This window comes from Nonomuraea salmonea (genome assembly GCF_042428605.1).
Taxonomy (GTDB): Bacteria; Actinomycetota; Actinomycetes; order Streptosporangiales; family Streptosporangiaceae; genus Nonomuraea; species Nonomuraea salmonea.
This window is the reverse complement of sequence record NZ_JBHMCF010000020.1, coordinates 113069-169088: the sequence shown is the minus strand read 5'-3', so window position 1 is coordinate 169088 and position 56020 is coordinate 113069. Positions and strand designations below refer to the sequence as shown.

At 70.8% G+C, this 56020-nt stretch carries 52 protein-coding genes and 3 pseudogenes (1 of these 55 only partly in view); 31 read left to right on the top strand and 24 right to left on the bottom strand.

Annotation, left to right across the window (positions count from 1 at the left end):
* Window positions 1–694, bottom strand: partial view of an NAD(P)/FAD-dependent oxidoreductase gene (locus ACFFR3_RS21545; protein ID WP_345398409.1) — the 5' end (the start) only. It extends 956 nt beyond the left edge of the window; 694 of the gene's 1650 nt are visible here — the first part of the coding sequence; its start codon is at window positions 692–694; its stop codon lies beyond the left edge, outside the window.
* Window positions 695–777: 83 nt separating this feature from the next.
* Between ACFFR3_RS21545 and ACFFR3_RS21540 the strand changes: the two genes are divergently transcribed.
* A complete protein-coding gene (locus tag ACFFR3_RS21540) occupies window positions 778–1353 on the top strand; it encodes a TetR/AcrR family transcriptional regulator (protein ID WP_345398412.1) in 576 nt (191 codons plus the stop codon).
* On the opposite strand, the gene ACFFR3_RS21535 is transcribed toward ACFFR3_RS21540, so the two are convergent.
* Window positions 1343–2104, bottom strand: a complete 762-nt coding sequence (locus tag ACFFR3_RS21535; RefSeq protein WP_345398416.1) for an SDR family oxidoreductase — start codon at window positions 2102–2104, stop codon at window positions 1343–1345. The genes ACFFR3_RS21540 and ACFFR3_RS21535 overlap by 11 nt on opposite strands.
* Window positions 2105–2195: 91 nt before the next feature.
* Here ACFFR3_RS21535 and ACFFR3_RS21530 point away from each other — a divergent pair, with 91 nt between their 5' ends.
* Window positions 2196–2873 (top strand): ThuA domain-containing protein, encoded by a 678-nt coding sequence (locus ACFFR3_RS21530; RefSeq protein WP_364380478.1) that lies wholly within the window; start codon window positions 2196–2198, stop codon window positions 2871–2873.
* Here the strand turns inward: ACFFR3_RS21530 and ACFFR3_RS21525 are convergent.
* Entirely contained in the window at window positions 2863–3276 is a 414-nt protein-coding gene (locus ACFFR3_RS21525; protein ID WP_345398422.1) for a TIGR03668 family PPOX class F420-dependent oxidoreductase, read from the bottom strand. The genes ACFFR3_RS21530 and ACFFR3_RS21525 overlap by 11 nt on opposite strands.
* A gap of 75 nt (window positions 3277–3351) precedes the next feature.
* Between ACFFR3_RS21525 and ACFFR3_RS21520 the strand changes: the two genes are divergently transcribed.
* On the top strand, window positions 3352–4239 hold the full coding sequence (locus ACFFR3_RS21520; RefSeq protein WP_345398425.1) for a prenyltransferase/squalene oxidase repeat-containing protein: 888 nt from the start codon (window positions 3352–3354) through the stop codon (window positions 4237–4239).
* Window positions 4240–4407: 168 nt separating this feature from the next.
* Here the strand turns inward: ACFFR3_RS21520 and ACFFR3_RS21515 are convergent, their stop codons facing one another.
* The 3 genes from ACFFR3_RS21515 to ACFFR3_RS21505 all read right to left on the bottom strand — a co-directional run bounded on the left by ACFFR3_RS21515 (window position 4408) and on the right by ACFFR3_RS21505 (window position 6232).
* Complete coding sequence (locus tag ACFFR3_RS21515) at window positions 4408–4566, bottom strand: hypothetical protein (protein WP_345398428.1); 159 nt, start codon at window positions 4564–4566, stop codon at window positions 4408–4410.
* Window positions 4567–4747: 181 nt separating this feature from the next.
* Window positions 4748–5368 (bottom strand): MerR family transcriptional regulator, encoded by a 621-nt coding sequence (locus tag ACFFR3_RS21510; RefSeq protein WP_364380487.1) that lies wholly within the window; start codon window positions 5366–5368, stop codon window positions 4748–4750.
* Between the two features lie 15 nt (window positions 5369–5383).
* On the bottom strand, window positions 5384–6232 hold the full coding sequence (locus ACFFR3_RS21505) for a LysR family transcriptional regulator (RefSeq protein ID WP_345398434.1): 849 nt from the start codon (window positions 6230–6232) through the stop codon (window positions 5384–5386).
* A gap of 149 nt (window positions 6233–6381) precedes the next feature.
* Between ACFFR3_RS21505 and ACFFR3_RS21500 the strand changes: the two genes are divergently transcribed.
* The 4 genes from ACFFR3_RS21500 (at window position 6382) to ACFFR3_RS21485 (ending at window position 10659) form a co-directional block, all read left to right on the top strand.
* Window positions 6382–7452 carry a thiolase C-terminal domain-containing protein gene (locus tag ACFFR3_RS21500; protein WP_364380490.1) on the top strand — a complete coding sequence of 357 codons (1071 nt, stop codon included), beginning with the start codon at window positions 6382–6384 and terminating at the stop codon, window positions 7450–7452.
* Window positions 7453–7510: 58 nt separating this feature from the next.
* Window positions 7511–8380 carry a MurR/RpiR family transcriptional regulator gene (locus ACFFR3_RS21495; RefSeq protein ID WP_345398446.1) on the top strand — a complete coding sequence of 290 codons (870 nt, stop codon included), beginning with the start codon at window positions 7511–7513 and terminating at the stop codon, window positions 8378–8380.
* Window positions 8377–9123: a sugar isomerase domain-containing protein gene (locus ACFFR3_RS21490; protein WP_379483706.1), complete on the top strand. Its 747-nt coding sequence runs from the start codon at window positions 8377–8379 to the stop codon at window positions 9121–9123. Before ACFFR3_RS21495 ends, ACFFR3_RS21490 begins: the two co-directional genes overlap by 4 nt.
* 180 nt (window positions 9124–9303) lie before the next feature.
* Window positions 9304–10659 (top strand): cellulose binding domain-containing protein, encoded by a 1356-nt coding sequence (locus ACFFR3_RS21485; RefSeq protein ID WP_379483705.1) that lies wholly within the window; start codon window positions 9304–9306, stop codon window positions 10657–10659.
* A 100-nt stretch (window positions 10660–10759) separates the two neighbouring features.
* On the opposite strand, the pseudogene ACFFR3_RS21480 reads toward ACFFR3_RS21485, so the two are convergent.
* Window positions 10760–11454: pseudogene (locus ACFFR3_RS21480) on the bottom strand (RNA-guided endonuclease InsQ/TnpB family protein); the annotation flags it as partial.
* Between the two features lie 146 nt (window positions 11455–11600).
* On the opposite strand from ACFFR3_RS21480, the gene ACFFR3_RS21475 reads away from it, so the two are divergent.
* From ACFFR3_RS21475 to ACFFR3_RS21460, 4 genes and pseudogenes are all read left to right on the top strand, one after another.
* On the top strand, window positions 11601–12854 hold the full coding sequence (locus ACFFR3_RS21475) for an extracellular solute-binding protein (RefSeq protein ID WP_364380499.1): 1254 nt from the start codon (window positions 11601–11603) through the stop codon (window positions 12852–12854).
* Window positions 12855–13739: a carbohydrate ABC transporter permease gene (locus ACFFR3_RS21470; protein WP_364380502.1), complete on the top strand. Its 885-nt coding sequence runs from the start codon at window positions 12855–12857 to the stop codon at window positions 13737–13739.
* A complete protein-coding gene (locus tag ACFFR3_RS21465) occupies window positions 13736–14554 on the top strand; it encodes a carbohydrate ABC transporter permease (protein ID WP_345398465.1) in 819 nt (272 codons plus the stop codon). Before ACFFR3_RS21470 ends, ACFFR3_RS21465 begins: the two co-directional genes overlap by 4 nt.
* 107 nt (window positions 14555–14661) lie before the next feature.
* A pseudogene (locus ACFFR3_RS21460) lies at window positions 14662–14829 on the top strand (IS982 family transposase); the annotation flags it as partial.
* A gap of 159 nt (window positions 14830–14988) precedes the next feature.
* Here the strand turns inward: ACFFR3_RS21460 and ACFFR3_RS21455 are convergent.
* Window positions 14989–15291: a hypothetical protein gene (locus ACFFR3_RS21455; RefSeq protein ID WP_364380505.1), complete on the bottom strand. Its 303-nt coding sequence runs from the start codon at window positions 15289–15291 to the stop codon at window positions 14989–14991.
* A 110-nt stretch (window positions 15292–15401) separates the two neighbouring features.
* On the opposite strand from ACFFR3_RS21455, the gene ACFFR3_RS21450 reads away from it, so the two are divergent.
* Window positions 15402–15878 (top strand): GntR family transcriptional regulator, encoded by a 477-nt coding sequence (locus ACFFR3_RS21450; RefSeq protein ID WP_345398471.1) that lies wholly within the window; start codon window positions 15402–15404, stop codon window positions 15876–15878.
* Between the two features lie 41 nt (window positions 15879–15919).
* Window positions 15920–16444, top strand: a complete 525-nt coding sequence (locus tag ACFFR3_RS21445; RefSeq protein WP_379483704.1) for a GntR family transcriptional regulator — start codon at window positions 15920–15922, stop codon at window positions 16442–16444.
* Here ACFFR3_RS21445 and ACFFR3_RS21440 read toward each other — a convergent pair.
* The 4 genes from ACFFR3_RS21440 to ACFFR3_RS21425 all read right to left on the bottom strand — a co-directional run bounded on the left by ACFFR3_RS21440 (window position 16422) and on the right by ACFFR3_RS21425 (window position 20657).
* On the bottom strand, window positions 16422–17330 hold the full coding sequence (locus ACFFR3_RS21440; RefSeq protein WP_345398480.1) for a carbohydrate ABC transporter permease: 909 nt from the start codon (window positions 17328–17330) through the stop codon (window positions 16422–16424). The two genes, ACFFR3_RS21445 and ACFFR3_RS21440, sit on opposite strands and share 23 nt — an antisense overlap.
* 9 nt (window positions 17331–17339) lie before the next feature.
* A complete protein-coding gene (locus ACFFR3_RS21435) occupies window positions 17340–18251 on the bottom strand; it encodes a carbohydrate ABC transporter permease (protein WP_345398483.1) in 912 nt (303 codons plus the stop codon).
* Window positions 18251–19663: an N-acetylglucosamine/diacetylchitobiose ABC transporter substrate-binding protein gene (ngcE, locus tag ACFFR3_RS21430; RefSeq protein ID WP_364380515.1), complete on the bottom strand. Its 1413-nt coding sequence runs from the start codon at window positions 19661–19663 to the stop codon at window positions 18251–18253. Before ngcE ends, ACFFR3_RS21435 begins: the two co-directional genes overlap by 1 nt.
* Before the next feature lie 124 nt (window positions 19664–19787).
* Window positions 19788–20657: a MurR/RpiR family transcriptional regulator gene (locus ACFFR3_RS21425; protein WP_364380518.1), complete on the bottom strand. Its 870-nt coding sequence runs from the start codon at window positions 20655–20657 to the stop codon at window positions 19788–19790.
* A gap of 79 nt (window positions 20658–20736) precedes the next feature.
* On the opposite strand from ACFFR3_RS21425, the gene ACFFR3_RS21420 reads away from it, so the two are divergent.
* Window positions 20737–21690 (top strand): N-acetylglucosamine kinase, encoded by a 954-nt coding sequence (locus ACFFR3_RS21420; RefSeq protein ID WP_364380521.1) that lies wholly within the window; start codon window positions 20737–20739, stop codon window positions 21688–21690.
* Here the strand turns inward: ACFFR3_RS21420 and metE are convergent.
* Window positions 21687–23831 (bottom strand): 5-methyltetrahydropteroyltriglutamate--homocysteine S-methyltransferase, encoded by a 2145-nt coding sequence (gene metE / locus ACFFR3_RS21415; protein WP_345398495.1) that lies wholly within the window; start codon window positions 23829–23831, stop codon window positions 21687–21689. The two genes, ACFFR3_RS21420 and metE, sit on opposite strands and share 4 nt — an antisense overlap.
* 88 nt (window positions 23832–23919) lie before the next feature.
* Between metE and ACFFR3_RS21410 the strand changes: the two genes are divergently transcribed.
* Window positions 23920–24759, top strand: coding sequence for a LysR family transcriptional regulator (locus ACFFR3_RS21410; protein WP_379483748.1), 840 nt, complete (start codon window positions 23920–23922; stop codon window positions 24757–24759).
* Here the strand turns inward: ACFFR3_RS21410 and ACFFR3_RS21405 are convergent.
* Both ACFFR3_RS21405 and ACFFR3_RS21400 read right to left on the bottom strand, forming a co-directional pair.
* The gene (locus ACFFR3_RS21405; RefSeq protein WP_345398501.1) at window positions 24756–25436 is read right to left on the bottom strand and encodes a DNA alkylation repair protein; all 681 of its coding nucleotides are present in this window, start codon (window positions 25434–25436) and stop codon (window positions 24756–24758) included. The genes ACFFR3_RS21410 and ACFFR3_RS21405 overlap by 4 nt on opposite strands.
* The gene (locus ACFFR3_RS21400) at window positions 25433–26101 is read right to left on the bottom strand and encodes a TetR/AcrR family transcriptional regulator (RefSeq protein WP_345398504.1); all 669 of its coding nucleotides are present in this window, start codon (window positions 26099–26101) and stop codon (window positions 25433–25435) included. Before ACFFR3_RS21400 ends, ACFFR3_RS21405 begins: the two co-directional genes overlap by 4 nt.
* 97 nt (window positions 26102–26198) lie before the next feature.
* Between ACFFR3_RS21400 and ACFFR3_RS21395 the strand changes: the two genes are divergently transcribed.
* The 4 genes from ACFFR3_RS21395 to ACFFR3_RS21380 are packed head-to-tail and all read left to right on the top strand — an operon-like array spanning window position 26199 to window position 31018.
* The gene (locus ACFFR3_RS21395; RefSeq protein WP_379483703.1) at window positions 26199–27362 is read left to right on the top strand and encodes an acetyl-CoA C-acetyltransferase; all 1164 of its coding nucleotides are present in this window, start codon (window positions 26199–26201) and stop codon (window positions 27360–27362) included.
* Window positions 27363–27366: 4 nt separating this feature from the next.
* Complete coding sequence (locus ACFFR3_RS21390) at window positions 27367–28731, top strand: alkaline phosphatase D family protein (RefSeq protein WP_379483702.1); 1365 nt, start codon at window positions 27367–27369, stop codon at window positions 28729–28731.
* 26 nt (window positions 28732–28757) lie between these two features.
* Window positions 28758–30344 (top strand): glycoside hydrolase family 3 protein, encoded by a 1587-nt coding sequence (locus ACFFR3_RS21385; RefSeq protein ID WP_379483701.1) that lies wholly within the window; start codon window positions 28758–28760, stop codon window positions 30342–30344.
* Window positions 30345–30346: 2 nt separating this feature from the next.
* Window positions 30347–31018 (top strand): pentapeptide repeat-containing protein, encoded by a 672-nt coding sequence (locus ACFFR3_RS21380; protein ID WP_345398513.1) that lies wholly within the window; start codon window positions 30347–30349, stop codon window positions 31016–31018.
* 190 nt (window positions 31019–31208) lie between these two features.
* Here ACFFR3_RS21380 and ACFFR3_RS21375 read toward each other — a convergent pair whose 3' ends face one another.
* From ACFFR3_RS21375 to ACFFR3_RS21360, 4 genes are read right to left on the bottom strand one after another with little or no spacing between them, the layout of a single operon-like run.
* Window positions 31209–32231, bottom strand: a complete 1023-nt coding sequence (locus ACFFR3_RS21375) for an NAD(P)H-dependent flavin oxidoreductase (RefSeq protein WP_379483700.1) — start codon at window positions 32229–32231, stop codon at window positions 31209–31211.
* Complete coding sequence (locus tag ACFFR3_RS21370) at window positions 32228–32995, bottom strand: CoA-transferase subunit beta (RefSeq protein WP_379483699.1); 768 nt, start codon at window positions 32993–32995, stop codon at window positions 32228–32230. Before ACFFR3_RS21370 ends, ACFFR3_RS21375 begins: the two co-directional genes overlap by 4 nt.
* Entirely contained in the window at window positions 32979–33755 is a 777-nt protein-coding gene (locus ACFFR3_RS21365; RefSeq protein WP_379483747.1) for a CoA transferase subunit A, read from the bottom strand. The genes ACFFR3_RS21370 and ACFFR3_RS21365 overlap by 17 nt, the downstream gene beginning before the upstream one ends.
* An 8-nt stretch (window positions 33756–33763) precedes the next feature.
* Window positions 33764–34492, bottom strand: a complete 729-nt coding sequence (locus ACFFR3_RS21360; protein ID WP_379483698.1) for an enoyl-CoA hydratase family protein — start codon at window positions 34490–34492, stop codon at window positions 33764–33766.
* 42 nt (window positions 34493–34534) lie between these two features.
* On the opposite strand from ACFFR3_RS21360, the pseudogene ACFFR3_RS21355 reads away from it, so the two are divergent.
* From ACFFR3_RS21355 to ACFFR3_RS21345, 3 genes and pseudogenes are all read left to right on the top strand, one after another.
* Window positions 34535–34654, top strand: a pseudogene (locus ACFFR3_RS21355) (SDR family oxidoreductase); the annotation flags it as partial.
* A gap of 345 nt (window positions 34655–34999) precedes the next feature.
* On the top strand, window positions 35000–35608 hold the full coding sequence (locus ACFFR3_RS21350) for an SDR family oxidoreductase (protein WP_379483746.1): 609 nt from the start codon (window positions 35000–35002) through the stop codon (window positions 35606–35608).
* 209 nt (window positions 35609–35817) lie between these two features.
* Window positions 35818–36726 (top strand): SDR family oxidoreductase, encoded by a 909-nt coding sequence (locus ACFFR3_RS21345; protein WP_379483697.1) that lies wholly within the window; start codon window positions 35818–35820, stop codon window positions 36724–36726.
* Window positions 36727–36768: 42 nt separating this feature from the next.
* Here ACFFR3_RS21345 and ACFFR3_RS21340 read toward each other — a convergent pair whose 3' ends face one another.
* Window positions 36769–37422, bottom strand: coding sequence for an NIPSNAP family protein (locus ACFFR3_RS21340; RefSeq protein WP_379483696.1), 654 nt, complete (start codon window positions 37420–37422; stop codon window positions 36769–36771).
* A gap of 220 nt (window positions 37423–37642) precedes the next feature.
* Here ACFFR3_RS21340 and ACFFR3_RS21335 point away from each other — a divergent pair, with 220 nt between their 5' ends.
* The 3 genes from ACFFR3_RS21335 (at window position 37643) to ACFFR3_RS21325 (ending at window position 39157) form a co-directional block, all read left to right on the top strand.
* Window positions 37643–37939, top strand: coding sequence for a hypothetical protein (locus ACFFR3_RS21335; RefSeq protein ID WP_345398526.1), 297 nt, complete (start codon window positions 37643–37645; stop codon window positions 37937–37939).
* A 42-nt stretch (window positions 37940–37981) separates the two neighbouring features.
* Entirely contained in the window at window positions 37982–38245 is a 264-nt protein-coding gene (locus ACFFR3_RS21330; RefSeq protein WP_364380552.1) for a hypothetical protein, read from the top strand.
* A gap of 102 nt (window positions 38246–38347) precedes the next feature.
* Window positions 38348–39157 (top strand): ATP-grasp domain-containing protein, encoded by an 810-nt coding sequence (locus ACFFR3_RS21325; protein ID WP_364380555.1) that lies wholly within the window; start codon window positions 38348–38350, stop codon window positions 39155–39157.
* Here the strand turns inward: ACFFR3_RS21325 and ACFFR3_RS21320 are convergent.
* The 4 genes from ACFFR3_RS21320 to ACFFR3_RS21305 are packed head-to-tail and all read right to left on the bottom strand — an operon-like array spanning window position 39154 to window position 42395.
* Entirely contained in the window at window positions 39154–39900 is a 747-nt protein-coding gene (locus ACFFR3_RS21320; RefSeq protein WP_379483695.1) for an SDR family oxidoreductase, read from the bottom strand. The genes ACFFR3_RS21325 and ACFFR3_RS21320 overlap by 4 nt on opposite strands.
* Window positions 39901–39950: 50 nt before the next feature.
* Window positions 39951–40724 (bottom strand): SDR family oxidoreductase, encoded by a 774-nt coding sequence (locus ACFFR3_RS21315; RefSeq protein ID WP_345398544.1) that lies wholly within the window; start codon window positions 40722–40724, stop codon window positions 39951–39953.
* Window positions 40725–40738: 14 nt separating this feature from the next.
* Complete coding sequence (locus ACFFR3_RS21310; protein WP_364380562.1) at window positions 40739–41857, bottom strand: acyl-CoA dehydrogenase family protein; 1119 nt, start codon at window positions 41855–41857, stop codon at window positions 40739–40741.
* Window positions 41844–42395, bottom strand: coding sequence for a flavin reductase family protein (locus tag ACFFR3_RS21305; protein WP_345398547.1), 552 nt, complete (start codon window positions 42393–42395; stop codon window positions 41844–41846). Before ACFFR3_RS21305 ends, ACFFR3_RS21310 begins: the two co-directional genes overlap by 14 nt.
* Window positions 42396–42624: 229 nt before the next feature.
* Between ACFFR3_RS21305 and ACFFR3_RS21300 the strand changes: the two genes are divergently transcribed.
* The 6 genes from ACFFR3_RS21300 to ACFFR3_RS21275 all read left to right on the top strand — a co-directional run bounded on the left by ACFFR3_RS21300 (window position 42625) and on the right by ACFFR3_RS21275 (window position 55684).
* Complete coding sequence (locus tag ACFFR3_RS21300) at window positions 42625–43797, top strand: thiolase C-terminal domain-containing protein (RefSeq protein WP_379483694.1); 1173 nt, start codon at window positions 42625–42627, stop codon at window positions 43795–43797.
* A gap of 52 nt (window positions 43798–43849) precedes the next feature.
* Window positions 43850–44290: a Zn-ribbon domain-containing OB-fold protein gene (locus ACFFR3_RS21295; protein ID WP_345398550.1), complete on the top strand. Its 441-nt coding sequence runs from the start codon at window positions 43850–43852 to the stop codon at window positions 44288–44290.
* 857 nt (window positions 44291–45147) lie between these two features.
* On the top strand, window positions 45148–45885 hold the full coding sequence (locus ACFFR3_RS21290; RefSeq protein ID WP_345398553.1) for a GntR family transcriptional regulator: 738 nt from the start codon (window positions 45148–45150) through the stop codon (window positions 45883–45885).
* Window positions 45886–46089: 204 nt separating this feature from the next.
* Window positions 46090–46692: a GNAT family N-acetyltransferase gene (locus tag ACFFR3_RS21285; protein ID WP_364380574.1), complete on the top strand. Its 603-nt coding sequence runs from the start codon at window positions 46090–46092 to the stop codon at window positions 46690–46692.
* A gap of 327 nt (window positions 46693–47019) precedes the next feature.
* The gene (locus ACFFR3_RS21280; RefSeq protein WP_379483693.1) at window positions 47020–54825 is read left to right on the top strand and encodes a polymorphic toxin-type HINT domain-containing protein; all 7806 of its coding nucleotides are present in this window, start codon (window positions 47020–47022) and stop codon (window positions 54823–54825) included.
* Between the two features lie 76 nt (window positions 54826–54901).
* On the top strand, window positions 54902–55684 hold the full coding sequence (locus tag ACFFR3_RS21275; protein ID WP_364380580.1) for a tetratricopeptide repeat protein: 783 nt from the start codon (window positions 54902–54904) through the stop codon (window positions 55682–55684).
* Window positions 55685–56020 lie beyond the last annotated feature (336 nt).

Below are 56020 nucleotides of genomic sequence, written 5' to 3'. Positions count from 1 at the left end.
CCACCACGATCAGGTCGTAGAAGTCGGTCGCCGGCGTCGTGGACAGCCCCACCGCCGCGGCCAGCGTCGCCTGGTCGGGCGACTCCAGCGTGGTGCCGTCGGCCGTCACCACCAGCGGCAGGTGACAGTCGTCGCCCGCCGCCTTCACCAGCTGCGCGCCCTCCGGGTCGTCGGCCAGCAGCCACTGGTACGGCACGTGGTTGCGGGCCAGGAAGTCGCGCACCTTGTACGACGGCGCCGACCACCGGTCGCCCACCACCCGCAGCTCAGAGCGCTCGACCCGGTCGGTGCGCAGCCAGGCGTCGAGCTGCCCGTCGATCACCGGGTAGAACTTCTCCTCCGGCGGGTCCCACGGCTTCAGCAGATAGTGGTCGAGGTCGACCACGTTGATCGCCTGGATGGCCGCGTCGGTGTCGGCGTAGGCGGTCAGCAGCACGCGGCGCGCGTAGGGATAAAGGTCCATGGCGGCTTCGAGGAACTGCACGCCGTTCATCTGGGGCATGCGGTAGTCGGCCAGGATCGCCGCGATCTCGTCGCCGCGCAGCCGCATCTCGCGTACGGCGTCGATGCCGTCCCTCGCCGTCTCGGCGCGGACGATCCGATACTCCTGCCCGTAACGGCGTCTCAGGTCACGGGCGACCGCCCGCGAGACGCCTGGATCGTCATCCACCGTCACGATGACCGGCTTGTCCATGCGATTCGCCCTTTCCTGCGCTCCTACTAGGAAGGATGTCATGTGCTCGGGTATGGGCGAGACACCGCTCATATCATGGGCGGATGGGCACCCGCGAACGCATCATCGACGCCGCTGAGCAGGCGATTCAGGAGTTCGGCATCTCGGGGGCCACCACCAAGCGCATCGCGAAACAGGCGGCGTGCTCCGAGGCGCTGCTCTACAAGCACTTCGCCGGCAAGGAGGAGCTGTTCCTCGCCGTGGTGATCGAGCGCATGCCGGCGCTGGGCCCGGCGCTGGAGGAGCTGCGCGCCGCCGTCGGCCGGGGCGACCTGCGCGCCAACCTCGTCACGTTCACGCTGGCCGCGCTGGGCTTCTACACCCGCGCCCAGGGCATCGCCGGCGGCCTGCTCGGCGACCCGGCGCTGATCACCGGGTTCCGCGCCCTGCTGGCCGAACGGGGCTCCGGGCCGCACGTGCCGATCCAGGTGCTGGCCGGCGTCCTGCGGGACGAGCAGCGCGCCGGCCGCGTCGACGCCGCTCTCGACGCGGACGCGGCGGCGTCGATGCTCATGGGCGCCTGCTTCCACCGGGCCAACCTGGCCCGCTTCGTGGACCTGCCCGGCCACGGCGACGAGGAGTGGGCCGCCGCCGTCGTCGGCACCCTGCTCAGGCGATGACCCTGGCCTCCCCGCCGTCCACCAGCAGCGACACCCCGTTCACGTACGACGCCCGCTCGCTGGCCAGGAACGCCACCACGTCGCCCACCTCCTCGGGCCGCCCGACCCGCCCCACCGGCACGCCCGCGCCGCGCTCGCGCAGCGCCGCCTCGTCGCCGGCCAGCTGACGCAGCCGCTCCGTCTCGATGGGCCCCGGCATCACGTTGTTGACCAGCACCCCCTCGCCGCCCACCTCGCGGGCCAGGGTGCGCACCACGCCCGCGACGGCCGTACGCATGGCGTTGGACAGCGCGAGCCCGTCGATCACCTCGCGGGCCGACCTGCCGGTGATGGTGACGATCCGGCCCCAGCCGCGCGAGCGCATCTCCGGCAGCACCGCGTGCATCAGCCGGACCATGCCGAGCAGGTTGCGCTGGACGGCGGCGTCCCAGTCGTCCAGCCCGACCTCGTCGAACCGGCCCGGCCTGGGCCCGCCCGCGTTGGCCACCAGGATGTCCACGGGACCGAGCACGTCGCGCGTCTCCTCGACCACCCGCCGGGCGGCGGCCGGATCCTCCACGTCGGCCAGCACCGCGTGCACGACCTTGCCGAACTCCTGCAGTTCCACCACCGCGTCCGCGAGCTTCTCCGGGTCGCGGGCGCTGACGCACACGTCGCAGCCCTCCCGCGCGAGGCTCTTGGCCGCCGCGAGGCCGAGGCCCGCGCTGCCACCGGTGACGAGGGCGACCTTGCCCGAGATGCCGAGATCCATACGGCCGACTATAGATCGTGCGGGCCTGACCGCTCGTACGGCTGTGCCGGTACGGGTGGTAATGCCGCGACAGGCATGATGGGCTGGGCGGGTGGCGAGAAATCTCATCCTTTCTGGAGGCCTGTTCCACGACTTCGCCGCCACATCGGCCGCGCTCGCGGAGGTGCTCGCCGAGGTGGGGGTCGAGTCGGAGATCACCGAGGACATCGCGGGAGCGCTCAGCGAGCCGTCGGAGTTCCAGCTCATCACCGTCAACGCGCTGCGCTGGCAGATGACCCAGGACCGCTTCGCCGGCCTGCGCGACCAGTGGCGCTTCACCCTGCCGGCCGGCGCGCGGGCCACCCTGCTCGACCATCTCGACCAGGGCGGCGGGCTGCTCTGCATGCACTCGGCGGCGATCTGCTTCGACGACTGGCAGGGCTGGCCGCGCGTGCTCGGCGGCTGCTGGGTCTGGCCCAAGTCGCACCACCCGCCGCTCGGCTGGACGGGCGTGCGGGTGCACGGCGGGCATCCGGTCGTGGACGGCCTGCGCGACTTCGACGTGGTGGACGAGGTCTACAGCGACCTCGACGTGCTGCCCGACGTCCGGCCGCTGGCCTCGTCGGCGAGCGGCCAGCCCCTGGTGTGGGCCAGGCCGGTGCGCAGGGGGCGGGTCCTGTACGACGCGCTCGGCCACGACACCAGGTCGTACGACAACGAGGTGCACAGGACGCTGCTCCAGCGCGCCGCGCTGTGGCTGCTGAAACGCCCGGTCACGGTCAGGGACTAGCCGCCCACGCGCTCCAGCGGGTCACCTCTATGCGGATGACGGCGCCGGCGGGCGGGCGCTCCCGGTACGGGGCGTACTTGGCGGCGAGGGCGGCCAGCGCCCGCTCGCGGGTTCCCGGGTCGTCCGCCTCTTCGGCCGTGCCGTCGGCGCGCACCCACCACAGCCGCGCCCAGTCGTCCTCGTAGTGATCGGCCAGCACGCTGACGGCGGGGTCGCGGGCGATGTCGCGCAGCCGGCCGAGCCGCATGGTCGTCTTGGGCTTGTGATCGACGGCCGTCACGATGGCGCCGTCGAGCAGCGCGAACGTGATGGGCACGATCCGCGGCGTCCCGTCTTCGGCCAGCCGCGCCATCCTGGCCACCGGCTGCCCAGCGAACATCTCCCGCGCCCGCTCTTCCCGCATGCCCCCATGCTCGCACCGGCGGCGTGTCCGATACCTACAAGACCGGCCGGGGGCGGGCTGGGCAGGATGACAGGCATGAACGTGAACCTGTCCGCCGTCCCCGGCTTCATGGCCGGGCACGCCCGCGTCCTCGACCGCCGCCGCTACGGCCTGCTCATGGGCGAGGAGGACGCGACGGGCGCACTCGCCGCACTCGACGCCTACCGCAACCCCGACGGCGGCTACGGCTGGGGCCTCGAGCCCGACCTGCGCTCGCCGGAGAGCCAGCCGGGCGCGGCCCTGCACGCCTTCGAGGTCTTCGAGGAGGCCGGTCCCGTCACCTCGCCGCACGCCGCGGCCCTGTGCGACTGGCTGGCATCTGTGACGCTGCCCGACGGCGGCCTGCCCTTCGCCCTGCCGGTCGGGGTCTCCACCGGCACCGCGACGTGGTGGGCGGGCGCCGACTCCACCTCCTCGTCGCTGCAGATCACCGCCGTCACGGCGGCCGTCGCCCACCGGGTGGCCGCCCACGACCGGGCGGTGGCCGAGCACCCCTGGCTGGAGCGGGCCACTCGCTACTGCATCGACGCCATCCGCGCCATGGAGGAGCGACCGCACGCGTACGTGCTGTCCTTCGCCGTCCGCTTCCTCGACGCCGTCCACGACCGCCACCCCGCCGCCGCCGACCTGCTCAAACGGCTCGGCGCGTACATCCCGGAGGACGGCAGGGTCCCGGTGGAGGGCGGCACCGCCGACGAGGCCCTGCGGCCGCTGGACTTCGCGCCGTACCCCGGCAGCCCCGCCCGAGCCCTGTTCGACCCCGCCGTGATCGCCGCCGACCTGGTCAGGCTGGCCGGCGAGCAGCAGGACGACGGCGGCTGGGTGGTCGACTACGCCCGCTTCTCACCCGCCGGCTCCATGGAGTGGCGCGGCGCGGCCACCGTGCACGCCGTCCAGGTGCTGCGCGCCAACGAGCTGATCTAACCGATCACGCGCTCCGAGCTGTCCAGCCAGACGCGCTGCCCGTCGGGAGTGACGGTCATCCCGAAACGGACGCGCCCCGGCTCACCCCAGCGCACCCACCGGAAGCAGGCATCGGTGACCTCCGTCCACACCGGGCGGTCGCTCGGCTCGTACAGCGTGTACGCGTCCTCACCCGGCGCCCGGCTGCGACCGCATGACCATGTAGTCGGCGTACCCGCGGAAACGGCCGTGCGCGGTGCCGTCCGGCATCACCACCAGCCGCAGCACGTGCCCCTCGCCGACGCCCGTCCTCGGGCGCGACGAACCCCCGCACCGGCGCGTACGCATGCCGCGGCACCGCCCGAAGCGCCTCTTCAACCCGCCCCTCAACCGCCCCCCGCACCTGGGCGATGCGCGCCATCATGGCATCGACCCCGGCCACTTCGTCCTCGCTGCGCATTCCGCTTGATTACCGCTTCGCGTGACCGCATGGCAACTGTCCGCGGCGGTGTGAGAGGGGCGGTCCTTGTCAGGGGGTGAGCCTTCGGGCCGACTCTGATTCGTGGGCCATGCGGCGCAAGGTGTCGAGCACGCGGCCGTACAGGACCGTGCCGAGGACCATGGCCTCCACGGCGGCGTCGCGGGGGCCGTCGTAGGGGATCATGTCCATCTCCACCTCCGACACCAGCCTGCGGGCCGCCTCCACGTACGGGGCCAGGTCGATGGACAGGCCGAGCTGGCGCATCCTGACGATGGTCTGGGCGAGTTCGTCGCGGGTGGGGGCTTCCTCCGTGATGTCCCAGCCGAGCTGCGTGATCAGGTCGTCCACCAGGGTGCGGGCCGAGCGCCACTCCTCGGTCTGCTCAGGGTCCACGGCGGGGCTGAGGGCGTAGTGGGCGGTGCCGAGGACGCGGTGGGTGGGCAGGGACTCGTCCTCGACGGCGGCGATCACCTGTTTGATGGAGGCGACGGAGAGCCGGCCGACCTCGAGGAGGGCGCGGATCATGCGGAGCCTGCGCAGGTGCGTCTCGTCGTACTCGGCCCTGGTCGCGGCGGTCTGCTCACCCTGGTGCAGCATGCCCTCGCGCAGGTAGTACTTGATCGTCGGGATCGCCACGCCGGACTTGGCGCTGAGTTCGGAGATGCGCATTATTGGATAATAGTACTATCCAGATCGTGCGAGATGCCGTGCGGCGCTCACCAGCTCGTGCACGTCGGCCTGGCGGTTCCAGAGGAAGACCACCTCGATGGGCGGCGTGTCCTCCTTGACCGGGACGAACATCACCGAGTCCGGCACGGTGGTGCCCTCATGGACGCAGAGCGCGTAACCGGCGCCCTCCCCGACCATCGTGATCACCAGGTCGTGGGTGGCGGCGGCAGGGCCCAGGCGGGGATGCAGGCCGTGGCGGACGAAGCCCTCCAGGAACCGGCGGGCTCCGGCCACCGCGTCCGACTCCGGCATCAGCAGCGGCTCGCCGGCGAGGTCGGCCAGCGACACGGCGTCGTGCTCGGCCAGGTGGTGCTCGCGGGGCAGCAGGGCGCGTACGGGGAAGCGGTGGACCAGCATGCGCGCCACGCCCCGGGGCAGCGAGCCGGGCGCGTACCCGAGCCCGGCCTGCAGGGTGCCGTCGGCGATGGAGACGATCTGCTCGGCGGTGCCCATCGGCGCGACGCGTAAGCGGCCGGTGTGCAGCTGGGACAGCAGCCGGGCGACGACGTCGGCGAGCCCGTCGGCGACGCCCAGGCGGGCCGTCGTGCCCTTGCCGCGCGCGGCGACGACCGCGCGCTCGAAGGCGTCGAGGGCGACCGTGGCCTGCGCCAGGAACGCCTCGCCCGCCTCGGTCAGCTGCACCCCGCTCGACGAGCGGCTGAACAGCTCGACCCCGATCTCCTTCTCCAGTGCCCTGAGCTGCTCGGACAGCGTGGGTTGAGCGATGTGCAGGGCGGCGGCGGCCCGTCGGAGGCTGCCCGCCCGCGCGATCGCCATGGCGTACCGGACATAGCGTAGATCCATCGCTCACCTCGGCGTGATGATGATGAGCTATCGGTAGATCGCACCTCCGTATTACAAGACCGGACAGCTTTCGTGAAGTTCCGCAGTCATCTCTTTTCACTGTCCCAAGCAAGCGCTAGCCTGGCTTGGGTCGGAGCGGAGGAGGGTGGATGCGGCCCTTCGCGGGACGTGCGGCCGTGGCGGGCGTCGGGATGACGGCGCTGAGCAGGCGGTCGGGGCGGAGCGAGCGCGAGCTGGCCGCGGCGGCGTGCCGGGCCGCCTGCGCGGACGCGGGCGTCGCGCCGCGCGAGGTGGACGCGCTGCTCAGCTACCACATGAACGACTCCGCGCCCGTCGTCCAGGTCGCCAGGGCGCTCGGGATCGAGCGGCTCGGCTGGCACAACGACATCGCGGGCGGCGGTACGCAGGCGGCCTCGATCCTGGGGGACGCGGCGCTGCTCATCGAGGCGGGCCTGGCCCGCCACGTGCTGGTCTACCGGGCGCTCAACGGCCGCTCAGGCAGGCGCATGAACGCGGTCAGCACCGGGCCGCAGGAGGAGTTCACGTACGGGATGGCCGGCCCGATCCCGATGTTCGCCCTGGCCGCCACCCGCTACCTGCACGACACCGGCCTGACCGCCGAGCACCTGCACGCCGTCGTCGACCAGTCCAGGCGGAACGGCGCGGGCAACCCCAGGGCGCTGCGCCGCGAGCCGCTCACCCTCGACGGCTACCTCGCCCGCCCGTACGTCTGCACGCCCCTGCGCACGGCCGACTGCTGCCAGGAGACCGACGGCGCCTGCGCCCTGCTGGTCAGCGGCGCACTCGGCGGGCCCAGGGTGCGGGCCGTGGTGCGCGGGGGAGGGCCGGGCTGCTCCGCGATGGACCGCGCCGCCGACGTGACGGCGATCTTCTCCGCGTACGTGGCCCCCATGCTGTGGGAGGCGTCCGGCATGAAGCCGCGCGACGTGGACGCGATGCTGCCCTACGACGCGTACTCGTGGCTGGTGCCCCGCCAGCTCGAGGACTTCGGGCTGGTCGAGCGGGGGGACTTGGGGGCGTACCTGCTGGAGCGCCGGCACGCCTGGGTGAACCCGCACGGCGGCCTGCTGTCGGAGGGCTACGTGCACGGCCTGAACAACGTGGCCCAGGCCGTACGCGAGCTGCGCGCGGGCGCCGGGACCGCGCTCGTGACCGGCTTCGGCGGCAGCTACGGAAGCGCCGCACTGCTCACCTGGTGACAAGAATTATCACCCGATAGCCTTGACGGAGGCGGGTGGTGAGCATAATTATCACCGCGTGGACCTCCTCAACCGCATCAGAGCCGACCGGCCCGACCTGCCCGAGGCGCTGCGCAAGGTGGCGGACGCCATCCTCGAGGCGCCGGGCGAGACCGTCCGGCTGACCATCGTCGACCTCGCCGAGCGCAGCGGGACGTCCACCGCCACGATCACCCGCTTTTGCCGGGCGCTCGGCTTCGCCGGGTACGCCGAGCTGCGGGTGGCCATCGCCACCGAGTCGGGCCGGGTGGCGCAGCAGACGTGGGAGACCGACATCGGCCAGGAGATCCTGCCCGACGACAGCCTCGAACGCGTGCTCGGCGTGGTCTCCGGAAACGACATCCGGCTCATCCAGGAGACCCGCGACCAGCTCGACCTGGCCGTGGTCGAGAAGGTCGCGCAGGCCGTGGCCAGGGCGGGGCGGGTGCTGCTGTTCGGGGTGTCGAGCAGCGCCGCGGTGGCCAGCGAGATGGAGTACCGGCTGCAGCGGATGCGCGTACCGACGTGGAGCAGGTCCGACGCGCACGCCGCGCTGACGGACGCGGCGCTGCTCGGACAGGGTGACGTGGCGATCGGCATCTCTCACAGCGGCAGGACGCGCGAGGTCATCGAGGTGCTGGCGGAGGCCGGCAGCCACGGCGCGATCACCGTCGCCGTCACCTCGCAGCCGCGCTCGCCGCTCGCCGAGGTGGCCGAGCTGGTGCTCACCACGGCCAGCAGGGCGACCAGCTTCCGCTCCGAGGGGTTCGCCGCGATCCACTCGCAGCTGCTGGTGCTGGACGTCGTGTACGTGTCGGTGGCGCAGCGCACCTATGAACGGACGAAGCAGGCGTTCGACGTGACCGTCCGCGCGGTCGCCGGACATCGCCTGCCAGAAGGGGATATATGACTGTCAATCCGCAGGACTTCGTGGAACACATCGCCCGCCTCGTACGGACGATCCCCGAAGACCCCGAGATCTCCCGCGCCGCCGACCTGTTCACCAAGGCGCTGACCGGCGGCGGCGTCATCCAGGCGTTCGGCTCAGGCCACTCCGAGGCCGTGGCCATGGAGATCGCCGGGCGCGCGGGCGGCCTCGTGCCCACCAACCGGCTCGCGCTCAGAGACATCGTCCGTTACGGCGACGCCCCCGCCTCCGAGCTGGACCGCTACGACCTCGAACGCGACCCCGCCGTCGCCCGCCAGATCCTCGACCTGGCCCCCGTCCAGCAGCAGGACCTGTTCGTCATCATCTCCAACTCCGGCGTGAACGGCGTCGTCGTCGAGCTCGCCACCCTCGTCAAGGAGCGCGGTCACGACCTGATCGCGATCACCTCGCGCACCCACAGCGAAGCCGTCGCGTCCCGTCACCCCTCGGGCCGCAAGCTCGCCGACCTGGCCGACGTCGTCCTGGACAACCACGCGCCCTACGGCGACGCCGTGCTGCCCCTGCCCGACGGAGGCGCCACCGGCGCCGTCTCCACGATCACCTCCGCGCTGCTGGCCCAGCTCGTGGTCACGCAGACCGTACGCAACCTGCTCGAAGCCGGCGAGGTGCCGCCCGTCTACCTGTCGGCGAACGTCCCCGAAGGCGACGAGCACAACCTCCGCCTGGAGGCGCTGTACGCGGGCCGCATCCGCCGCGGCGCCTGACCCCCGACCGACCCCCCGCCCGCCCCGGCGCCTGACCCGACCGGCCCTCACCGGACCGGCCCTCACCGGCCGCGGTGCCTGACCCTCCATCACTCCGGGCGCCGGCTCGGCGCCACGACCTGTCTTCAGCATGTCCGCACGTCTCTCGGGAGCCGCACAACCGCAAGGAGCCCACCCCCCATGTCTCGAAATTTCGGTGCACGTCTTGTCTCCTTAGCCCTCCCCGCCGTCCTCATCGCGGTCACCCTGATCGCCTCACCCGCAGCCGCCGCCCAAGCCGTCCGCCTCCAGTACCGCACCAGCGCCCCCGGCGCCACGACCGCCCAGGCCGAGCCGTGGCTGCGCCTGTTCAACACCGGCACGACGACGATCCCGCTCAGCCAGGTCAAGATCCGCTACTACCTCACCGGTACGGAGACCTACCGCTTCGCCTGCTCCTGGGCCGTGGTCGGCTGCTCCACGATCACCGGCAGGTTCGCCCCGCAGGAGGGCGGCAAGCAGTACCTGGAGGTCGGCTTCACCTCCGGCAGCCTGAGCCCCGGCCAGAACACCAGCGACATGCAGCTGCGCTTCTACCGCGCGGACTGGCAGTCGTTCCAGCAGAGCGACGACTACTCCTACGGGCCGAACACCTCCTACGCCGACTGGGACAAGGTCACCGTCCATGTCGACGGGCAGCTCGCCTGGGGCACCCCCACCGGCACCGAGCCCGACCCCGACCCGGATCCCGATCCCGACCCGGGCGCCACCGGTGAGCTGTTCGACGACTTCACCTACACGAGCTCGACCGACGCCCGGCTGGCCCAGCGCGGCTGGACCGTGCGCTCGGCGTCGGGCGGCCCCGGAGTGCCCGGCGCGACCTGGTCACCGTCGGCCGTCTCGTTCCCCGGCGGCCTGCTGACGCTCGACTCGTCCACGAACGGCACCGCCGGCGGCACCGTACAGACCGAGCTGTCCACCGCCCAGCGCAAGTTCCGCGAGGGCACCTACGCCGCCCGCGTGCGCTTCAGCGACGCCCCCACCAGCGGCCCCGACGGTGAGCACGTGGTGCAGACGTTCTTCACCATCACCCCGCTGCGCTACGACCTCGACCCCGACTACGGCGAGCTGGACTTCGAGTACCTGCCGAACGGCGGCTGGGGCGAGCCGTCGAACATCCTCTACGCCACCAGCTGGGAGACCTACAGGAACGACCCCTGGCTGGCCGTGAACACCCACACCGAGGAGCGCACCAGCTTCGCCGGCTGGCACGACCTGGTCATCCAGGTCTCCGGCGGCCGCATCAAGTACTACGTGGACGGCCGCCTGTTCGCCGACCACGGCGGCGACCACTACCCCGAGACGCCCATGTGGATCATGTTCAACCAGTGGTTCATCGATCTTCAGGGCGCGAGCGGGACGCGGACGTACCGGCAGCAGGTCGACTACGTCTACTTCAGCGCGAACGAGGTCGTCGCGCCCGCCACCGTGACCTCCCGCGTCGCCGCGCTGCGGACGGCGGGCACCGCCTTCAAGGACACCGTCCCCAACCCGTGACCGACGCCCCCGCGCCCGCCCGGTGCGGGCGCGGGGCACCCCCCAGTGGACAAGGAACGTCTTGACATCCTCCCCCTCCCTTGAGAAGGGGGAGTCCCACGGTCGCCCGTGGGCCTTCCTGCTTCACCGCCGATTGCCCGCCCGAGAGGACTCTCGTTGAGGTCTTACCCCGGCTCCACAGGCGTTTCAGCTCTCCGCCAGCCCGGCGGCGAGCACCTTCTTGGCCGCGTTGACGTCCCGGTCGTGGACCGCGCCGCAGGCGCACTCCCACACGCGGATGGTCAGCGGCATCTCCTCCCGCAAGGCGCCGCAGGACGAGCACAGCTTGGAGGAGGGGAACCAGCGGTCCACCGCCACCAGGGTGCGCCCGTACCAGGCGGCCTTGCACTCCAGCATCGACCGCATCTGGCGCCAGGCCGCATCCGAGATGGCGCGCGCCAGCGAATGGTTGCGGACCATGTTGCGAACGTTCAGGTCCTCGATCACGACCGTTTGGTTCTCACGGACGAGCCGAGTGGTGACCTTGTGCAGGAAGCCCCTCCTGCGGTCGGCGATGCGGGCGTGGATCCGCGCCACCTTCCGGGTGTACTCGGCCGAGGCCCGCGACCTCTCGCGGGACGTGAACGCCGGATACCCGGCCCGCTTGGCGAAGAAGTTGGCGAAGGCCGCCTGAAGGTGGCGAAGCGCCTGCTGAAGGGTTACCGACGACACCTCGGACAGGAAGTCGAACTCGCCGCTGCGGTTCCATTCCGTCAGCTGCGCCGAGAGCTCCGCGTAGGAGACGCGGCGGCCTTCCAGCGCCTAGACGCGGGTGCGGCTAGGAATCGTGTATTTGTTCGAAACTGCGTTTCGCCTGACGGCGAAACGCAGGCCCCTGTCCTGCTTCGCAAGAGTCCGATTCCTCCCTCGCCGGAAGGCGGGGGTTTCCTCGGAGGTCTTCGATGAAGAACCGCATCCTGGCCCTCGCGGCCGTGTTCGCGCTCGGGGCGTGCGGCACGGCCCAGGAGCCGCAGGCGGCCACGCCGGACGCCCCCGCCAAGCTGACCGTCTGGATCATGGACGGCAGCGTCACGCAGGAGCTGCTGAAGAAGTTCGAGACCGAGTACGAGACCGCGCACCAGGACGTGGACCTCGACATCCAGATCCAGCAGTGGGACGGCATCGGCGAGCGCGTCACCGCGGCCCTGGCCAGCACCGACGCCCCCGACGTGATCGAGGTCGGCAACACCCAGGTCGCCCAGTACAGCGCGAGCGGCGGCGTGACCGACCTGACCGCGAAGGTGGCCGACCTCAAGGGCGAGGACTGGCTGCCGGGCCTGGCGCAGCCGGGCAACGTGGACGGCAAGCAGTACGGCATCCCGTGGTACGCCGCCAACCGCGTGGTCGTCTACAACAAGGAGCTGTTCGAGAAGGCCGGCATCAAGGAGCCGCCTGCCACCCGCGACGAGTGGCTGGACATCACCTCAAAGCTCAACAAAGACGGAAATCAGGGCATTTATCTGACCGGTCAGACCTGGTACGCCCTCGCCGGCTTCGTCTGGGACGAGGGCGGCGACCTCGCCGTCCAGGAGGGCGGCCGGTGGAAGGGCGCGCTCGACACCCCGCAGGCGCTCGCCGCCATGGACTTCTACAAGCGGCTCCAGGCGCTCGGCAAGGGCCCCAAGGACGCCGACGAGGCCAACCCGCCGCAGCACGAGGTTTTCGCGCAGGGCAAGGTCGCCCAGATCATCGCCGTGCCCGGCATCGCCGCCCGCGTACTGGAGGTGGACGCCGGGCTCAAGGACAAGATCGGCTTCTTCACCATCCCCGGCAAGACGGCCGACAAGCCGGGCACCGTCTTCACCGGCGGCTCCGACCTCGTCATCCCGGCCGCCTCCCAGCATCAGGAGCAGGCGTACGAGGTGGTCAAGGCGCTGGCGGGGGAGCAGTTCCAGACCGAGCTGGCCAAGACCATGAGCTTCGTGCCGAACCGTACCTCGCTGGCCGGCGTGCTCGACGGCGACGAGGGCACCGCGGCCATGGCCAAGGGGGCCGCCAGCGGCCGCGCCACCCCCAACACCCCCAACTGGGCCGCCGTCGAGGCCACCTCCGTGATCAAGCAGTACATGACCGCCGTGCTCACCGGCGGCGACCCGGCGGCCGAGGCGAAGAAGGTCTCCGAGTCCATCACCACGACCCTGAACAGCGGATCCTGAATGTGGTCGAGGAGCCGCTCGTACTGGCCCTACCTGCTCATCGCGCCCACGGTGGCGGGCGGGGCCTTCCTCCTGCTCTACCCGCTGCTCAAAGCGCTGCTGATCTCCCTGCAGCACTTCCGCATGGGGGAGCTGATCAGAGGCGGGGCCGCGTTCGCCGGCCTGGACAACTACGCCGAGCTGCTCGGCGGCGAGCAGTTCTGGCAGGTGCTGCTGCGCACGCTGGTGTGGACGGTGATCAACGTCGTGCTCATCGTGGGCCTGGCCACCGGCGTCGCGCTCATGCTCCAGCACCTGCGCCGCGGCCTGCGCCTCGCCCTGATGAGCGCGCTCGCCCTCGCCTGGGCCATGCCGATCATCGCGGCGACCACGGTGTTCCAGTGGTTGTTCCAGTCGGAGCTGGGCATCGTCAACTGGCTGCTGGTCACGCTCGGCTTCGACTCGTTCGCCGGCTACACCTGGTTCGCGAACGGCACCGCCACGTTCGCCGTGCTCGTGGCGCTCGTGGTGTGGCAGTCGGTGCCGTTCGCCGCGCTCACCTTGTACGCCGGCCTCACCACGATCCCCAGTGAGCTGTTCGAGTCGGCCAGGATCGACGGCGGCACCGGCCGGCAGGTGTTCCGCCACGTCACCTTCCCCATGCTCAGGTCGCTGTTCGCCCTCATCACCTCACTGGAGATCATCTGGGTGGCCAAGTGCTTCCCGCAGATCTGGGTGCTCAGCCAGGGCGGCCCCGGCGACGCCACGACCACCCTGCCCGTCTACGCGTTCAAGGTCGCCCGCGTGCTGCACCGCTACGACCTCGGCTCCGCGGTGGCCATCCTGCTGGTGCTCGTGCTCGCCGCCGCCCTGATCAGCAACCTGCGCCGGATGGTCCGCTCATGAGAAGAGTCCTGCTCAACACCACGGCCGTCGCCGTGCTCCTGACCACGATCTTCCCCGTCTACTGGATGTTCCTGACGGCCTTCAAGCCCACCCGCGACATCCAGTCGGCCAGCCCCACCTTCTGGCCCGCGAACCCGACGCTCGACCACTTCGTCACGGCGGTCAACGCGCCGGGGTTCTGGACGTACTGGCGCAACAGCCTCCTGGTGACCGTGGGCGCGGTGCTGATCGCGCTCGTGGTGGCGCTGCTCGCGGCCTTCGCGGTGGCGCGGATGCGCTGGCGCGGGCGCGGCCCGTTCGTGGTGGCGGTCTTCGCCGCGCAGATGGCGCCGTGGGAGGCGCTGCTGGTGCCGGTGTTCGTCATCGCCCGCGACACCGACCTGCTCGACTCGCTCGCCATGCTGACCGGCGTCTACTTCATGTTCACCCTCCCCTTCACGATCGTGACGCTGCGCGGCTTCCTCGCCGCGATCCCGCCGGAGCTGGAGGAGGCCGCCCAGGTGGACGGGTGCGGCCGCATGACGGCCTTCCGCCGCGTGGTCTTCCCCCTGCTGGCACCCGGCCTGATGGCGACCTCCCTGTTCGGCTTCATCACCGCGTGGAACGAGTTCGCGTTCGTGAACGTGCTGATCATCAAGGCCCAGGACAAGCGCACCCTGCCGGTGTGGCTCTCGTCCTTCAGGGACGTCTTCGGCACCGACTGGGGCGCCACCATGGCCGCCGCCAGCCTGTTCGCCTTGCCTGCCCTGCTGCTCTTCCTGTTCTTGCAACGCAACGTCGGCACCGGCATGACAGCGGGCGCCGTCAAAGGCTAGACGACTGGCTCGGACATCAGCCACGACCGGGACGCAAGCCGCAGCTGACCGACGCCGAACTGCTCACCCTGGCCGTCGCCCAGGGCCTGCTCGGTAGCCACTCCGAGGCCCGCTTGCTGAGCCCGTCCTACCGCAACCGCACCCCTCGCCCCGGCGAAGAACTGCTCAAGCCGATCCGCCAGCTCATCGAGTCCGTCAACGACACCCTCAAGGGTCAGCTCAACCTCGAACCGCACGGCGGACGTACCGTCAGAGGGGTCGGCGCCCGCATCGCCCAGGCTTGCCCTGACGACGAACCCACCTCCGCTCCGCAAGACTTCCTGCCCTCCTACGATCGCCATCGATGCCCCACCGCACTCGGCGGTCACCCACCGATCGCTCGTGTGGACGATGCTGCGGGTCAATACAGCCAGGCCTTCATCGGGGGAGCGCCGTCACCTGGCGTCGCCGGAGCGTAGCTGCTCCCAGATCGCCGTGGTGATGGCGCGGCGGCCACGGGCGGCCTCGTCGACGAAGCAGGCGTCGCCGTGCCTACGGGTCCTGCGGATGAAGCTCTCGCCGCCGTAGTCGCACAGCTCGTAGCTGATCGACTGGTACGGGCAGGTGAAGTCGCGTACGCGGATGGAGTGGCCCATCGGCCGGATGGGGGTCCACGCCAGCTTCTTGTAGTCGGGGTTGGCGGGCGGGAGGTGCGTCGACAGACACCTGTCGTCATCTGGGATGGGGCAGATCGTCATGCATGAACCATAGCTCTGGTCGTCTGCTCTTGTCTGGTTGCACAGGAAAATCTGTCTAGATAGACAGAGTGATATGGGCACTCTTGCCCGCGTTGGCCTATGTTGCCTACGTGCTCGACTACGAAGGCGACACGCACGTCTACATCCAGATCGCCAACATCCTCAGAGGGCGTCTGGCGAATCTGTCGGCGGGCGACCCGGTGCCGAGCGAGGCGGACATCCAGTACGAGTTCGGCGTCGCCAGGACGACGGCCCGGCGCGCGATCCACGTACTGCGTGAGGAAGGGCTCATCTACACCGTCCAAGGGGAGGGCGCCTTCGTCGGACCGCCGGCGGGCGGGCCGCGCAAGAAGCGCAAAGTGCCGCTCTACCAGCAGATCGCCACGGAGATAGCGGGCGACATCAAAGCGGGGAAATACCGCCCAAGGCGGCCCATCCCCGGCGAGACGGCGCTCGTGAAGGAGCACGACGTGGCGCGCGAGACCGTCCGCAGGGCGATGGCGCTGTTGCGCGAGCAGGGCTGGATCTACACCGTGCCGCAGCGGGGCAGCTATGTGTCACCCGAGGAGAAGTGGCCGAAGGACTGATCATGCCTGTCCGGCCGTAGGCAGACGTCTACGATACGAGCATGCTCGACCGTGAAGGTCCCGTCCCCCTCTACGTCCAGGTGGCCGAGGTGCTGCGCGAGCGGATCGCGGGCGGGGAGTTCGGGGTCGGCGACGCGCTGCCGAGCGAGGCGGCGCTGGAGGAGGAGTTCGGCATCGGGCGCACGACCGCCCGCAACGCGGCCCGCGAGCTGCGCAGGCGCGGCCTGGCCCACACCGTACGCGGCGAGGGCACGTTCGTCGGTCCTGCGGGGGTGCCCAGGGTGAAGCCGAGCAGGGCGCTGTACGTGCCGATCGCGGCGGCGGTCGCGGCCCGCATCACCCGCGGCGAGCTGCGGCCGGGCCGCGCGGTCCCCGACGCCGGCACGCTGTCGCGACATTACGGCGTCGCCCGGGTCACCGCCCGCCAGGCCGTCGCCCTCCTGGTACGCCAGGGCTGGGCGGTCGAGACTCCCCCGCGCGGCGTCCGCGTGGCCGACCCGTCCGCCTGGCCGCGCGAGCTCGCACCCGCGGGGGAACATCCGCTTACTTCAGTGCTCCTGAAGTGAGGCCGGACTGGATCTGGCGCTGGAAGGCCGTGTAGACGATCAGCATCGGGAGGATGGCCAGAGTCAGGGCGGCGAAGAGGGCGGACCAGTCCTGGTCGTAGCCGGCAGCCGTGGAGATGTCGGCGATGCCCATGGTCAGGACCCACTTGTCGCGCTCCTGCAGCAGGATGAGCGGGAGCTGGTACTGGTTCCACTGGCCCAGGATGTTGAAGATCGTGATGCTGATGATCCCTGGCCGGGCCATCGGCAGCATGATCTGGAAGAAGACCCGGGTGTGCGAGGCCCCGTCCACCATCGCGGCCTCGCCCACGGCGGTCGGCAGCGTCCTGAAGAACGCCGACAGGAAGAAGACCGTGAAGGGCATCGAGTACGCGATGTAGACCAGCACCACCCCCGCGTGCGTGTTCAGGCCGATGAACGGCCCGATCAGGGGGAGGTTGCCCATGTTCTGCACGACGAAGAACAGCGGCGTCAGCGCCAGATAGACGGGGAACGCCAGCCCCGAGACGAACAGCAGGTAGATGGCCCGGTTCCCGCGGAAGGGATACCGGGCCAGCACGTACGCCGCCATCGACCCGATGAGCATCGTCCCGAACGTACTGAACGACACGACGATGACGCTGTTGAGCATGTACTGCCCGATGTGCGCCTGCTCCCAGGCCCGCGCGAAGTTGTCCCAGCGCAGCGAGGCGGGCAGCGACCAGGCGTCGCCGAAGATCTCGTCCTCGCTCTTGACCGAGGCGAGGAACGTCCACACGATCGGGACCATCACGAGCAGCGTCCAGATCAGCAGGGCCAGGTGCGTCAGCATCCCGAGCGGCCCCAGCCGGTTCCTGCGCTCGGCGCGCGCGAGCTTGCGCGAGTTGGCCGCGGTCCACGAGGTCATCGTCGTCACCTAGTACTCGATTCGTTCGCGCCGGGACAGGCGCAGCGACAAGATCGCGAAGCCGACCGTGAAGAAGAACATCACCACGCCCAGAGCCGAGGCATAGCCGAAGCGGAAGTACTCGAAGGCGTTGCGGTAGATCTCGGCGGCCATGACCGTCGTCGAGCGGTCGGGGCCGCCGTGCTGCAGGGTCATCACCCAGACGATGGCGAACACGTCGAGGGCGAGGATGCCGAGATAGACCCAGGCGACCTGCACGGTGTCCCACAGCAGCGGCAGCGTGATGCGGAAGAACAGGCTGATCCGGCTCGCCCCGTCGATCTGCGCCGCCTCGAACATGTCCTTCGGGATGCCGGCGAGGCCGGCGGAGAACAGCACGACGTAGAAGCCGACCGCCTGCCACACCATGACGCTCAGCACCGACCAGAACGCCACGTCAGGGTCGGACAGGAACCCGACGGGTTCGAGCCCGAGCGCCATCAGCGGCCCGTTCAGCATGCCGCTGCCGTCGGGCCGGAACACCTGCTGGAACAGCACCGCGACCACGGCCACGGCCAGCACCTGCGGGAAGAAGAAGACCACCCGGTAGAACTTCGAGCCGCGGATGCCCGACGTGCCCTGCCGGCCGCCCACGTTCAGCAGGAACGCGAAGAACAGCGCGATCACGATCGTGATCAGCGGCAGCAGCACGAGCAGGGCCGCGTTGTGGGTGACCGCCTTCCAGAACGCGGTGTCGGCGAACAGCCGCTGGAAGTTCTCCAGGCCGATGAAGCGCGGCGTGGCCGTCACGCCGCGCCAGTCCGTCATCGCGATGTAGAACGCCTGGACGTACGGGGCGATCACGTACACCAGGTAGAGAATCACCGGGGCTGCCAGGAACGAGGTGATGAACAGCCCGCGGCGATACCTGTTGAAGGTCATCAGCGCTTGTACTTCTTGATCGAGGAGTCGTTCTTGATCTCGTCGGCCTTCTTCTGGATGCGCTCGAGGTACTTGTCGGCGGTGAGGTTGCCGGACATCAGCTCGCCGGTGGCGGCGATGGCCTCGTCCTTGAGCGGGCCGTACCAGTTGAACCAGCGGTAGTAGACGGTGTTGTCGCCGGCGTCCGCGACCGCCTTCGAGGCGCTGGTGACGCCGGGGGAGATGTCGCGGCCCTCGGTGGCGCCCTTGACCACGGTCATTGTGCGGACGAGCGCGCTGAAGTCACCGGCGGCCTTCTTCGACAGCATGGCCCGCAGGTACTCCAGGCCCGCCTGCGGGTGCGCGCTGCGCGAGGAGACGATGAAGTTCTCGCCCGGCTGGGTGTGCAGGGTGCCGTACGGCAGCTTGTCGGAGCCGGTGACGTCGGGGATGGGGAACATGCCGTACTCGAAGTCGTCCGGCGTGGTGGTCTTCTGCTCGTTCTCCAGCCACGAGCCGGACGGCAGCATGGCCACCTTGTACTTGTTCTGGGCGGTCTGCGTCTGTACGTGGTCGAGGCCGGTCGTGCCCTGCATGAGGTATTTTGCGCCCACCTCGGCCCAGGCCGCGGCGGCGGTCTTCATGGCCTCCGTCGTCCAGGCGCCGTCCTCCAGGTTGTCGATGTTCACCAGCACCTCGTTGCCGCCGATCTTGGCGGCCATGGTGAGCAGCGGCTCGTACAGGTATTGGGGGAACTTGCCGGCGTAGGTGAAGGGCGCCATCTTGCCGGACTTCTTGATGGTCTCGCACAGCGCGAGGAACGCGTCCCAGGTCTTCGGCACCTCCCACTCGTTCTCCCTGAAGACCTTCTGCGAGTACCAGATGCCGTGGATGTAGTTGACGTAGCCCAGCACGCTGAACTTGCCGTCGTACATGCCGATGTCGATGACCGACTGGTCGATGGTGTCGCGGACCTTGACGTTCGGGTCATCCCAGCTCGGCGCGTCGAGCAGCGGGGTCAGGTCCTGGAGCTGGCCGTCCTGGGAGAGCGCGCCGAAGTCCATGAAGTTCGCGCCCGAGTTGTCGATGACCTCGGGCGGGTTGCCGCCGGCGAAGCGCGGCTGCAGGATCTTGGTGATCTCCTTGGTGGAGTTGTGCTTGATCTCCACGCTCGGATACTTCGACTTGAACAGCGGCTGATGGATGTTCGTGGCGTACTCCTGGCCGAAGCCGCCGTCGAAGATCCACACCTCCAGCGGCTTGTCGTTGGCCACGCCGAACGGGTTCGCCGCGCTGGTCGCCGCGGGGGCGGCCGAGCTGGACTGCGCCGGCTGGGCGGCCGGGGTGGCGCAGGCGGCCAGCGCGCCCGCCACGGGCACGAGCGCCGCGCCGCGGAGGAGTTCGCGCCTGCTGATACGGGGGGTGTGAGGCATGGTGGCTGTTCCTGACCTTTCATGGTCCGCTGTGGTGGAGCCCCGTCCGGTGGACGAGGCTTGGGTGATCGCCTGAGGGTGGGCCAGGACGCCGCCGCGGGCGGCCTCGCGCGGGGAGCGTCATTCAGCCTCTCTCCACCCGGTGGCCCTCGACGGCCCTGATCGTGCGTTCGAACGCCTCGTTCGTCCGCTCGTACGTGAGCTGCGCGACCGCCACGTACACCGCGTCCAGCACGAAGAGCTGCGAGTGCACGGCCGCGAGCCCGCCCAGCCTGAACGTGGTCTCCCTGCTCGCGGTGGTCAGCACCAGGTCGGCCAGCTCTGCGAGGGGGGAGCGGGCGAAGGAGGTGACGGCGACGGTCAGCGCGCCGTGGCCGCCCGCCTCGGCGAGCGCCTCCATGACCTCCCTGGTACGCCCGCGGTGGCTGATCCCGATGGCCACGTCGCCCGCCTTCATCAGCGCCGCCTCCGACAGCGCCACGTGGGCGTCGCCCGCGCTCCAGACCGGGATGCCGATGCGGCGCAGCCGCCCTTCGAGCATGGTGGCGACGTTCCCGCTGGTGGAGACGCCGACCAGGAGCACGCGCGGCGCGGCCACGATCGCGGCGGCCACCCGGCCCACCACGTCGAGGTCGAGCTGGGCCGCGGTGTCCTGGATGAGCCGGGTGTCGGCGGCGGCCATCACCTCGATGGCCGCGTCGAGCGGGTCGTCGGGGCCGATCTCGTGGCCGACGCCCGCGCCCCAGCCGGCCTGCGCGGCGCGGCCGGTCTCGGTGGCCAGCGCGACCCGCAGCTCGGCGTAGCCGGAGAACCCGAAGGCCCGGCAGAACCTGGTCACGGTCGCGGGCGAGCTGCCGGCGCGTTCGGCCAGCGCGATGATGGTCGAGCGCGCGGCCTCGGCCGGATCGCCGAGGATCACCTCGCCGACCCTGCGTAGAGCCTCCGGCAAGCCGGGTAGTTCTGTTTCGACGCGCCCGAGCGCTCCTGAAGTCACGAATATTCCTTCCGAATACCCGGTCTTCTGGCGAAAATTATTCTTGCTTACCGGTCGCGTCAACCCCCAGACTCGTTCCGTGACTGAATCGCTAGTGGTCGGTGTCGATGCCGGCGCCACCTCCACGCGGGTGTCCGTGCACGCGCTCGACGGCCGGAGGGTGGGGTACGCGCGGGCCGCCGCCGGCAACCCCACCGCCCACGGGCTCGCCAAGGCCGTCGCGGCGATCGGCGCCGCGCTGAAGGAGGCGCTGGACTCCCTCGACGGGAGCCGCGTCGCCGCCTCACTGGCGGGTGTCGCGGGGCACACCGCCGCGATGGTGCCCGAGCTGGCCGCGCTCTGGGCCGCTCACGGCATCCCTCAGCCGCCTGTCTACGTCCGGGACGTGACCATCGCCTACGCCGCCGGCTCCGCCGAGCCCGACGGCTCGCTGCTGCTGTCGGGCACGGGCGCGGTCGCCACCCGGGTGGCCGGTTTCGAGGTGGCGCGGATCGCGGACGGGCTCGGCTGGCTGCTCGGCGACCAGGGCTCCGGCTTCTGGATCGGCCGCGAGGCCGCCAAGGCGGTCGTCGCGTCCCTCGACCGCGGCCGCCTCCCGGCCCGGGATGACATCCTGACCGACCTGGTCCTCACCCACGTCCTCGGCCAGGAGCGGCCCGAGACCCCGCGTGCCATCGCCGATCGGGTCGTGCGGGTGGCGCAGACCGATCACATGGGGCTGGCCGCCCTGGCGGCACTGGTCAGCAAGGCCGCCGCGGCCGGCGACCCGGTGGCGGAGGGGATCGTCGGGCGGGCGGCCGGGCATCTGGTGGACACGCTGCGGCGGGTGCACGTGTCCGGGCCCGTGGTGCTCGCGGGCAGCGTGCTGACCAACGATGGGCCCGTGCGTGACGCGGTCACGGAGCTGCTGGCCGGTGAACGGGTCGCGACGGCCAGGGACGGCGCGGGGGCGGCGGCCTGGCTCGCCGCCCGCCCGCTGCTCACCGAGCCGGAAGCCGCCTCCCGCCACGCCGCCTTCACCACCGCCCCCTAGAGCTCCGCGCGGAGGCGGCGGGTGGCGGTGATCACGTTGGTCAGCGACGCCTCCACCTCCTCGTACGTCCTCGTCTTCAGGCCGCAGTCCGGGTTGACCCACACCCGCTCGACCGGGAGCGCCTCGACGGTCCGGCGCAGGAGGGCCTCGACCTCGTCCACGGCGGGGACGCGGGGCGAGTGGATGTCGTACACGCCGGGGCCGAGCCCGCGCCCGAACCCTGGGACTGAGCCGAGGATGCGCCCGCCGGAGCGGGCGGACTCGATGGTGGTGACGTCGGCGTCCAGGCCGTCGATGGCGGCGAGGATCTGGTCGGCGTCGGAGTAGCACAGGTGGGTGTGGATCTGGGTGTGGTCGCTCGCCCCCGACGTGGCCCGCCGGTACGCCGCCACCGCCCACTCCAGGTAGTCGGACTGGGCGGCGCGGCGCAGCGGCAGCAGCTCGCGCAGGGCCGGTTCGTCCACCTGGATGATCCGCACGCCGGCCGCCTCCAGGTCGCGCACCTCGTCCCTGATCGCGTCGGCCACCTGGAACACCACGTCGCGCAGCGGCAGGTCGTCACGGACGAACGACCAGGCCACGATCGTGACGGGCCCGGTGAGCATGCCCTTGACCGGCCGGTCCGTCAGCGACTGCGCGTAGGTGGCCCACCGCACGGTGATCGGGGCGGGCCTGGCGACGTCGCCGTGCAGGATCGGCGGCCGGGTGCAGCGCGACCCGTACGACTGCACCCAGCCGTTCCCGGTGACCGCGAACCCGTCGAGGTGCTCGGCGAAGTACTGCACCATGTCGTTGCGCTCCGGCTCGCCGTGCACGAGGACGTCGAGCCCGAGCCGTTCCTGCAGCCGGATCACCCGCTCGATCTCGGCCTCGACCCGCTGCTCGTAGTCCGCCTGCGGCAGCGTCCCGGCCAGCACCGCCGCGCGGGCCGCGCGCAGCTCGCCGGTCTGCGGGAACGAGCCGATCGTGGTGGTCGGCAGGGGCGGCAACGTGAGCTGCGCGGCGGCGCGTACCGCATACGGCCCGCGCTCCTCCAGCGCCACAGGAGCGGCCGGCGGCACGGACACCTCAGGGATGCGCCCGGCGGCCGGGCGGTCCGCCGCGGCGAGTGCCACCACCTCGGCCACCTTCTCCTCGGCGAAGGCCAGCCGCTCCTTCAGCGCCGGGTCCAGGCCGGGCTCGGCGGCCAGCGTGTAGGGGACGTGCAGCAGGGAGCACGAGGTGGAGACGGTGACCCGGGAGGCTCGGACGGCCGCGAGGGCCGCCAGCGCGCGCTCCTGCGAGGTCCGCCACACGTCGCGCCCCGACACCACCCCGGCGACCACGGTCTTGCTGGTCAGATCGACGGCGGGGACGCCGCCGCGTACCAGGTCGAGCCCGACGGCCTCCACGGGCGTGCCGGCCAGCACCGGCAGCGCCTCACCGAGGTCGCCGTAGGGCGCGGCCACCAGCAGCGCGGGCCGCGCCGTCACGGCGCCCAGCCGCTCGTACGCCCGCCGCACCGCGTCGAGCTCCTCAGGCGTCCGGTCACCGACCAGCGCGGGCTCGTCGAGCTGCACCCAGGCGACCCCTTCGGCGGCGAGCGCCGCCAGCAGCTCCTCGTAGGGCCCGAGCACGTCGTCGAGCCGGTCCAGCGCCCCGCCCAGCAGCAGGAAGGTGACCGGCCCCACCACCACGGGCCGCGTCTCGTACCCCAGGGCCCGCGCCTCGCGCACCTCGCCGAGGGGTTTGGCCGCGTCCAGCTCGAACACCGTCTCAGGCCCGATCTCCGGCACGATGTAGTGGTAGTTCGTGTCGAACCACTTGGTCATCCGCAGCGGCGCCAGCTCCTCGGTGCCCCTGGCCATCGCGAAATAGGGGTCCGCCGCGTCGCGATACCGCTTCGGCACCGCTCCCAGCAGCACCGCCGTGTCCAGCACGTGGTCGTACAGGGAGAAGGTGTTGGACGGCAGTCCGTCGAGCCCCAGCTCGGCCAGCCGCCGCCAGGTGCGCTCGCGCAGCTCGGCGCCCACCCGGTCGAGCTCGGCCCGGGTGGACCGCCCGGCCCAGTACGACTCCAGCGCCCGCTTCAGCTCCCTGCGCGGCCCGATCCTCGGGTAGCCGAGCACCGTGGAGGCGGGGAAGACGGCGGTTGGGGACATGGGTTTCGACTCCCTCAGCAAGGACGATCAGGTCGCTCGCATCGTGCCGACTATCCGCCACGTCGTGCACCATGTATTGGTGCTGCTTATGCTCAGGGAGATCCAGTGCTTCACGCGGGTGGCCGAGCGGCTGAGCTTCTCGGCCGCGGCGGCCGACCTGGGGATGTCCCAGCCGGCGATGAGCCAGGCCGTCACCCGGCTCGAACGCGCCACCGGCACCAGGCTGTTCGAGCGCAGCGCCCGCGAGGTGCGGCTCACCGCCCAGGGCAAGGCGCTGCTCGCGTACGCGGAGCAGGTGATCGAGTCGGTACGCGCGTTCGGCGACGAGGCGGCCAGGCTGGCCAGGCCGACCATTCATCTGGCTTATCCACCGCTCGTCGGCGCACTGGCGGCCAGGATCGCCAGGCGGCTCGCGAGCCGCACCCCGTCCATCGGGGTCGAGCTGCGCGCGGCGGGACGGACGGCCGCGGCGCAGGCGCTGGCCGATCACGAGGTGTCGGCCGCGATCCTGGCGACGCCGGCGCCCGCGCAGTTCGTCACGGCGGCCAGGTTCCACGTCACGGTGGACCACCTGGCCGTGCCCGACGGGCACCGGCTGGCCGCGCGGCCACGGGCGAGCGCCGCCGACCTGGGCGGCGAGGTGCTGCTGACCCCGGCGAGCCGCCCGTGGCAGGGGCTGCCGGGCAGGCCGCGGCTGGTGGCCGACGACGACTTCGCCGCCGCGCTCGACCTGGTGGCGGCCGGCGCCGGGCTGCTGCCCATCCCGCACCTGCTGGTGCGCACGGTCCGGCGCGACGACGTGCGGTTCGTGCCGCTGGAGGCGGGCGGGCTGCGCATCACGTACGCGCTGGCCTGGTCGAGGGAGCGGGTCACCCCTGAGCTGATGGCCCTCGTCCAGGCCGTGCAGGACGCGTTGTGGACCCGCTAGGAGGCGGGCACGTTCTTCAGCGCCTCGCGCTTGCTGAGCCCCGTCAGGCCCTTCGCCCGGACATAGCGGACGACCTCGGCGGGGTTGACCTTGGCGTATTCGCGTAACGCCCAGCCGATCGCCTTACGGGCGAAGAACTCGTTGTCGGACAGGCTCGGCTCGATGCACGCGTAGAGCAGCGCCGTGTCGGTGCGCTCCTTGAAGCGGTTCTGGCACAGGATGGCCGTGCGCCGCTTCCACAGGTCGGCGTCGTGGGCCCACTCGAGCATCATCGGGCGCATGGAGTCGGGGTAGGTGGCGAGCAGGTGGCCCATGCGGTGCGTGGCCAGCTCGTCGACCAGGTCCCACCAGGCGCCGGTGACGATCATCTCCTCGTACATGGGGACCGTGTAGAGGGTCTGGTAGTCGCGGTAGAGGTGGTGGCCGGACAGCTCGATGGCGGCGTAGCGCTCCTCGCGGTATTCGGCCTCCCGCCACAGCGACAGCACCGCGCGCCGCCACTCGGGCGCGCTCTCCAGCCGGTGCTCGCCGAACACCACCCGCAGCACCGACCGCCTGGGCACCGCCTTCACGCCGAGGAACGGCATCTCCGACTTCATGTAGGCCCGCATGGTCTCGGCCTTGCCGGGCTCGGCCACGTCCTGCAGTGCCAGCCGCACCGCCTTACCGAGGCTCATCCTTTGTGCGTGGTGCGGTCGCCCGTGGCGATGCCGTCGAAGAGCACGGTGATGTAGTGCTCGGCCAGCCCGGCCGTGTTGAGCCTGCCGCCTGGACGGAACCAGCGCACCGCCACCCAGATCGTGTCGCGGATCATCCGGTAGGTCAGCTTGGGGTCGACGTCGGCCCGCAGCAGCCCGGCCGCCTGCCCGGCCTTGATCTGCGAGACCCAGATCTGCTCGACCTCGTCCTCGGCCTTGACCAGGTAGTTGAAGCGCTCGAACTGACGCAGGTAGTTCCAGTCGTTCTGCATCACGGTGATGGCCGAGCGGTGGGGCTCCAGCGTGCCGAAGCCGATGCGGACCATCTCCTCCAGCACCGCGCGCGGGTCGGGACCCGAGTCGAGCGCGGCGCGGTAGCGGGCGAGCAGGTCGTCGAGGAAGGTGGACAGCACCTCGTCGACGATCGTCTCCTTGGAGTCGAAGTGGTGGTAAAGACTGCCGGAGAGGATGCCGGCCTCGTTGGCGATCTCGCGTACGGTCGTGGCCTGGAAGCCCTTGCGCGCGAAGAGCTCCGCGGCGAGCTTGACGAGGTGGTCACGGCGCTCTGACGCGGACCCCGATGAGGTCGCGCGCTGGCGCTTCGCCGGGGCGGTGGTGGTGCCGGAGTTCTTTCGCGTCGTCACGTCACCATTATGAGCCCTCAGACAATCGCTTGTTCACACAACAGTGCCAGCTCATACGGCGTTCCCGGCTAGACCAAGCGCTTGCTACGATGCGGAGATGAGCGAGGCGTACATCGTCGGCGCCGTCCGCACCCCGGTCGGGCGCAGGAACGGCGGCCTGTCCGCGGCCCACCCCGCCGACCTCGGGGCCCACGTGCTGAAGGAGCTGATGGCCCGCACGGGCGCCGACCCGGCGGCCGTGGACGACGTGATCCTCGGCTGCGTGGACACGATCGGGCCGCAGGCGGGCGACGTCGCGCGTACCTGCTGGCTGGCGGCCGGCCTGCCGGAGCAGGTGCCCGGGGTCACCGTGGACCGGCAGTGCGGCTCCTCGCAGCAGGCGCTGCACTTCGCCGCCCAGGCCGTGCTGTCCGGCACCGCGGACCTGGTGGTGGCGGGCGGCGTGCAGAACATGTCCATGGTGCCCATCTCCGCAGCCATGCTCGCGGGCCGGCCGCTCGGGCACGAGACGCCGTTCTCGGGCTCCAAGGGCTGGGCCGAGCGGTACGGCACCCGCGAGGTCTCCCAGTTCGCCGGCGCCGAGATGATCGCCGAGCGCTGGGAGCTGTCGCGCGAGGAGATGGAGCGGTACGCGTACGCCTCGCACCGCCGCGCCCTGGGCGCCGTCGACGCCGGTCGCTTCCGCCGCGAGATCGCCCCGTACGAGGGCGTCACCACCGACGAGGGCCCGCGCAGGGACACCACCCTGGACAAGATGGCCGCGCTCGAACCCCTGACCGAGGGCGGCCGCCTGACCGCCGCGCTGGCCTCACAGATCTCCGACGGCGCCGCCGCCCTGCTCGTCGCCTCGCCCCGAGCCGTACGCGAGCACGGCCTGACCCCGCGCGCCCGCGTCCACCACCTGTCGGCCCGCGGCGACGACCCGATCATGATGCTGTCGGCCCCCATCCCCGCCACCGCGCACGCGCTGCGCGTCACCGGCATGGAGATCGGCGACTTCGACGTCGTCGAGATCAACGAGGCGTTCGCGTCCGTCGTCCTGGCCTGGATCAAGGAGACCGGCGCCGACCCGGCCCGCGTCAACCCCAACGGCGGCGCCATCGCGCTCGGGCACCCCCTCGGCGCGACCGGCGCGGTGCTGGCCGTCAAGCTGCTGCACGAGCTGGAGCGCACCGGCGGCAGGTACGGCCTGCAGGTGATGTGCGAGGGCGGGGGACAGGCGAACGTCACCGTCGTCGAACGCCTCGTGGAGTCAGGATGACGACATGGCCGACCCGTTCACGCTGGGCGTCGCCTCCGGCGAGCCGATGCCCGACGGCGTGCTGCTCTGGACCCGATTAGCCGTCGATCCCCTCGCCACCGACCCCGCCCGGCCCGGCGGCATGCCGCCGAGAGCCGTCGAGGTGGACTGGCAGCTCGCCGAGGACGAGCGCTTCACCAGGGGCCTGCGCCAGGGGCGCGTCAACGCGCTGCCGGCGTGGGCGCACAGCGTGCACGTCAGGGTGGCCGGGCTGGCGCCCGGCACCGACTACTTCTACCGGTTCAGGGCCGGCGCCGAGCAGAGCCCCGTGGGCCGCACGAGGACCGCCGACGACCCGGGCTCCACCCGTCCCGTACGCTTCGCGGTCGCCTGCTGCCAGCGCTGGGAGCACGGCTACTACACCGCCTACCGCCACCTCGCCGCCGAGCGGCCGGACGTGATCTTCCACGTCGGCGACTACATCTACGAGTCGCCGCAGTCGGCCGCCGTCGTCCGCGCGCTGGGCCCGCTGCCCGGCGAGGCCGACACCCTGCGCGAGTACCGCCTGCGCTACGCCCGCTACCGCACCGACCCCGACCTGCGGGCCGCCCACGCCGCCGCGCCCTGGGTCCCCACCTGGGACGACCACGAGGTGCTCGACAACTACCGGGGCCGGGGTGACGGGTCCGCGGGGTTCCTGCGCCGGCGGGAGGTGGCCTATCAGGCGTACTACGAGAACCAGCCCATCAGGGTGCGGCCGCAGGGCGGCGGGCTGCAGATGTACCGCAGGCGGACGTACGGGACGGTCGCCGACTTCATGGTGCTCGACACCCGCCAGCACCGGGACGCCACCACCATGCTCGGGGCGGCGCAGGAGGCGTGGCTGCTCGACCGGCTGCGCGGCTCGCCGGTGCGGTGGCGGGTGCTGGTGCAGCCGCTGTTCTTCGCCCGCCGGTTCGTGCCGGGGCCGGCGCCCAACCTGCGTACGGACGCGTGGGACGGCCACCCGGCCGAGCGCGCCCGCATCCTGGCGGCGGGCGCCCCTGGCCTGGTGGTGGTCAGCGGCGACGTGCACAACGCCTGGGCGGGCGAGCTGAAGGCCGACTTCCTCGACCCCGGCTCGGCGACGGTGGGCGCGGAGTTCGTGTGCTCGTCGATCAGCAGCAGGCCGCCCGCCACGGACGGCCCCGCGGTGCTGGCCGCGAACCCGCACCTCGAGTTCTTCGACGGCCGCCGCGGCTACCTGTCGTGCGTCGCGGACCCAGGGGAGCTGCGGGTGGCCTTCCGAGCCGTGGACTTCGTGGACCGCAGGGACGCGCCCGTGCGGACGGTGGCGGAGTTCCGCACCGACGGGAGCGGGTTGACGTCAGAAAATGCCTCTAGCAAATAGGAAACTTTCCTATTAGATTGCGGTGCATGTCCCTCAGCGGTGACCTGCTTCGCCTCGCCGACGCCGTCCTCTTCCCCGGCTTCACCGGCCACACCCCGCCCGACTGGCTGCGCCGCCGGCTCGGCGCCGGGCTCGCCGGCGTCGCGCTGTTCTCCCGCAACATCGCCGGCCCCGGCCAGCTCGCCCGGCTCACCGCCGAGCTGCGCGCGGAGAACCCCTCGGTGCTCATCGGCACCGACGAGGAGTCGGGCGAGGTCACCAGGCTGGAGGTGGCCACCGGCAGCAGCAGGCCCGGCGGGTACGCGCTCGGCGTCGTGGACGACGTACGGCTCACCGAAGCCCTGGCCCGCGACCTCGGCCACGACCTGGCCAGGGCCGGCATCACCATCGACTTCGCCCCCTCGGCCGACGTCAACTCCAACCCCGACAACCCCGTCATCGGCCTGCGCGCCTTCGGCGCCGACCCGTCCCTGGTCGCCCGGCACACCCGCGCGTTCGTCCGCGGCCTGCAGTCCGCCGGGGTGGCCGCCACCGCCAAGCACTTCCCCGGGCACGGCGACACCACCGTCGACTCCCACCACGGCGTGCCCGTCGTCGCCGAGAGCGGGATCCAGGACGCCCTGCACCCGTTCCGCGAGGCCATCGACGAGGGCGTCAAGGTGATCATGACCGGGCACCTGCTCGTGCCGTCGTACGACGCCGAGCGGCCCGCCACGCTCAGCCCCAAGGTGCTCACCGGGCTGCTGCGCGAGGAGCTCGGGTTCGACGGGCTGATCATCACCGACGGCATCGAGATGGCGGCCGTGTCGGAGGCGTACGGGATCGGCGGCGCCTCCGCCCGAGCCCTGGCCGCCGGGGCCGACGCCATCTGCGTCGGCGGCGAGCACGCCGACGAGGCCACCGCCGACGGCGTCCGCGACGCGATCGCGACCGCCGTCACCACCGGACTGCTGCCCGAGGAGCGGCTGGCCGACGCCGCTCGAAGGGTCCGCGAGCTGGCCGGCTGGGCCGCCTCCTCGGGCAGCCGGGGCCACTCCGACGGCGGGACCGGCCTGGATTCCCCCCGCCACTCCGACGGCGGGACGGGCCTTGAGGCGGCCCGCCATTCCGACGGCGGAGTCGGCTTGGAGGCGGCCCGCCATTCCGACGGCGGGGTCGGCTTGGAGGCGGCTCGCCGTGCCGTCCGCGTCACCCGCCACTCCACCGCGCCCGTGCTGCCCATCGGACCTGCGCCGCACGTCGTCGAGCTGGCCCCCGAGATGAACCTGGCCATCGACAAGGCCACCCCGTGGGGCGTCGGCGAGCCGCTCGCCCGCCTGCGGCCCGGCACCACCGTCACCCGCCTCGCCGCCGGCTCGGCCACGGGGGCCGAGCTGGACCGCCTGCTCGTGCTCGCCGCCGACCGCCCGCTGGTCGTGGTCGTCAGGGACGCGCACCGGCACCCCTGGCAGGCCGAGGCGCTGCGGCACCTGCTCGGGGCCCGTCCCGACGCCGTCGTGGTCGAGATGGGGCTGCCCGTACGCTCCGACCTGGGCGGCGTGCACATCGCCACGTACGGGTCCGCCAGGGTCTGCGGACAGGCCGCCGCCGAGGTGCTGACTGGTAGCCTCTGACGGTGATCTTCGACGGCGCGGACCTTTCCCACCAGGCGCTGGCCGAGCGGCTCTCCTCCGACGAGGCCCACGTCTTCCGCGAGTGCGACCTCACCGAGGCCGACCTGTGGGGCGCGCCGCTGGCCGGCGCCCGCTTCGAGTCGTGCGTCCTGGAGGGCGCCGACCTCCGCAAGGCCGACCTCGACGGGGCCGTGTTCACCGGCGGGGGCGGCATGCGCATCCGGTTCGCCGACGCCGACCTCATCGACGCCCGCTTCACCGACGTCGACCTGTCCTCCGCGCAGTTCGGCGGGGCGTTGCTGACCGACGCGTCGTTCGCCGGCTGCCGCATGATCGGCGCGATGCTCACCGGCTCGCGCGGCACCGGTTTCACGCTGTCCCGCTGCAACCTGACCCTCGCCAACCTCGGCGGCTGCTCACTGCGCGGCGAGACCATCGAAGGCGTCCGCTTCGACGACGCCGACCTGTCAGGCTGCGACTTCACCGAGGCAACCTTGGTGGATTGCCGCCTCCGAGGCACCCGCCTCCTGAGCACCAAGTTCGCGAAGGCCGACCTGAGAGGCGCCGACCTCGGCGAACCGGACGACACCAAACTCCGCGCCTTCTCCGGCGCCATCATCACCCAGTCGCAGGCCGCCGCCATCCTCGCCGCCCGCGGCATCACCGTCCTCTGAGCAGAGGCCCCGAGAGGAAAGGAGAGCAGAGGGCCCCCTCCTCCTGCGCGGCGAGTCCCCACCCTCCAACAGCCAGCGCCTGGGACCTGTGGCGAAGTGCGGCGAGTCCCCATCCTGCGACGACCAGCGCCTCCCCCCTTCGTCCCAAAGGGACCTGTGCCGAAGTGCGGTGGGTCCTTTTTCGCTTCGGTCACGGGAGACGGGCGAGGGTGGTTTTGGCCTCTGCCATGATGCGTTCGATCAGCTCCTGGCACGACGGCAGGTCGTCCAGCACCGAGACCACCTGCCCCGACGCCATCACCCCCAGGTCCGCCCGCCCCTCGACCATGGCCGCCCGCAGCAGCACCGGCGTGTTGGCGGCCTGGAGCACCTGGGCCCACGTCAGTTCCCGCCCGCGCCGCATACGCCGCCCCTCGCGCAGCAGCGACCCCCACGACAGCCCTGAGAGCCGCTTGAAGCGCGCCGCGTTGACCACCGCCCGCACGAGCCGCGACCGCTCAAGGGAGGCCACGAACGGGGTGTGCAGGACCCGGTGCGGGACCCCGTCCACGTTCCTGGTCACGACGGTTTCCCGGGCCGCCAGGTAGACCCGCTTCACCTCGTCGGGTACCGGCGAGTCGCTGGTCAGCAGGAAGCGGGTGCCCATGGCGACCCCGCAGGCCCCGTACGCGAGCGCCGCCACCAGCCCCCGCCCGTCGAAGAACCCGCCGGCCGCGACGACCGGGATGTCCACCGCGTCCACCACCTGGGGCAGCAGCAGCGTGGTCGCGAGGGGCCCGGTGTGCCCGCCGCCCTCGCCGCCCTGCACGATGACCGCGTCCGCCCCCCACCCCGCCACCTTCTCGGCGTGCCGCCGCGCCCCCACCGACGGGATGACGACGACCCCGGCGTCCTTGAGCCGGGAGATCAGCTCAGGTCGCGGCGAAAGCGCGAAAGACGCCACCCGCACCCCCTCCCTGACCAGCACCTCCACCCGTTCGGCCGCGTCGTCGGCGTCGGCGCGCAGGTTCACCCCGAAGGGCGCGTCGGTACGCTCCTTCACCCGCCTGATCGCCGCCGACATCTCGGGCACCGACATGGTGGCCGCCCCGATGACGCCGAGCCCACCGGCCCGCGACGTGGCGGCGGCGAGCCGGGCGCCCGCGACGTACCCCATGCCGGTCTGCACGATGGGGTACCGGCAGCCGACGAGCGAGGTCAGCGCGGTCCTCACACCGGCACCTCGCGGTCGCGCAGCCGGTCGGGGTCGAGGCGGCCGAGCACCCGCAGCTCCTCGGCGGTCGGCTCCCGCGTACGCGGCACGTCCCCGTCGGCCCCGGCCAGCTCGAACCCCGTCGCCGCCACCACGTCGGCCACGCTCACGCCAGGATGCGCCGACACCAGCCGCATCGTCCCGCCAGGGCCGGAGAAGTCGAGGACGGCGAGGTTCGTCACGACGCGGCGCAGCTCGTACGCGCCCCGGTCGGTGCCGATGCCGCTCACCATGTCCACCTCGGGCACGAACACCCGCCGCCCGTGCCGGGGGATCCAATAGCTGGTCGGGTCGCAGCGCGTGTTGCCCGGCGCCCCGCGCACCCCCAGGAGCTGCGCCTTGGGCCGCGCCCAGTCGCCGACGCAGGAGATGTTCGTGTTGCCGTACCGGTCGATCTGGCTCGCGCCGAGCATGACGTGCCGGCGTCCGTTCAGCACCAGCCACAGGTGGTCGCGGAACGGCAGCCACCCTTCCACCACCTCGGGCGCCGCCCCCAGCGCGGGCACGTCGCCGGTGAGCAGGCAGACGCCGTCGCTGGTGAGCAGGTCGGGCTCGAACGCCAGCCGCGCCAGCCGCGCCGCCAGGACCGTGACGGGCCCGCCGATCCCGGCCGCCAGGATCTCCCCGTCACCCCTGAACGCCTCCGCGCACGCCACCACGCACACGTCAGCACGCGTCACGGGCGGGGTCGTGGTCGTCGTCGTGGTCTCAGCCGAGCCGCTCACGGTAGTCCTCCCAAGACGTCTCGGCGTACACCCGCTGCTCCGCCTCGTCGCGCCCGTAGTCGGGCTCGCACGAGGTGAACCCCGCACCACCCGGCGCCTCCACCACCCCCGCCACCATCGACCGGCTGATCAGCAACGACTGCACCGGGCCCTCCTTGAGCAGGTCGGCCGGGTCCACCAGCCGCTCGCACGAGACGTAACACCGCGCCGCCGCCTTGGCGTAGAGGTCGTCGAAGTACGGATCGGGCCCCAGGTACTGGGCGTTGCCCCGCGCGTCGGCCCTGTTGAGGTGGACGAAGGCCACGTCCATGGTCAGCGCGGGCACCGCGACCAGCTCCTCCCCGTCCCCGTACGGCGACCGGACGGTCCGCAGCTCCGGGTTGACCCGCAGCACGTCGGAGCCGAGCCCCGCCCGCGTCGGCAGGAACGGCAGCCGGTGCGCCGCCGCCAGCAGGCCGAACATGAACATGCCCTCGTCGTACTCGGTGAACGCGATCTCGCCGCGCTGCCTGGCCCGCCGGAAGTGCGGCTCCAGGGGGATGGTGTCGAGCGTGACGAACGGGGCCACCACCCTGCGCACCTTCCCCGCCGCGCAGAGCATGCCGACGTCGGGGCCGCCGCAGGAGACGATCGTGAGGTCGCGTACGGGGGAGCGGAGCAGGGCCGACACCAGCGCCATGGGCTTGCGCCGTGACCCCCAGCCGCCGATCCCGACCGTCATGCCGCTCTCCACCTGGCCGGCCACGTCGGAGGCCGTCATCACCTTGCTCACGCGAACCGCTCCCGGTGCCGGTCGCCGACGCCCATCAGGTTCAGCTCGAAGGTGAAGCCCTGCTCGAAGCGGTAGCTGCGGTTGACGTCGATCGGGTCGATGCCGTTGAGCGACTCCTTGGCGCGGCGGATCACGTACGGGTCCTTGGCGGCGATCTGCCGGGCCACCTCCATGGCGGCGTCCCGCAGCTTGTCGCGCGGCACCACCTCCAGCACCGACCCGAACGCGTGCAGCTGCGCCGCCGTCGCGTTCCTGCACGTGTAGACCATCGCCCGCATCAGATGGCCGGGCACCAGCCTGGCCAGGTGGGTGGCGGCGCCGAGTGCGCCCCTGTCCACCTCGGGCAGCCCGAAGTAGGCGTCCTCGCCGGCCACCACCACATCCGCGTTGCCCACCAGCCCGATGCCGCCGCCCAGGCAGTGGCCGTGCACGGCGGCGATCACGGGGACGGCGCACTCGTAGACGGCGGCGAAGGCCGCGTGGCAGGCGCGGTTCGCCCCGACCAGGGCGGTGAAGCCGTCGGTGTCGCGCATCTCCTTGATGTCCACCCCGGCGTTGAACCCGCGGCCCTCGGCCCGCAGCACGACCACCCTGGTCGCGGGGTCGTCGCCGGCCGTGCGCAGGGCCCGCGCCAGCTCCTCCCAGTGGCGTACGGCCAGCGCGTTCACCGGCGGCACGTCCACGACCACCTCCGCGACGGGCCCGTCCAGCAGCGAGATCCCCATCCACTCTCCTCCACCTAACGCTTGCTTGGTACGGTAGCACCCGTGACCGTCTCTTACGACTACGCGGGCAAGCACGTCCTGGTGACGGGCGGCACCCGCGGCATCGGCGCCGGCATCGCCAAGGCCTTCCAAGCCGCCGGCGCCACCGTCACCATCTGCGCCCGCACCCCGCCCTCAGTAAACGACTCGCGACCCCCTCATGCGGATCCGCGACCCCCTCGCGCGGATCCGCAGCCCTCTCACGCGGATCCGCAGCTCCCTCGCGCGGATCCAGAGGAAGATCCGCGGCCCCTTCGCGCAGATCCGGGGAGAGACCCGAGGCCGCCCCGTGCGGATCCGAGGGGAAGATCGCGGGGTCTTCGCGTGGACCCGGGGGAAGACCCGCGGCCTCCTCGTGCGGGTGCGGGTGCGGGTGCGGGGGGAGGGTCATGGTCTTCTCCCGCACACAAAGGGGAAGATCCGCGGGCGCCTCGTGTGGGTCCGGTGGGAGGGTCGCGGGCTCCGTGCGTGGATCTGGGGGGAGAGCTGCCGGCTCCTCGGTTCGTACGGGCCGACGTGCGGGTGCCTGAGGACGTGGAGCGGCTGATCTCCGGGTTCGAGCGGCTCGACGTGGTGGTCAACAACGCCGGAGGGTCGCCGCCCGCGCCGCTCGTAGGCACCTCGCCGCGCCTGCACGCCAAGGTCATCGAGCTCAACCTGACGGCCCCGCTGCTGGTGGCGCAGCGCGCGTACCCGCTGCTCGCCGCCGTGGGCGGGGCCGTCGTGATGATCGGCAGCGCCAGCGGGGCCAGGCCGTCGCCGGGCACCGCCGCGTACGGCGCCGCCAAGGCCGGGCTGCACCACCTGGCCCGCTGCCTGGCCGCGGAATGGGCGCCCCACGTCCGCGTGAACACGGTCGTCGTCGGCCTGGCCGCCACCCCCGACGCGGCGGCCCACTACGGCGGCCACGACGTGGACGCCTCCGCGATCCCGGCCGGCCGCCCGGCCACCCCCGAGGACGTCGCCGCCGCCTGCCTATGGCTGGCCGCCCCGGGCTACGTGACCGGCGCAGAAGTCCGCGTGGACGGCGGCGGCGAAGTCCCCGCCTGGCGCCTCCTCACCACCACCCCACCTTGACCGCCTACTTCGAAGGGCGCTCACCCCGCGCCTATGGGAAGCCGCCCGGGGGGCGCTGCCTCCGCGCCTATGGGAAGCCGCCCGGGGGCGCTCGCTCCGCGCCTGTGGGGAGTCGCGTGGGGTGGCGCCTACCCCCTGCCTTGCTCTCGGAGGGTGGTTTCTGGGGGCGTTTGCTGGTATTTGTGCTTGATCCTTCTTGGGAGGTCTGCGTGGGTATCTGTGCCGGGCGCGTGGTGGTCGTGACGGGTGCCGGTCGGGGCATCGGAAGGGAGCACGCGCTGGAGTTCGCCCGGCAGGGCGCTCGCGTCGTGGTGAACGATCTCGGCACCGGGCCCGGCGGCGAGGGCGGCTCGGCGGGGCCCGCGCTGGCGGTGGCGGAGGAGATCCGCGACCTCGGCGGGCAGGCGGTGCCCAGCAACGAGGACGTCGCCGACTGGGACGGCGCGGCGCGGCTGGTCAAGACCGCCGTCAGCGCGTACGGGCGGCTGGACGTGCTGGTCAACAACGCCGGCTTCGTACGGGACAGGATGCTGGTCTCGATGACCGAGCAGGAGTGGGACGACGTCGTACGCGTCCACCTCAAGGGGCACGCGGCGCCGTTGCGGCATGCGGCGGCTTACTGGCGGGAGCGGGCCAAGGCGGGCGACCGGGTCAGCGGCCGGGTGATCAACACCTCGTCGGGCGCGGGCCTGATGGGCAGCGTGGGGCAGGGCAACTACGCGGCGGCCAAGGCGGGCATCGCCGCGCTGACCCTGGTGGCCGCGGCCGAGCTGGCGCGGTACGGGGTGACGGTCAACGCGATCGCGCCCGCCGCGCGTACCAGGATGACCGAGCAGGTGTTCGCGGAGTCCATGGCCCGCCCCGCGTCCGGCTTCGACCCCATGGACCCCGCGAACGTCTCCCCGCTGGTCGTCTGGCTCGGCTCGGAGGAGTCGGCGCACGTGACGGGCCGGGTGTTCGAGGTGGAGGGCGGGACGATCGCGCTGGCGACGGGCTGGCGTCACGGCCCGAAGGTGGACCGCGGCGCCCGCTGGGACCCGGCGGACGTCGGCCCGGCCGTCACCGACCTCCTGACCACGTCCCTACCCCCGGAACCCGTCTACGGCCAACCAATCTGATTCGCCCGGCCCCCGGCCGGGAGGCCCGATCGGCCCTCCACGTCAGCGCATGGTTGAGCGGGCCGTTGGGTGGAGTTTGAGGCGGAGTGAAGGGGCGGTGAGGTGGGGGGTGATCATCGGGAGGTCCACCTCCTGCTCCTTCTCCGGGCTGTCGAAGCGGGCGAACCACACGAACACGTTCACTCCGGTCCGTACGGGCAGCCGCGGGTAGGTGTTCTCGGCGTGCTCGCTCTCGAAGCACGCGACGACGGGCACCCCCGCCTCGGCCAGCACGGGTGCGACCTCGCGAGCGAAGATCCCGGCGAAGCCGGCCCCGACGTGGTGGACGGTGGCGACGTACAGGGCGGGCGGCAGGCCGGTGGCGCCGGCGGGCGGGCGCTCGGACAGGGGCGGCTCGGGCCCGACGGGCCGCAGCAGCAGCACGTCGTCGGAGTCGTCGAGAGTGGCGTTGGCGGTGTCGCGGTGGGCCTGCCACACCGGCCCGCCGTAGAAGGTTTCGAGCGAGGCGCGCCGCTCCTCCATGGAGGGAAAGGCCCGCAACCAGGGGAACGTGTCCGGCTCCCCGGCCTCGCGGAAGGAGCCGGGCACCCGCATGCCCGCCGCCTCCTGTCCTTCGATGAACTCCCGCTCGAACAGCGAGATCAGGGTGTCGCGCCGTCCCGGGCGCATGCGGTAGCGCCGCAGTTCGTAGATCATGCGCGGACGGTAAGCCCGGGTCACTGACACCCCTTGTCAGCGTAATCTCCGAACAATGTTCTGATCACTCGTAGCTACCATTCGACCACGCATGGTTATATGCTCGCACTGACCTTGATCCCCTGAGGTCAAGGAAGCCCCAACGGGGCCGGCGGCGCCCTTCGGGCCCGGTGGCCGCCGTCCCCGGCGGGCTTCCCCCTCGGATGGCGAAGGAGCAGATGTGATCAGAAGGGTGTGGACCGTCGCGGCCGTGCTCGCAACGGCCGTCGGCGGAGCGCTACTCGCAACCCCCGCTCACGCTGACGACGACTGGGCCCGGTGGGCAGGCCCCTGGGCGGGTGGCAACTGGGCCGTCAACCGGAGTGCCAACACCGACTCGGCCCAGTCGGGAAACGCCTTCGGAGACGTCCTCGCCGGCAACGACGGCGACGGGCTCTCGACCAACGTCAACAACATCAACGGCATCGCCCCGACCGCGACCAACGGCGGGATCACGGTGACCTACATCTTCTACTGACCGGCTGACGTCCGAGAAAACAGCACCTCGAAAGGACACATCATGATGAAGAAGCTCTGCGTGACCGGTGTCATCGCCGCCACCGCCGCCGGCGTCACCCTGCTGTCGGCCCCCGCCTACGCCGACACCAACGCGGGCAACTCCAGCCGTAACGCCAGCTCCTCGCAGTCGGGCAACAACTTCGGCAACGTCGTCAACGTCAACGTCAGCGGCGGTCGTGGCGCCACCAGCTTCAACAACGTCAACGGCAACGCCGTGACGGGCACCAACGGCAGCGACGTCGTCGTGGACGACGTGGTCGACTAGCACAGCCAGGGCCGCGCCGCGCGACCGCCGGACCGCGGCGCGGCCCGACCGCAGCGAGCCGGGCCGGAAATAGCCCGGCTCGCGGCGTATTAGCATCCCTGCGTGACTATCTGTGCTTATGCCACGTTTGACGGGCCCGATGACGAGCTCGCCCCGATGCTGGCGGCCTGGCGGGAGGCCGGCATCGAGGGGCGCGCCGAGCGCTGGGACGACCCTGACGCCGACTGGAGCGCCTACGACGCCGTGGTGGTCCGCAGCGTCTGGGACTACGTGGACAGGCGCGAGGAGTTCGTCGGGTGGGCGCGGCGCGTGGCCTCGGTCACGCGGCTGCTCAATCCGTACCCCGTGATCGACGCCAACACCGACAAGACCTACCTGCGTGAGCTGGGCGTGCCGATCGTGCCCACGCACTGGTCGTCGCGAGAGCTGCCCCACTGGCCGGAATACGTCGTCAAGCCGGCCGTCTCCGCCGGCGCCCGCGACACCACCAGGACCACCGACCGCGCCGAGGCCGCCCGGCTGGCCGCGGCGCTGGAGGCCGCGGGGCGCACGCCGATGGTCCAGCCCTACCTCGACATGGTCGAGTCGGAGGGCGAGACCTCCCTGCTCTACTTCAACCGCCGCTTCAGCCACGCCGTACGCCGCAGCCCCATGCTCGCCCCCGGTGCCACCACCGAGGACAACGAGCGGGCCGAGCTGCGCACACCAGCCCCGGACCAGGTCGAACTCGCCGAGAAGGTGCTCACCGCCGTACCCCATGACCTTCTCTATGCCAGGATCGACCTGGTCCGGCTACCCGGCGGCGAGCCGGTGCTGATCGAGCTGGAGCTGACCGAGCCGTACTTCTTCCTCAACCTCGACCCCGCCGCTCCGGCGCGGTTCGCGGCGGCGCTGCGCGAGCTGCTGGGCTAGCAGGTGATGCCGCCGTCCACGGGGATGACCGCCCCCGTGAGGTAGGCCCCCGCCCGCGACGACAGGTAGATGGCCGCGCCCGCCATGTCGTCGGGCCGGCCGATGCGCCCGAGCGGCACGCTCTGCGCGACGGCCTCGCGGGTGCCGGGGTCGTCGAGCGCGAACGCCATCATCTTCGAGTCGAAGGGCCCGGGGGCGATGGCGTTCACCGTGATGTGCTCCTTGGCCAGGCGCTGGGCGAGGTGGCGGGTCAGCATGTGGACGGCCGACTTGGTCGAGGAGTAGGCGTAGCTCTCCAGCGCCGGCACCCTGATGCCGTCCACCGAGCCCACGTTGATCACCCGCGCGGGGTCGTTGGCGCCGGCCGCCTGCCGCAGCTGCGGCAGGAACTTCTGCGTCAGGTAGAAGACGCCCTTGACGTTGATGTTCCAGAGCTTGTCGAAGGCGTGCTCGGGGAACTCCTCCAGCGGCGCGCCCCAAGTGGCGCCGGCGTTGTTCACCAGCACGTGCAGCGGCCCCGCCACGGCCGACACCAGGCGGTCGATCCCGTCGGGCGTGGACAGGTCGGCGGGCACCGCCCGGCAGCCCAGCTCGGCGGCCGTCTTCTCGACCTCGGCCGTCTTGCGGGCGGAGATGTACACGTCCGCGCCGGCGGCCACGAACCCGGCCGCGATCATGCGCCCGATGCCGCGCGAGCCGCCCGTGACGACGACGGTCTTGCCTTCAACGGAGAACAGAGTCATGTTCTGGGAGCATGCCATACCAACTGGTCGGTCGCCAGGCGTCGCGCCGGTCAGGGATGCTGCGAGGAGACCGAGACCACCTCGCCGGTCATGTACGAGGAATAGTCGCTGGCCAGGAAGACGATCACGTTCGCGACCTCCCACGGCTCCGCCGACCGCCCGAACGCCTCCTTGGCCGCCAGCTCCGCCAGCAGCTCCTCGCTCGTCACCTTCGCGAGGAACGGGTGCACCGCCAGCGACGGCGCCACGGCGTTGACCCGGATCCCGTGCTCGGCGGCCTCCAAAGCGACGCACCTGGTCAGCGCCATGACCCCGGCCTTGGCCGCCGCGTAGTGCGCCTGCCCGCGCTGGGCCCGCCAGCCGACCACGGAGGCGTTGTTGACGATGACGCCGCCGCCCTGCGGGATCATGTGCCGCAGAGCCGCCCTGGTGCAGCGCATGGTGCCGGTCAAGGTGACGTCGATGACGGCGTGCCACTCCTCGTCGGTCATGTCGGCGAGCGGGGCCGTACCGCCGAGTCCGGCGTTGTTGACCACCACGTCCAGCCGCCCGTGCGCCTCCACCACCGCGTCGAACAGCGCGAGCACCTGCGCCTCCGAGGTCACGTCGCACGGCACGGCCAGCGGCTTGACGCCGGTCAGCTCGGTCAGCGCCTCGGCGGCGGCGGCCAGGCGGCGCTCGTGCCGGTCCGACAGCACGATCGTGGCGCCCTCCTCGGCGCAGCGCCGGGCCGTTGCGTAGCCGATGCCCGCGCCCGCGGCGGCGGTGACCAGCGTGACCCGGCCGTCGAGCAGGCCGTGCGCTCTGGGGTAGGACGTGGGCATGGGTGCGGCTCCGTTCAGCGGGGGAGCTTCAGCGTGCGCTCGGCGATGATGGTGCGCTGGATCTCGCTCGAACCGGCATAGATCGTGTCGGCCCTGCTGAACAGGTAGAGGCGCTGCAGCGCGTCGAGCTCTCCTACCAGCCCCGCCCGTCCCTGTACGGCCTGCGCCAGCTCGCCCAGCCTGCGGTGCCACTCCGACCAGTAGAGCTTGGCGATCGACGCCTCGGGGCCCGGCCGGTCGGAGCGGAGCATCCTGAGCGCGTTGAGCCGCATGATCTCCAGCTCCAGCCACGACCGGACGAGCCGGTCGCGCAGCACGGGGTCGCCGGCCGCCCCGGTGCGCTTCGCCGTCTCGATGACCCGCCGCAGCTCCCGGCGGAAGCCGATCTGCTGGCCGAGGGTGGAGGCGCCGCGCTCGTGCCCGAGCGTGGCCATCGCCACCCGCCAGCCGTCGCCGGGCGCGCCGAGCAGGTTCCCCGCCGCCGTGCGGGCGCCGTCGAAGAACACCTCGTTGAACTCCGAGGTGCCGGTGAGCTGCACGATCGGCCGTACCTCGACTCCCGGCCGCTTCATGGGGACCAGCAGGTACGACAGCCCGCGATGCCGCTGCGAGCCCTCCTCCGTCCTGCACAGCGCGAAGCACCAGTCGGCCACGTGCGCCAGCGACGTCCAGACCTTCTGCCCGGTGATCACCCACTCGCCGCCTTCGAGGCGGGCCCTGGTGCGGATGTTCGCCAGGTCGGAGCCGGCGTCGGGCTCGGAGTAGCCCTGGCACCACAGCTCGTCGCCGCGCTGGATCGGCGGCAGGAAGCGCTCCTTCTGCTCCTCGGTGCCGAACTCCAGGATGGTCGGGCCGATCAGGCCCTCGCCGATGTGGCCGACCCGGGCGGGGGCGTCGGCCCTGGCGTACTCCTCGTGGAAGGCGACCTGGTCCTCCAGCGAGGCGGCGCGGCCGCCGTACCGTTCGGGCCAGGCCAGGCACGTCCAGCCGTGCTTGCCGAGGTGGCGCTCCCACGCCTGGCGCAGCTCGTGGCCCTCGTGCTCGCGACCGGGGCCGCCGAGCCCGCGCGCGTGGGCGAACGGGCCGCTCAGGCTCTCCTCCAGAAAGGCCCGCGCCTCCTCACGCAGGCTCAACGAACCCCCCGACGAATCCGCCGTAGCCGCCGCGGAAGAACACCAGCGGACCGCCGTCGGCGTGCGTGTCGAGCTGGAGCACCCGCGCCACCACGATCACGTGGTCGCCGGCCGGATGTTCGGCCTCGACCGCGCAGTCCAGCCAGGCCAGCGCGCCGTCGAGCACGGGGTTGCCGCCGGGGGAGCCGGTCCACGCCAGCCCGGCGAACTTGTCGCCGCCCTTGGCCGCCATCTGCACGCAGACGGCCTGCTGGGTCTCGGCCAGCACGTTGACGGTGACGACCTTGGCTCCGCGCACCTTCGGCCAGCTCGTGCTGGTGTGGCCCACGCAGAAGGCGATGAGGGGCGGGTCGAGCGAGACGGAGGTGAAGGAGTTGGCGGCCAGTCCGTACGGCCGGCCGTCCACCGGATCGACGGCGGTGATCGCCACCACCCCGGTCGCGAACCTGCCCAGCACCTGCCGGAAACGGCGGCTGTCCAGCCGGCCGCTCTGGCCGTTCTGACCGCTTTGGACAGGCTGGGCTGGGCCCGTGGCCATGGCGGCTCCGTTGCGAATCCTGCGCTGATGGGGCGTGGGAAGGCCGCGGCAGCCGTCCGGTGCGATGAGCCGGGCAGCGTGTGTGCTCATGGGTGGGCCTCCTCGTCCGCCTGTGCGCTCAATTTTACCAAGCGCTTGCTTGGACGCTAGGGGGAAGCCGAAACGGCTGTCAAGTCGTACCCTCCGACCTGCGTTGACAGCGGCGAGAGCGGCTGCCTACGGTGCCATTGTGCCCAAGCGCTTGCTTGAATTTCGCGACCGCACCGCCGTCGCGGGCGTCGGCTGGACCCCCTTCTCCAAGGACTCGGGAGTCAGCACGCTCACCCTGGCCTGCCGTGCCGTGCTCGCCGCCCTGGAGGACGCCGGGCTGCCGCCCGACGCCGTGGACGGCCTGGCCACCCACCGCGTCGGCGACTCCGCCCCGCCCGCGCTCGTCGCGCCCGCGCTCGGCCTGACCGGCGTCACCTGGCACCTCGACCAGTTCGGCGGCGGCAGCGTCTCGCACGCCGTCGTCGGTCAGGCCGCGCTCGCCGTGGCCACGGGGATGGCCGAGACCGTCGTCTGCTACCGCGCCATCAACGCCCGCTCCGAGTTCCGCATGGGCGGCACAGGACGCGCCCTGCCGGTCAGCCCCGAGGTGCAGTACCAGGCCCCATACGGCTACGTCGCCCCGCCCCAGCAGTACGCCATGTACGCCCGCGCCCACATGATCCGCTACGGCACCACCGCCGAGCACTTCGGCCACCTGGCCGTCACCCAGCGCGCCCACGCCGCCGCCAACCCGCGCGCCCTCATGCGCACCCCCATCACTTTGGACGACTACCTGGCCAGTCGGTGGATCGCCGAGCCGTTCCGGCTGCTGGACTGCTGCCTGGAGACCGACGGGGCGTGCGCCGTCGTCGTCACCACGGCCGAACGCGCCCGCGCGCTGCGCCGCCCGCCCGTCCTCATCTCGGCGGCGGCCTGGGGCGGCGGCACCTCGCACCTGTCGGGCGGCGCCGCCGACCCCACGGTGACGGCCGCCGCCGAGCTGGCGCCCCGCCTGTACGCCCAGGCCGGCCTCGGGCCCGCCGACATCGACGTGGCCGAGCTGTACGACTGCTTCACGTACTCGGTGATCGTGCAGCTGGAGGACTACGGCTTCTGCCCCAAGGGCGAGGGCGGCCCGTACGTGGCCTCCGGCGCCACCGCGCTCGGCGGCCCGCTGCCGGTCAACACGCACGGCGGCTTCCTGTCGGAGGGATACGTGCACGGCATCAACCACATCGCCGAGGCGGTCTCCCAGCTGCGCGGCGAGGCGGGGGAGCGGCAGGTGGCCGGGGCCGAGGTGGCGCTCTCGACGGCGCAGCCCGGCTACGTCCTGCCCGCCACCTCGGCCCTGATCCTGAGGAGCGACCGATGACCGGCTTTCGCGAGGAGCCTTCGCTGACCGGCCACCTCTGGAGGAGCGACCGATGACCGGCTACCTGCCCCAGCCCGACCGCGACTCGGCGCCCTGGTGGGAGCGGCTGGCGGAGCGGCGGTTCGCGGTGCAGGAGTGCTGCTCCTGTGGCGCGCTCCGGTTCCCGCCGCGCGCGTTCTGCGCGGCCTGCCGTACGGAGGAGTGGCGCTGGCGGGAGGTGGCGCCCGAGGGGACGGTGGAGAGCTGGATCGTCAGCCGTCAACCCTTCGTGCCGGGAAGACGCGATCCATACCTAGTGGTAATGGTCCGGCTGGCGGCGGTGCCGGGCTGCCTCGTGTACGGGAACTGGCGGGCGCCGCGGCCACCGGTGCCCTGGGAACCGGTGACGGGAGAATATGTCGAGGTCGCGGCGGGGGTGACGCTGCTGAACTGGGCGCCGGCCGGCGACGGGAGCGGGCCTGGGACGGGCGCCGCTGCGGGGACGGCGCCGTAAATCCTCCCGGTTTCTGACCTTGAGCCGGAAATTGGATTGGTACCCGTAAATCCCACCAGTCCCACCATCACGAAAGGTGTCCCCACGTTCGGCCCTGAGGGTTGATGATGAGGCAGTAGGCGTCGTCGACGCGGACGGCGCGGACTTGGGGCAGACGTGAGCGTTGCGTACGCGAAGGCTCGCGTGACCGCGAGGAGGTCACGCGGTGCTCGCATGTCCGCCCGCGCGCCGCCCCCCGCACATGGAAAGGCCCCCATCGGGAGATGGAGGCGTCGGTTCTGCCGGTCCCCTCGGAGGAAAGCGCGCCCTGGCGGGCGTGGGGGACCCGCCAGGACGCGCTTCCTGCCCCGTGTGCGACGACCCAGGACTCCGGCGAGGGATGGAGTCCTAAACCGTTGATCCGCACACGGAGTCGATGGGGGAGCGCGAAGGCTCCAGCTGCCGGATACGTGCGATGCGTCGAACTGCTCCGACCGGGTCATCGATGGAATGCGCGACGGGGGCGCCAACCTCCTCGTTGCGGACTAAGGATCCGTCGGCGCATCTCGCAGTCAGCTCAGCCGACACCGTGTGCGCGGGCGTGCCGCCGCCCATGCTCTGGTAGGTGTGGGTTGACCGCAGGCGGAGCGACGCGTAACGCAGTGAACGCGTTGCTTCGCGAGGGTCCTGCCAGGGCAGGTATGGCGTACCCGCGCGGACCGGCAACACTGGCCTTCACCCCCTCACCGGCCTTTAGATGGATTTGTACCAACGAATGGATGATGGGCCGGTCAAGGGGGTTCGGTCAAGGGGTTGTGGCCTGCTAGAACCAGATCGTCTAAATTGTTGGAACAAAAGGGGTGAAAGTGGCAAGGTCGGTGCTGTATCAGCAGGTGGCTTCGGAGTTGCGTCGAGCCATCTACTCGGGTGTCCTCGGCCCCGGGGCACAGCTGCCGACCGAGGCGCAGCTCATGGAAGACCATGGGGTGAGCAGGAACACCGTGCGACTGGCCCTCGGCGAACTCGTCAACGAGGGGCTCGTCACGCGCACGCCGCGGCGCGGCACGGTGGTCCGAGACCGGCGCCCGTTACTGATCTATCCGCAGCGGGAGCTGGAGCCACAACCCACCGGGGAACTTCGCGAGGCCTTCGCCTACGCCGTCGCGCAGGAGGGCCGGGCGCCCAGCCAGTACATCGAGGTCCTGACGGTGTCTCCGGTCGAGGAGATCGCCAGCAGGCTCGAGCTGGCCGATGGGGAGCTGGCGGTGGTGAGACGCCGTCTGCGGTTCGTGGACGGACAGCCGTACAACACCAACGACTCCTACTTTCCCCGTGATCTAGTCGCAGATTCCGAGATCGCCAGGCCCGGTGACATCGCGCGAGGGGCGAACCGGGTGCTGGAGGAGCTGGGCCATGCGCAGGTGCGCGTCGTCGACGACATCTGGGCGCGTATGCCTAACCAAGAGGAGGCAGAGCGGCTCCAGCTCGAACTCGGTACACCAGTCATGGTGTACGTCAGAGTGGGGTACGACCGGGCTGACATGCCTGTGCGTGTCGCCGTGTCGGTTTTGCCAGCCGACAAACATCTGATCAGATACGAGCTTGATCGCCGCTGAGAGCTCGTGGGTGAAGGGGTGATCCCGCCGGCCGGGCGCAGCGAGAATTAGCCGCCTCGCTGGCCATGGGGAGTCGTGCATACTCCCCTAAATCGCCATTTATCCATATACATCGGGTATATGGCCCCATTTCGCCTCAGCGCACCATTGCGCCATTACGCATCGTGCCGCTGTGGCCACCCACGGCATCGAAGGGTTTGTATTATGCACACCACCACCCTCCTGCACCCGCTCTCCCTGCGCAGAGCGGAACCCGCGGACCTTCCCGGCATACTCACGCTGCTCGCCGACACCGCCGAGTGGCTCTACATGCGGGGAGTGCGGCAGTGGCCGCGGGGAGGGTTCGGCCCCGAGCGGATCGAGCCGCTCATCGCCGAACGCGTGCTCTTCCTGCTCGATGACGAGCTCAGGTATCTCGACCCCGACGAATCGGCCCCGCCTGTGGCCACCATAGCCCTTGACGACCACGCCGACCCCGAGTTCTGGCAACCCGCCGACGACCCGGGGGCCGCGCTCTACATCCACAAGCTGGCCGTCGCCCGTCCCTGGTCCGGCTCCGGCCTCGGGGACGCCCTGCTGGACTGGGCCTGCTCCATGGCGTACGCGTCCGGCCTGCCCTGGCTGCGGCTCGACTGCGCCAAGAGCAACCCGCAGCTGCAGGACTACTACCGCAGCCGCGGCTTCCGCCACGTCCGCACGGTGGATCTGCCCCATCGGTCGTCGGGCGCGCTCTTCGAGCGCCCGTCGGAGGACGTGCCGGCCACGGCCTTCCGTGACCTCACGATGGCGGAGCTGATCAGCGCCTGACCCACCGCCGGCCCCGGTCCCACCCCCCGCCGGGGTCCATGCGGAACGTCACATTCCGTACAGAAATGACAGCAAAAGTCGATCTTGTCGGGTTGGCGGTCGGCTAGTTACGCTTTGCCCGGTTCAGTCAGGGCTCCAGAGCCGCACGAGTCAGGCACGCGCCTGCCGGTGGGGTGGAGCGACGTCCGACGCCCTGGTCAGGGGCGTCCCTCGTTGTGGTTCGGAGTGTGACGCACCGTGCGCAGATTCTTGTCGCATGCCTTCTTTTCCCGGACGGCGGCTCTCGTCCTGATCGCAGGTTTGCCGGGGCTGCTCCAGTTACCGGCGATGCCCGTCGCCGCCGAGGTGAGCGTCCAGCAGACCGGCTTCGTGACGCGGCAGGCACCATTACGCGGCGCGGAGGCCCTGCCCGAGGTGACGGGCCGGCCCGCCGGGGAAACCGCGTCGGACGACGCGCAGGACCCGTACGTGCCGGGCGCCCTGCCCCGCGACGCCGGCGGATGGCCGCGTACGGCGCTGAAAGCGGACAAGAAGCCTGAGTCGGAGCTGCCTCCCGCGATCAGGCGCGCAGAACAGCGGGACGTGGCGACCGCAGCCGACACCTTCCCCTTCATCGACACGGTGTACCCGGAGTCGGGCTCGCTGGTCGGCAGCACGACGCCGCTGCTCACCGTCCGTGCCTCGCGGCTGGGCGGGCCCACGATCCCCATGCGCTACCGGTACAGCCTCTGCGAGAAGCCGGAGAAGACGGACGACGACGAGGTCGTCTTCCCTCCCCCGCCCGACCCGCCCTGCTGGAACTCCTCCGACATGCTGGGCGCCGACACCTGGCGGGTGACCGCCGGCTGGCTGGAATGGGGCAAGCAGTACGAGTGGTGGGTCCGCGTCACGGACCCGGAGAGCCGGGCGACGGCGACGTCCGAGAAGCAGCTCATCGGCACGCAGTCGCCGCAGCCGTTCAACAGCCCGCACCTGGGCGAGCAACTCGGTGACGGCAAGGAGTTCTCGCTCGAGTCCGGCAACTACACCACCACGGTGGTCGACGCGCAGGTGCAGGTGGCGGGGCCCGACCTGGCCGTGGTGCGCACCTACAACAGCCTGGACTCGCGGACCGACGGCATGTTCGGTCCCGGCTGGTCGGCCACCTGGGACATGAACATCGTGGCCGAGCGCGCGGGCTCGACGATCACCGGGCTGCTGGTCACGTACGCCAGCGGCCGCCGGGTCCGCTTCGCGCCCAAGGGCGACGGCACCTACCAGGCTCCGCCGGGCAGGAAGGACACGCTCGCCGACGTCGAGGGCGGCGGCTGGCGGCTCATGGACACGTACGCGACGACGTACGTGTTCAACGAGAACGGCCGGCTGACCAGGATCGAGGACAACCGGGGCCGGGCGCAGACGCTGTCGTACAACGCCGACGGCACCTTCGACACGGTGAGCGGCCCCGGCGGCCGGGCGCTGCACTTCACCTGGGACGGCGGCCGGGTGGCCACCGTCTCCACCGACCCGGTGGACGGCACGGCGCAGACCTGGACCTACTCCTACACCGGCGGCAACCTCACCTCGGTGTGCTCACCGGCCGCCGCGCCGAACTGCACCACCTACGCCTATGGCGACGGCTCCCGCTACAAGGGCCTGGTGCTCGACGCCGAGCCGCTCGGGTACTGGCGGCTGGGCGACGCCCGGAACGAGCCGGCTGCGAACCTGGGCAGCGAGGGCGGCGCGGGCATCTACAACAACGTCACCGTCGGGCAGCCGGGAGCCCTGGAGGGCACCGCCGACACGGCGGCCGGGTTCACCAAGTCCACGATGATGCTGCCCTGGAACATGCTGGACAAGGCCCAGAACTCGGTGTCCATCGAGAGCTGGATCAAGACCTCGCAGAACGGCATCGTCCTGTCCGCCGGCGAGTTCGGCTACGAGTTCGGCGCGACCGAGCCCGTGGTGTACGTGGGCACCGACGGCAAGCTGCGCGGCCAGCTCGGCTACGTCGACGGCCGCTACACGCCGATCACCTCCGCCGGCGCCGTCAACGACAACCAGTGGCACCACGTGGTGCTCACCGTGGACGGGGAAAAGCAGAAGCTGTATCTGGACGGGCAGCTCGTCGGTGAGCTGACCGGCACGCGCTACGACGATTACCTCGCGGACGCCTACCTGGGCAGCGGCGACCGCGCCAGCTCCTGGCGGGACATCCCCGGCGGCCAGACCACGTCGGGCGCGTTCGCGTTCAAGGGCTCGATCGACGAGTTCGCCGTGTACGGCAAGCCGCTCACCGAGGCCGAGGTGCAGGCGCACTTCGCGGCCCGCGCCAAGGTCAGCCACAAGCTCGTCAAGACCACGCTGCCCTCCGGCCGGGTCTGGGCCAGCAACACCTACCACCCGTCGAGCGACGCGCTCCAGACGCACACCGACGGCGACGGCGGCACCTGGCGGATCGGCGACTTCGACATCGACTGGCTCGAAGGGCTCTACAAGGTCACGCTCACCGATCCGCGCGGCGAGACCCTGCAGTACGCCTACGACTCGCTGCGCAACAAGCGGCTGGCGTACACGGTCGACCAGGCCGGCGGCAAGACCACGTACGACTATGACACCGGCGGGTTCGCCGTCAAGCAGACCGACCCCAACGGCACCGTGTCGCAGCAGTGGCACGACAAGCGCGGCAACGCCATCAGGATCAAGACCTGCCGCAAGTCCGGCGACTGCCAGTACGTCTACCGCGACTACTGGTGGGACAAGGACAAGCCGCTCGACCCGCGCAACAACCTGCTGACCCACGTACGGGACGCCCGCTCGTCGAGCGAGACGGACGACCGCTACCTCACCACGATCGAGTACAACGAGTACGGCGAGCAGGTCAAGCAGACGACCCCGGCCACGTCGGACTTCCCGAACGGCCGCTCCCGCACCGTGACCTACACCGACGGCACCGAGCCGGCCGTCGGCGGCGGCACCACGCCCGCCGGTCTGGTGAAGACGGAGACCGACTACCGGGGCAAGGCGACCACCCACGCCTACACCGCGGCGGGCGACCACGCCGAGGTCCGGCTGCCCGCCGGGCTGGTGACCAGGTACACCCACGACGCGCTGGGCCGGATGACCTCGAAGACGGAGGTGACGGAGGAGCATCCGGACGGGGTGCGGACGACGTACACCTACGACGCCGTCGGCCGACTGCTGTCCACCCGGGGGCCCGGCATCAAGAACGAGGTCACGGACGTCACCCACACCTCCGAGGTGACCTACACCTACGACCCGGACGGCAACGCGCTCACCGAGACCGCCTCCGACCTCACCGGCGGCGACCCGCGGCGCGCCATCACCTACACCTACGACGACTACGGCCGCGTGGCGACGGTGACGGGCCCCGAGGGCGGCACGGTCTCCTACGGCCACGACGCCATGGGCAACCAGACGCACATGGTGGACGAGCTGGGCAACCGCTTCGAGTACACCTACACCCAGCGCGGTGAGCTGCACAGCACGACGCTCAAGGGCTACACCGGCAGCCCGGTGTCGCCGCAGCCGGCCAAGGACGTGGTGCTGGAGGAGCTGGCGTACGACCCGGGCGGGCGCCTGAGCCTGCGTACGCTGCCAGAGGGCCGCAAGACCGAGTACGTGCACTACGGCGACAACCTGCTGCACCGGGTGGTCGCCAAGGGAGCCGAGCTGAACGGCTCGACCAGCACCCGCGACGTCGTGCTGGAGGAGAACACCTACGACGCGGCCGGCAACCTCGTGCACGTGGCCGCCGGCGGCACCCCCACGCAGAGCGCGAGCCGGATCGAGGAGATCAGCTACACGGTCGACGCGGCCGGGCGGGTGACGTCCGAGACCTTCGACCCGGCGGACCTGGCTCGCAAGACCGCCTACGTCTACGACGCCAACGGCAACGTCACGAAGATGACCAGGACCGGCGCGGGAACCAGCCGCGCCGAGTCGGTCGAGTTCGCCTACAACGACGACGACGTGCTCGTCCGGCGTACCGTCGAGAACGGCGACGAGGACGTCACCACGCGCTGGAAGGTCGACGAGCGCGGCCTCATCGTCGAGTCGGTCGACCCGCGCGGCAACGCCTCGGGCGCCGACGAGGCCGGCTTCACCACCCACTACCGCCACGACGCGGCGGGCCGGCTCGTCGAGGTCAAGGCGCCCGAGGTCGCGGTGGAGGAGTACGGCGCCGAGCCCAGGCGGGCGCGGCCGAGCATGAAGTTCGGCTACGACAGCGGCGGGCGGCGTACGCACGAGGTGGACGAGGCCGGCGCGGTCACCACCTCCGCCTACGACCGGCTGGGGCGCCTGGCGTCGATCACCGGGTTCCCGTACCAGCAGCCGGGCGGCCCGGCGCTGACGCCGAAGGAGACCTTCGCCTACAACCCGGCCGGCCAGGTGACGCGCTACACCGACCCGCGCGGCTCGACCTGGGTGACCGAGTACGACGCGCTCGGCAACCGGGTGCGTGTGACGGAGCCCTCCGTCGAAGGCCGGGCCGCCGGGCAGTGGGTGTACGAGTACGACCTCGCCGGAGAGCTGCGCGCCGCCGTCGACCCGACCGGGGCACGCGTCGAGAGCGACTACGACGACCTCGGCCGGATGTGGCGGACGACGGTCCTGGAGCGCAAGCCCGCGGCCGAGGCGTTCACCACGCAGCTGACCTACAACGACGTCGGCGCCCGTACCAAGGAGGTCGGCCCGCTCAACCGGACCACCTCGTGGCAGGTGAACGCGGCCGGCGAGATCACCAAGGAGACCGACCCGGCGGGCAACGCCACCTCCTACGCCTACGACCCCTCCGGGCGGGCCACCAAGGTCACCGACGCGCTGGGCAACTCCGCGATCAGCGAGTACGACCTGGCGGGCCGGCTCACCGCGCTGAAGGAGGCCGACAGCACCGGCAAGGTCCTGCGGACGACGAGCTACGGCTATGACGCGGCGGGCAACGAGATCTCGGAGACCACGCCGGAAGGCCACACGGTCCGGAGCACGTACGACGCCACGGACCTGCTGACGAAGCTGGTCGAGCCGGTCTCGGCCGACAAGTCGATCACCACCACGTACGGCTACGACATCGCCGGCTCGCCGACCAGGGCCACCGATGGTCGCGGCAACGCGTTCTGGACGACGTACAACAGCCTCGGCCTGGCCGAGCGCACGATCGAGCCGGCCACCACCGCGCACCCGGAAGAGGCGAACCGGACGTGGACCTACGTCTACGACGCCGGCGGCAACATGATCTCGGCGCGGTACCCCGGCGGGGTGCGCGTCGACCACGCCTACGACGCGCTCGGCCGCCTCACCGAGCAGAGCGGCACGGGCGCGGAGGTGGACACGCCGCGGTGGACGTTCGACTACGACGCGGCCGGCCGCAACACCGTCGTCGGTGACTACACCCTCGACTACAACGACCGGGGGCTGCTCACCAGGGTCGCCAAGGGCGGCACGCAGACGGCGGCCTTCACCTACGACGCCTACGGCAACGCGACCAAGAAGCAGGACGTCAACGGCGCCACGACGTACGGTTACGACGCCGCCGACCGGCTGAAGACCTTCAGCGACGCGGTCAGCGGCCGGTCATTGACCTACGACTACGACGCCGCCGACCGCCTCAGGACGCTCACCTCCGCCAGCCCCGGAGGGAAGCAGGAGTTCGGCTACGACGACCTCGACCGCATCACCAGTCACACCCTGCGCAACGCCGCCGGCAGCCAGCTGGCGAAGATCACCTACGGCTGGGACAAGAACGACAACCTGCTCTCCAAGGTCACCGCGGGCACGGCCGGTGCGGGCACCAACACCTACGCCTACGACCAGGCCGACCGCATGACCTCCTGGACGGCCCCCGACGGCACGACGACCACCTACGAGTGGGACGACTCCGGCAACCGGGTCAAGGTCGGGGACACGCCCTTCGTCTACGACGAGCGCAACCGGCTGCTGTCGGGCGGCGGGACGGAGTACACGTACACGCCGCGCGGCACCCTCGCCACCGAGACCACGAACGGGGTCACCAAGCAGCTCACGTTCGACGCCTTCGACAACCTGGTCTCCGACGGGGACGCCACCTACACCTACGACGGCCTCGGCCGCCTCGCCTCTCGTACCCAGGGCGGGCAGGAGGAGCGCTTCGTCTACACCGGCATCGAGAACGATATCGCCGCCGTCACCGACCCGGCCGGCACGGTCAAGGCCCGCTTCGGCCGCGACCCCGACGGCAGGCTGGTGAGCCTGGCGGAGAACGGCGTCCAGCTGGGCGTGCTCAGCGACCAGCACGACGATGTCGTGGCCACTTTCACCGGTGACGCGGTGGTGGATTCGAGCGCGTACAACCCGTTCGGTGAGGTCATCGCGAGCAACGGCACCAAGCGGCGGCTGGGCTACCAGGGCGCTTACACCGACCCGAACACCGGCAAGGTCAACATGGCCTCCCGCTGGTACGTCCCGGGGACGGGTGGCTTCGCCTCGCGCGACGACTTCTCGATCGATCCGTATCCGTCGATCAACCTCAACCGCTACACCTACGCCGGCGGTAACCCGCTCGCCTACACCGACCCGTCGGGCAACTGCCCGTTCTGCATCCCGATTCTGTTCGCGGTGGTGCGGGTGGCGGCCCAGGTGGCGATCAAGCAGTTCGCCAAGGCCGCGGTGAAGCAGGTGGTCAAGCAGGGCGTCAAGCAGGCGGTCAAGAAGACCGCCCAGACGGGCGGCAGGAAGGTCACGCAGCAGGCCGCGAAGAAGGGCACCCAGCAGGCCGGGAAGAAGACCGCGCAGCAGGCGGGTAAGAAGGCCGGCCAGAAGACGGCCAAGAAGGGCGGGAAGCCGAAGAAGGCCACGAAGAAGAAGTCGACGACCAGGAAGCAGACGGCCAGGGCGGGGGCGAAGAAGCCGACCAGGCCGGTCGCGAAGTCGCCGAAGGTCAAGACGCCCAAGGTCAAGAAGCCGCAGACCAAGACCCCCAAGGTCAAGAAGCCGAAGGCGAAGACCAAGAAGAAGACGACGAAGACGACCAAGAAGACCACGAAGAAGACGGCTTCTAAGCCGAAGACGAAGACTTCGACGAAGAAGAAGAACGAGACCGCCAACGAGGCCACCGAGATGGTCTTGGAGGAGGCGGAGGTCGCCGACGTCGCCACCGGGGGCGTCGAGTATGACGGCGTCGACTATGACGGTGACCTGCTGTGCCGCAGCGTGATCTCTTGCGCCAAGGACGTGGTGGAGGAGCTGGGGGAGAACGCCGCCGAGGACATCGCCGACAAGGTGATCGAAGAGGTCATCGACGCCACGATCCCGGACGTCCCGCTGGACCCGCCTGGTACAACCTGCGCTCTGCCGAACAGCTTCGTTCCCGGCACCCCGGTGCTGATGGCCGACGGCTCGACCAAGCCGATCGAGAAGGTGGAGACCGGCGACGAGGTAGTGGCCACCGACCCGGCGACCGGCCGCACGGAAGCCCGCCCGGTCCTAACGCTGATCAGCAGCAAGGGCGTCAAGAAGCTGGTCGACATCACCGTCACGGTGGACGGCGCGAAGGACGTCATCACAGCGACGGACAACCACCCGTTCTGGGTCCCGAAGCGTAAGGCCTGGCTGACCGCCGGCGCTCTGCAGTCCGGCATGTGGCTGCAAACCTCAGCCGGCACGTACGTCCAGATCACCGCAATCGCCCACCGCACCGCCACCCAACGCGTCCACAACCTAACCGTCGAGGACCTCCACACCTACCACGTGGTGGCCGGCAGTCAAGCGATCCTCGTTCACAACGATAGGATCAAGTGGCCGTACTACGACCCGAAGAAGACGGCAGCGTACGTAGACGGTATCTTCACTCTCAGCGGTTATGCGGACACTGTCCCGGACGGATTTGAACGCCCCAGTCTCGAAGATGTCCTTAAAGTGCAGGACTCGATTGGTAAGGGCCGCGTTCCCGACTTTCGCGACAATAAAGCAGGAGCAGGCGCTTACTACCTGTCCCATGCAGAGAAGCAGGCAGCGACCCTCCGGCCGGGCGAGGAGGTAACGGTAACGAGGCCGATGTGTGATGACTGCTTCGATTTCTTCACGGATATGGCTCGTCATACCGGGCAATGTTTAGCCGTAAATGATCCCAGCGGACGTTATCAGTTCAAACCGTAAACTACGGTTGTTGCCGACCCCGGTTTCCAGTACCATGGGTGATCTTTGTGGGCCAGGGTAGGCGAGGTTTGAGACGATGGCGAATCGATCCGGTAGTGATCTCTTCGAGTTGGCGGAGCAACTGCACGAGGCACTCGTGCGGGGGGATGCCGCAGCCGGCAAGCAACTGATGCGCATGCTTCCGCAGCTTGAGGAGATTGCTTCCGAGGGGCGAGCGGATGTCCAAGCTTTGGTTGCCGGGCTCTACCTGGAACGCCTTAGGGAGCCGGAGAAGGCGTACCGCCTATTCGTCGCCTCGGCCAAGGCTGGCCACCCGGCTGGCCAACGTGGGCTGGGCTCAATGCTCGCCAATGGTATAGGTGTAGAGCGGGATCTCGATGCGGCTCGCGAGCTGTTCGAGTCAGCGGCCCTCTCGGGCGACCTGTTCGCTCTCTTCAATCTGGCGATGATGTACCTACAGGGAGCTGGCGTCGAACAGGACGAAGTCAAGGGGCAGGAATTTTTGCGCCGGGCCGCCGACGAAGGACTGCCGGCCGCCAACGCTGTTCTGGGCGACCAGTTCGCGGCGCAGCAGGACTTCGCGCAGGCCCGCGTCCATTATGGCGTGGCAGCGTCAGGTGGCGTTTCAAGGGTCATCTACACGCTGGCGGAGTGGTATCGAGACGGAGTGGGTGGGCCGGTGGACAAGGTGCAGGCCGTGCGCTGGTTCCTCAAATTGCTCGACTTTGGCGATGGGGACGGCGTTCATGGGGCGATATCGCTGGCTCGCTCGATGTCCGATCAGGAGATCAGGATGGCGGCCCAGCTTGTTGACAGAAGCGCCGAGGCGGAAGCACTCATTCGCGTGGCGAGGAAATAGCCCTAGCAGCGACGGTTATCTTACGATCCTGTGAGTGCTTTTCATCCCGCCTCGCGGCGCTGAAGGACGAGGATCGCTTTGACGAGCTGACCTGCGAGGAGTGGGCAGCAGCGGAGTTTGCGCGGGGTACGCCAGGTTCAGCTGTGCTTTGGCCCGTTCTCTCGGTCCGCGGAGTGCCGTCCTCGTTCACAACACCAGTCCGTGTCGATTTGAAGTGGACTCGCGAGCGTAACCACAGATCTGGATGCTGAAATGACGCGGGCGGGTAAGCCATTTACGCCCGCCGGCAAGCGTAAGGTCGTCGAGAAATCCCGGAATAACAATGATGGGGTAACT

What these genes read in the sequence shown, in the direction of transcription:
- ACFFR3_RS21440 (WP_345398480.1), bottom strand. Translation starts at nt 17,330, where the DNA reads ATGACCTCGTGGACCGCGGCCAACTCGCGCAAGCTCGCGCGCGCCGAG.
- ACFFR3_RS21315 (WP_345398544.1), bottom strand. Translation starts at nt 40,724, where the DNA reads ATGCCCACGTCCTACCCCAGAGCGCACGGCCTGCTCGACGGCCGGGTC.
- ACFFR3_RS21500 (WP_364380490.1), top strand. Translation starts at nt 6,382, where the DNA reads ATGCGGCCCTTCGCGGGACGTGCGGCCGTGGCGGGCGTCGGGATGACG.
- ACFFR3_RS21280 (WP_379483693.1), top strand. Translation starts at nt 47,020, where the DNA reads ATGCCCGTCGCCGCCGAGGTGAGCGTCCAGCAGACCGGCTTCGTGACG.
- ACFFR3_RS21535 (WP_345398416.1), bottom strand. Translation starts at nt 2,104, where the DNA reads ATGGATCTCGGCATCTCGGGCAAGGTCGCCCTCGTCACCGGTGGCAGC.
- ACFFR3_RS21505 (WP_345398434.1), bottom strand. Translation starts at nt 6,232, where the DNA reads ATGGATCTACGCTATGTCCGGTACGCCATGGCGATCGCGCGGGCGGGC.
- ACFFR3_RS21455 (WP_364380505.1), bottom strand. Translation starts at nt 15,291, where the DNA reads ATGACGATCTGCCCCATCCCAGATGACGACAGGTGTCTGTCGACGCAC.
- ACFFR3_RS21330 (WP_364380552.1), top strand. Translation starts at nt 37,982, where the DNA reads ATGATGAAGAAGCTCTGCGTGACCGGTGTCATCGCCGCCACCGCCGCC.
- ACFFR3_RS21285 (WP_364380574.1), top strand. Translation starts at nt 46,090, where the DNA reads ATGCACACCACCACCCTCCTGCACCCGCTCTCCCTGCGCAGAGCGGAA.
- ACFFR3_RS21395 (WP_379483703.1), top strand. Translation starts at nt 26,199, where the DNA reads ATGAGCGAGGCGTACATCGTCGGCGCCGTCCGCACCCCGGTCGGGCGC.
- ACFFR3_RS21540 (WP_345398412.1), top strand. Translation starts at nt 778, where the DNA reads ATGGGCACCCGCGAACGCATCATCGACGCCGCTGAGCAGGCGATTCAG.
- ACFFR3_RS21410 (WP_379483748.1), top strand. Translation starts at nt 23,920, where the DNA reads ATGCTCAGGGAGATCCAGTGCTTCACGCGGGTGGCCGAGCGGCTGAGC.
- ACFFR3_RS21475 (WP_364380499.1), top strand. Translation starts at nt 11,601, where the DNA reads ATGAAGAACCGCATCCTGGCCCTCGCGGCCGTGTTCGCGCTCGGGGCG.
- ACFFR3_RS21525 (WP_345398422.1), bottom strand. Translation starts at nt 3,276, where the DNA reads ATGCGGGAAGAGCGGGCGCGGGAGATGTTCGCTGGGCAGCCGGTGGCC.
- ACFFR3_RS21435 (WP_345398483.1), bottom strand. Translation starts at nt 18,251, where the DNA reads ATGACCTTCAACAGGTATCGCCGCGGGCTGTTCATCACCTCGTTCCTG.
- ACFFR3_RS21390 (WP_379483702.1), top strand. Translation starts at nt 27,367, where the DNA reads ATGGCCGACCCGTTCACGCTGGGCGTCGCCTCCGGCGAGCCGATGCCC.
- ACFFR3_RS21515 (WP_345398428.1), bottom strand. Translation starts at nt 4,566, where the DNA reads ATGCGTACGCGCCGGTGCGGGGGTTCGTCGCGCCCGAGGACGGGCGTC.
- ACFFR3_RS21510 (WP_364380487.1), bottom strand. Translation starts at nt 5,368, where the DNA reads ATGCGCATCTCCGAACTCAGCGCCAAGTCCGGCGTGGCGATCCCGACG.
- ACFFR3_RS21470 (WP_364380502.1), top strand. Translation starts at nt 12,855, where the DNA reads ATGTGGTCGAGGAGCCGCTCGTACTGGCCCTACCTGCTCATCGCGCCC.
- ACFFR3_RS21405 (WP_345398501.1), bottom strand. Translation starts at nt 25,436, where the DNA reads ATGAGCCTCGGTAAGGCGGTGCGGCTGGCACTGCAGGACGTGGCCGAG.
- ACFFR3_RS21340 (WP_379483696.1), bottom strand. Translation starts at nt 37,422, where the DNA reads ATGATCTACGAACTGCGGCGCTACCGCATGCGCCCGGGACGGCGCGAC.
- ACFFR3_RS21485 (WP_379483705.1), top strand. Translation starts at nt 9,304, where the DNA reads ATGTCTCGAAATTTCGGTGCACGTCTTGTCTCCTTAGCCCTCCCCGCC.
- ACFFR3_RS21445 (WP_379483704.1), top strand. Translation starts at nt 15,920, where the DNA reads ATGCTCGACCGTGAAGGTCCCGTCCCCCTCTACGTCCAGGTGGCCGAG.
- ngcE (WP_364380515.1), bottom strand. Translation starts at nt 19,663, where the DNA reads ATGCCTCACACCCCCCGTATCAGCAGGCGCGAACTCCTCCGCGGCGCG.
- ACFFR3_RS21295 (WP_345398550.1), top strand. Translation starts at nt 43,850, where the DNA reads ATGACCGGCTACCTGCCCCAGCCCGACCGCGACTCGGCGCCCTGGTGG.
- ACFFR3_RS21465 (WP_345398465.1), top strand. Translation starts at nt 13,736, where the DNA reads ATGAGAAGAGTCCTGCTCAACACCACGGCCGTCGCCGTGCTCCTGACC.
- ACFFR3_RS21275 (WP_364380580.1), top strand. Translation starts at nt 54,902, where the DNA reads ATGGCGAATCGATCCGGTAGTGATCTCTTCGAGTTGGCGGAGCAACTG.
- ACFFR3_RS21490 (WP_379483706.1), top strand. Translation starts at nt 8,377, where the DNA reads ATGACTGTCAATCCGCAGGACTTCGTGGAACACATCGCCCGCCTCGTA.
- ACFFR3_RS21520 (WP_345398425.1), top strand. Translation starts at nt 3,352, where the DNA reads ATGAACGTGAACCTGTCCGCCGTCCCCGGCTTCATGGCCGGGCACGCC.
- ACFFR3_RS21360 (WP_379483698.1), bottom strand. Translation starts at nt 34,492, where the DNA reads ATGGGGATCTCGCTGCTGGACGGGCCCGTCGCGGAGGTGGTCGTGGAC.
- ACFFR3_RS21305 (WP_345398547.1), bottom strand. Translation starts at nt 42,395, where the DNA reads ATGGCCACGGGCCCAGCCCAGCCTGTCCAAAGCGGTCAGAACGGCCAG.
- ACFFR3_RS21385 (WP_379483701.1), top strand. Translation starts at nt 28,758, where the DNA reads ATGTCCCTCAGCGGTGACCTGCTTCGCCTCGCCGACGCCGTCCTCTTC.
- ACFFR3_RS21365 (WP_379483747.1), bottom strand. Translation starts at nt 33,755, where the DNA reads ATGACGGCCTCCGACGTGGCCGGCCAGGTGGAGAGCGGCATGACGGTC.
- ACFFR3_RS21320 (WP_379483695.1), bottom strand. Translation starts at nt 39,900, where the DNA reads ATGACTCTGTTCTCCGTTGAAGGCAAGACCGTCGTCGTCACGGGCGGC.
- metE (WP_345398495.1), bottom strand. Translation starts at nt 23,831, where the DNA reads ATGTCCCCAACCGCCGTCTTCCCCGCCTCCACGGTGCTCGGCTACCCG.